This is a genomic window from Microcoleus sp. A006_D1 (assembly GCF_036702805.1).
In the GTDB taxonomy this organism is placed as follows: Bacteria; Cyanobacteriota; Cyanobacteriia; order Cyanobacteriales; family Microcoleaceae; genus Microcoleus.
In genome coordinates this window covers 100456-158126 of record NZ_JAUBVZ010000013.1, presented here as the reverse complement: position 1 = coordinate 158126, position 57671 = coordinate 100456, and the positions used below count along the sequence as shown (strand labels likewise).

Sequence of the window (57671 nt, the reverse complement as noted above, 5' to 3'; positions counted from 1 at the left end):
TCGAGAGAAAATCGGCGGCCTTCCAAGAAAAAAGTATCCGATACGAATCCCGCTTGGACAGCAACTAAGTCGATCGCCCGCAAACCCAATTGCGTAGCCAGCGAGATTAAATTAGTATGACCCGTGTCAATAAATTCTCCCCCCAACTCCGCCGAAATCGCCGTTCCAGCCACCTTGGGAGCCGTGCGAATCCGCCCCCCCACGCGGTTGTTTGCCTCAATCACATCGGCGCGCACGCCCGCTTGGCGCAAGCGATAGGCCGCCGTCAAACCCGCAATTCCGGCACCGACAACCAAAATGGGCGATCGTCCGGCTGATTGAGCAACAGCTCCCTCCCGGTTAAAAGTGGCAGCAGCGACGGCTGTCGCAGCAGCTAAACCCCCGTGCAGCAACTGGCGTCGAGATATGGGAGAATTGGAAGTGCCATTCCCTAGGGGATAGCTTCGCTTCACGCCCAGCATCCCCAGCAATTCATCAGCCGGAATCCCTGTTTCCCCTGATTTCTGGGCAATACTCGCAGCGCGGCGTAACATTGCCATCAGTGCAGATTTAGCCATAATTGAGACGCCCTCACAAAAAAATTGATGTAAACTGGATTCTCGATCGAATTTGAGTATGCACTTTCCAGACTAAAGTACAAAGAGATTTTTTTAATAATGCTAACCCTCAGAACACTGTTCGACAGCAAATTTTATCTCGAAAACAACCCAGATGTCGCCGTAGCAGTTGCCAGAGGCACAGTATCGAGTCCCTTCGATCACTACCAAAAAATTGGTAAATTTGAAAATCGCGACCCCAATGCTCTGTTCGACGCTAGCTATTATTTAGACACCAATACAGACGTAGCGGTATCAGCAAAACTCAACGGCTTTGCAGTCGCCGATCACTTTATTAGATTCGGTCAATTTGAACGGCGCAACCCCAACCCTTTCTTCGATGTTAGTTTCTATCTAACAAGCAATCCAGACGTTCAGACAGCAGTGCAAACAAATCAATTTACCGCATTTGAACACTACTTCAAAGTCGGTCAATTAGAAAACCGTAAAGCCAGCGTTTTCTTCGATCCCAGCTTTTATCTAGAAAGATATCCGCTGGTAGCAGCAGCAGTAAGTAGGGGCGCGGTTAAAAGTGCGATCGACCACTACATTAAATTCGGCGAACAAGAAGGACTGCTGAGCGCACTCCCCGCTACCGCCGACAATTTAAACGCAGCAAAAAGCTTGGGGATTCTCACAGACAGTCTAAGTGCCAGCGATTTTGTAGGCACTGCTGAACCAGCCGATATATACAGCTTCATCCTCAATACTCCCAGCCTTTTCAGTGCAACTGTAGAAGGCTTGAGTGCAGATGTTGATGTAGAATTAATTAAAGATCTCAACGGCAACGGCGCAGTTGGAGCAGACGATATTATTGCTTCCTCTAACAATTTAGGAATAGCTTCCGAAAAAATTGTCAGCAATGGAGCTTTGCCTGCGGGAAATTATTTCCTCCGCGTTTCTCAATTTCAAGGCGATACAGATTACAACTTGAGATTGCTATCCGCTCCCTCAGCAATACCGCCCAAAACTTAAAATCGAATTAACGCCTATAGCAAGCCTAAATCCGTCAAACGAACAAAAACTTCTCCTCTCTTCCTTCGCGCTCTTTGCGCCTTCGCGGTTCGTTGAAAAAAATCTCGTTCACAACTGATTTAGACTTGCTATAAAACAGATTTCCGCAGCCATTAATTACCAATTACCAATGCTCCCGTTGGCATTAATTATTAGTTGTTTGCCCGCCGGGAGAGGGCATAGATTGAACCGGCGTCGGAGGCCAATTAGAGCGATTTCTGGTGAGAGTAGTCGATACCAAAGCATAGCCCAAAACAGCAGGAAGCACGATCGCGCTCAGAAACACGATCGCCACCGCCCAAGTCATCGCATTCGACATCGGGCCGTAATGAGTGCGGTAAGGGTCAAACGGCGGTAAATTAGCCCTCGGGGCGTCCCGCAGTGCGATCGGACGTTTGAACCGCACCCGCCTGTCATCCAGCTTTTCGAGCAAAATCCAGCCAATTTCCCCCTCTTCCCGGCACAGCTTGTGAAAAATCGCCGGATTGCGGAACAAATCGCTGCTAGCCCGCACAATCTTGTACTCCCAAACCGTCAAATCCTCAGGATGGGGATCGGATTTAGGATTGCCATTGGCGATCGCATTTTCAGGCGCAGTAAAATTATCTTCTTGAGATTCGTAACGAGTCAAAACTTCCTCCTCCTCATCGCATTTTTGCCCCGCAGTCAATTGCTCGCGACTCACAAAAAGACCCGCAAGCGCAGCCTCCAAGCCGAGACTGCCAACCATCAAACTCCAAATCAGAATTTCACTCATAAAAGGAGTTAAAAGTTAAAAATTAAAAACTAAAAAAACTCGCTTTTAACTTTCAATCTTTTATTTTCAAATAGCCTTCCACCACACAATCTGCACCCACCGCGCGCCAAGAAACCCGCTCTAAAGTCAAAGCATCAGTCATTGCCGAAAACCCCAAATCTCCGACAGGAGTTGGAGCATCTTGGCCGCCGACAATTTTAGGAGCAATAAAAGCCATAATTTTTTGAACTGCACCTTCAGCAATTGCCTTGGCCGCCAAAGTACCACCGCACTCCCAGAGTACAGACAGAAAAGATCGATCGTACAAATAAGCCATCACATTAGTCGGTGTCAGCGGCGACAACTCCACAACTTCCACCCCTTTGGCGATCAAAAATTCCTGAAATTCCGGGTTAACCCCAGGCTCAGTCAGCACCAAAGTAGCCGCCGTGGAGGTTTCCCACAACCAAGCCGACTTCGGCAAATCCAGAGTGCGGCTCATCACCACCCGCAGAGGATTATGCCCATCGGGTTTATGGCTAGTCAGTAGGGGATTATCCAGGCGCACCGTATTTCCCCCAACAATCACAGCATCGCAGCCGACGCGCACCCGGTGCACCTCGCTCCGAGCTTCGGAGCCAGTCACCCAAGCGCTGTGACCGCTACTGGTAGCAATTTTACCGTCCAAAGTCATCGCATATTTCAAAATTCCAAAAGGCCGGCGGTGCAAAATCCGGTGCACAAAAGCCTCATTCAGTCTCTGACAAGCTTCCCCTTCGACTCCCGCCACCACTTCAATGCCAGCATCCCGCAACCGAGCCAGCCCAGTGCCAGCTACCAAAGGATTTGGATCGACCATGCCAGCGACTACTTTTGCCACCTTGGCTTTAATTAAAGCCTCTGAACAGGGAGGAGTCCGCCCGTAGTGGTTGCAGGGTTCCAGGCTGACGTAGACTGTCGCTCCCTCGGCGAGTTCCCCAGCTTCCCGGAGCGCAAAAACTTCGGCGTGAGGTTGGCCCGCTCCGGGATGAAACCCTTCGCCGACAATTTTGCCGTCTCGGACAATTACACAACCGACTAGCGGATTCGGTGCGGTTTTGCCAAGGGCGCGGCGGGCTAATTCTATGCAGCGGCGCATCATGGCTCGATCGAATTCTTGAATTTCGTTGTCCAGTTGTTTTGTAGCTTGCTGCTGTCGATTGGCTAAGCTGGCGATCGATTTAGCGTCCGCCGGAAAAGTTTCCATAAGATCTTGGTATGATATCTATCCCTGAGTGTACTGACTTTTGATGCTAATTTTGGCTGAATTGCGGGTGTTTAATTGTGGCACCAAACTTTGCGTTATGAAGCAGTGCAGGGGAATCAAGGGCGATCGGGCGATCGACCAGGCGCGATCGAACAAATACCTTTAACATAAAGAAACAATAGCAGCCGCTTGAGAAAAAAATGAGTCAAGATATGAAGCGGGAATTTGCCAGCCGCGACGAATTAATAGCCTACGTGCGCGAACAGTTCCCCCAAGCCACCGCCCGGGATAGCAACGTACCCCCAACCCTAGGCGGGCGCAAAGCTGCTGAAAAAGTGCTGCAAAAAGTTGATCCCAGCAAATACGCCTCAACCCGCAATTTCCTCAACGGCGCGGTAACGCGCTTGTCGCCCTATTTGCGCTACGGCGTTTTGAGTCTTGCCGAAGTGCGGGATGTCGTGTTGGAGAAGGTGCGGCATCCAGAAGATGCCGTGAAACTTATCAACGAGTTGGGTTGGCGGGATTATTGGCAGCGACTGTACGCCGAATTGGGGAAAGGGATTTGGCAAGACCAGGAACCCTACAAAACTGGTTACACTGCTAAAGATTACAGCGAAACCATGCCGCAGGATGTCATCGAAGGCACGACTGGTTTAGTGTGCATCGACAGTTTTAGCCGCGAGTTGCGAGAAACTGGTTATTTGCACAATCACCAGCGGATGTGGATGGCTGCTTATCTCGTACACTGGCGCCGCGTGCGCTGGCAAGCTGGAGCTCGCTGGTTTTTGGAACATTTGCTAGATGGAGATCCGGCAAGCAATAATCTTTCTTGGCAGTGGGTAGCGAGCACTTTTAGTCACAAGCCTTATTTTTTCAATCGGGAAAATTTGGAACGTTATACTAAGTCGGTTTATTGTCGCGATTGTCCTCTGTACGGGCAATGCGATTTTGAGGGAACTTACGAATATTTGGAGAGCAAGTTGTTTCCTGAGGGTGAAAAGGTCGATCGCACGGGCGGCTCTAAAAGTTGGCAACGCCCTAAAAAAGGTCGTTAATTAGTTATTGGTTATTGGTTATTGGTTATTGGTTATTGGTTATTGGTTATTGGTTATTGGTTATTTGTTATTTGTTAACAGTTAACAGTTAACAGTTAACAGTCAACAGTCAACAGTCAACAGTCAACAGTCAACAGTTAACAGTTAACAGTCAACAGTCAACAGTCAACAGTCAACAGTCAACAGTCAACAATTCCCAATTACCAAGTTATGAACAATCCGATTATTTGGCTACACGGCGACTGTTTAAGTCCCGAAGGCCCAGCTTTTCAAGCACACCCAGAGGCACCAGCAATCTGGGTTTGGGATGATGCACTTATAGATGAATGGCAATTGAGTCTCAAACGAATGGTGTTTATTTACGAATGTTTGTTGGAGTTGCCAGTAGTTATTCGGCGCGGCAATGTAGCTGCGGAAGTTATCGCTTTTGCTAAAGAATCCGGCGCGAATCAAGTAGTTACAGCGGAAAGTCCTAGTCCTCGGTTTCAGGACATTTGCCGGGAAATTAGGCGATCGCAACCTGTAGAAGTTTTGCCGCCAGAACCCTTTGTTCGCTACGATGGTTACATTGATTTAAAGCGTTTTTCCCGCTACTGGCGCGTCGCCGAAAAATATGTTTTTTAATTCGGTAATTGGGAATCGGTAATGGGGAATTGGGAATTGGGCAATTCTCTTAATCTCTGCCTCTCCCAATCTCCCGCTCTTCCCTCAATATCCGTTAAATCCGTTACTTGCATCCGTTGCCGAACTTCCCTTAACATCCGTTAAATCCGTTACTTGCATCCGTTGCCGAACTTCCTTCAACTCCCCTTCAAACGCTGCAACAGCCATTGAAATCTCGATTGAGCCAAATCTGGATTTTCGACATTTTGGGCGATCGCGCGTTCGTCGTCAGGATCTTGATATATTAAATAATCAGTATCTTCGCCGAAGCGTTGGACTGTACCCCGCAGTCTCGACGACAGAAATTTAGTAATCGCCCGATAAAACCGCAGGGAAAAAAGCACGTCTTGCTCCAGTTTTTCTGTTAGCAGCCGCCTCGGAATTGACAGGATGAGGCACTCATCAATTGCCATCACGCTAGCAGAAGGAAGCCTGCCGTCTACAAAAGACATTTCGCCCAACACTTCCCCGGAAATAATTTTGCCAATTTCTTTGTTCCCCAAAGATGATACAGAAACGCTCAAAGTTCCGTCCAGAACTATGTACAAGGCGTCTAAGGGTTTACCTTCGACGATCAGTGTGGTGCCGGGGGGGACTTGGGTGCGGGTGCCGTTGGCGAGCATCCAATCGATGTCGCGATCGCTCAATTCGCCTAATATGACTAGAACTTTGCTCATAAAGTCAGGTTGAGATGAGATATAGCAGTGGACAGTTGACAGTGGACAGTTGACAGTTGCATAACGGCAATCAAATCATTGATGCAGTACGGGTATCCGCTCTATTCATGAAGTTATTTATGTCCTCACCGATGTGGCGGTTGCTATAACTTTTATTTTTTTACTTGTTTAGTTAGATGGTGTTGTGAGATGGTCAGACCCTGAGCTAAAGTCAAGGCTAAACTTTACTAATAGAACACTAAATTTAACAGGATTCTAATAATATGCGGTAATTTTGACACGACGGCGATCGAGCTACCACTTATTCTCGGCTCAGTGCTATTCTACATTACTTGTCAGGGACTGTGCAGCAGCCGATCGCCCCGGCGCAACTGGCATTGCTCTAGACCCCCCGGATGCTCAAAACAGTTTTGAAAGCTTGCTGTCTTTCGGTTTCCAGCGGGTGCGCCCGGGTTCTTCGGCCGGATTTTTGCGCTGTGGCTGCGAGCACAGTCGCCCCAAGTACAGAATTTTAGAATGCTCGCGCGCGCGATCGACCCCTCAATTCAACAGCAGAGAGAGTGAAATCCCCCCTAGGATTGATTTTTAGCCGATCGAGCTGTAAATTAAAATTAGACTCTAAACTCGCCGTCCGTTCTTGAATCCAAGCTGGAGAGAGAGTTGACTGTTCAACGGTGGAGTGCCAATCTAGGAACAACACAAGTCATATTTGTGTCATTTTTTAGTAAAGGTCTCGACGGTCGCCCTCAAACACTTACACTTTTAACACACCATTCATTGAGGAGTGTCTTATGAAGAGTCTATTTTCCAAGTCGGCTTTTGCGTTAATAAATCTTGTCGCTTTAGCGGTTTGTTGCAGTACCCTGCCAGCAAAAGCTGAAACTGGCAACTTGCCTGATGTCGGTACAACGGCAACTTTGGCAGCTCAAAATATTGACCAAGTTTCTCAGCCTGCGGCAACTTCAGCAGTTAAACCCGATGCAGAAACAACGGCTGCTGATACAAAAATAGATTCTATCAGTTCGATCGAACTAACAGAAGCAGCAGAGCCAGCAGCCTCCGCACCCGCAGCCAACTTGCCAGCATCTGTTGCAGCACCGGAACAATCGGCAGCAGTAACATCAGAAATTGCTGGGACAGAAATTGCGCCAAATACATCCACTGCTGCTGAGACACAAAACTCGCAACAAACAGCTAAAATTGCTGATAATAGCGTTAAAGTACAGCCAACGGTCGAAATTGCCGAAAAAATCGCTCTTCCTAATTCCGAACTGGCAGCAGCCAACGAAGAAAAAGAAGTCAAAACAGCACAAGAAGTGTTAAGCAATCCTGTCAGCACTTCCGCCTCAGCCCTCACAAACCAACCAAAACTGGCCCAAAAACCGGCAACAGTCTCAGAAAAACCTCAGATATTGGCTCAACCAGGCGGTACCACCATCAGACCGGGCAGAGCTACTCGTTCAGGGCCGAGCTACATCGGCATTGGCGGCAATATAGGTTTTGGCGGAGATTCAGCCTTAGGCGACACTTCATTTGCGATTATTAGCAAAATTGGTTTGACGAACAATTTCTCGGTGAGACCGAGTGTTTTGTTCCGCGACAACTTAACATTTCTAGTTCCCGTTACCTACGATTTTGTATCTCAAAATGCCGTCGAAGTCAGCGATGATTTTGTGATTACTGCTGCTCCTTATGCAGGTGCTGGCGTAATAGTTTCTACCGGCGACAACGGTAATTTTGGCTTCCTAATTACAGGAGGTGTAGATGTGCCGCTGTCGAGAAATTTTACAGCCACAGCAGGACTGAATATTGGTTTTCTCGACGGAGCTGAAGTGGGATTGTTAGTCGGTGTCGGCTATACGTTCCCGAATCTGGTCAGATAGTGTTGCTGTTTGAGCAAAACGACAACTAAATAGGCGCGGGTTGGCTGTAGGAATACGGTCAACCCTTTTTTGATGGTAGAAAATCACCAGCGAATCCAGGACACGGCAATTCGGAGGACACGGCAATGTCGTTTCCCTACCATCGGAGGACACTGCAAATTGGAGGACACGGCAGTTTGGAGGACACGGCAATGCCGTTTCCCTACCATCGGAGGACACTGCAATTCGGAAGACAAATTTGGAGGACACGGCAATGCCGTTTCCCTACTGATTAATCATTGTAGGGAAACGGCACTGCCGTGTCCTGATTCTGGGGATGAGGTGAAAGATATAATGATGGTTAGCTCGCACTTTCTCACCAACCACCCGAAAAAACCGTGACCAAAACAGAAATCTTAGCAGCACTCAAAACTCTGACAGCAGAAGAACGCCTAGAAATCATCGAAACAGCTTCGCGGATGATGCGCGAAGACATCGAAACAAAAGCCCAGCGCAAAGCCGAGAGAAAGCGCCAATTCAGAGCCGCAGCAGAAGCCGCAGTCCCCTTGTATCAACCAGGAGGGCCGCTGCACGATTTGTGGTCGCCTGACAGCGAACCCTATTTCGATTCAGAGGAAGAATACCTGAGCGCAGGAGTCAAAACCAATGCGTAAAGGCGAAGTGTGGCTCGTCAGACTCGATCCAACAGTGGGAGCAGAAATCGGTAAAACTCGACCTGTTGTGATTGTCAGCGACGATGAAGTGGGAATTTTATTGCTCAAAGTAATTGTTCCGATTACAGCATGGAACGATCTTTTTTCCCCGCTCCAGTGGATGGTGCAGCTCGAACCGACATCAGAAAATGGCTTGATTAAAGTCTCAGCCGCAGATAGTTATCAAGTCCGTTCCGTTTCCCAACAAAGGTTTAGCCGACAACTCGGAATCCTTTCGGAGACAATTATGGAAGAAATTGCAGAAGCACTGACAATTGTTTTGGATCTGGATTGAATAACTAGCCAACAGTGCACAAATAGTGTTATTTATAGATAGATTGTATGGCGCGATGGCCTTAAATGATTCCTATACAACTTACACTCAAAAATTTTCTCAGCTATCGCGAAGCTGCTTTAGACTTTCGCGGACTGCACACCGCTTGCATTTGCGGGCCTAACGGTGCTGGTAAATCCTCCCTCCTAGAGGCGATCGCCTGGTCGCTTTGGGGCTGTTGTCGCAGCGATACAGAAGACGATATCATCCATATCGGCGAAATTGATGTGCGCGTTGATTTCACTTTCTCCACGGGCGGCCAAATCTACCGGGTGATTCGCAATCGCCGGCGCGGACAATCGGGGAGTTTGGAATTTCAAGTCAGCTTGAATTCTGCCGAGACTCAAGATCAACTTAGTTTTCGGACGCTCACCGACAAGGGGCTGAGAAATACTCAGCAGAAAATCCTCGAACATATCAAACTAGATTACGATACTTTTATTAACTCGGCGTATTTGCGGCAGGGGCGAGCTGATGAGTTTATGCTCAAAAAGCCGATCGACCGCAAGCAAGTTTTAGCCAACCTCCTCAAACTCGATCAATACGACACTTTAGCTGAACAAGCCAAGGAAAAGTCCAGAGATTTTAAAGGTAAAGTCGAAGTCATCAAACACAGTTTGCAAAGCGTACAAGAGCAACTGCAACAAAAAGAGGCGATTTGCGACGAACAAACTCAATTGCAGCAAACCACCGATTTGCTCTCTTCACAGCAGCAAGCCGACACAGCCGAGTTGCAGCAACTGCAACTCCAGCACCACAACCGCCAAACTTGGCAAAAACTCCTCGCAGGCCACCAGCAACAGCACCAGAATATCTCTCAAGAATGCCGCCGCTTGCAGCAAGAACTCGCAGCCGCCAAACAGCAGCAACACGAGCTGCAAGCCCTCCTGGAACAAGAAAATGAAATAACAGCAGGCATTGCCTATTTCCATGGGTTGCAAGCCACTGAAGAGACTCAGGCAGGCAAATTCAAAGCTCACCAGCAAGCCCAAAGTCAGCGCCAGCAATTGCAAGAACAGCAGCGGCAAGAACTGAGCTTTTTGCAAAACAAAATTCAGCAGTTGCAAGCTCAATTAGATGTCTTAGAACAAGAGGAAAAAGAAGTTCTAGAGGTTCTCAAACAGCAGCCGGAGGTTGACAAAGGACTCGCACAGTTGCAAGCAGTTCGATCGCGCCTCAACCAACTAGAACAACTGCAACTGCAAGTTTCGCCACTGATCCAACAGCAGCAACAAAAGCAACAAAAGCTCGATCGCGCCCGGGCCGGTTTAAGCGCCCGCTTAGCCGAAATCAACCGACAGTTACAAGTTCAGCAACAGCAGCGGCAGCCCCAATTACAGCAGGAAATCTCCGCCATCGCCCATCAAATTTTGCAGTTAGAAAACAAGCGAGTTTACCAGCAGCGAGTCCGCGAAAAAGGTCAAGAAAGGCACGACTTTTTAGGAAACCTGCAAGCCAAAAGCCGCGACTATCAAACCCGACTCACTGAAATTGACCAAAAACTGCAACTGCTGCGGAAAAATGAAGGAGAAACCAGCGCAGGCGAAGGTAAATCTGCCAATTTTGCCGAAACTCAGTCAGCGAATTCGCCTTTGATTGTCCGGGATGCAAATTTTGGCAATTGTCCTTTGTGCGATCGACCTTTAGACGAACACTACTGGAATTTGGTAGTCACAAAACACCACTCCCAACAGCAGGAACTGTGGAACCAACTGTGGGTTGTCCGCGAACAGTTGGCCGTCTCCGAGCGCGAAATTCAAGTCCTCAGACACGAATACCGCGAACTAGAAGAGGAATTAGCGCCCTACCAAGAATTGCGGGAACGGCGCAGCCATTTGCAAGCTCAATTGGATGCCCTGGGCCAAGACGAAACTCGATTGCAAAGTATGCGTCAAGATGCGGAGGAAATCGATCGGTTGCTGCGTACCGGGGAGTACGGGGCCGATGACTTGGGCGAACTCCAGCACATCGAACAGCAGTTGCAACAGCTCAATTACAGCGATAGCAGTCACTCCCTCGCCCGCAGCGATGAAAGGCGCTTGCGGTGGGCAGAAATTAAGCAAGCTCAAATCAAAGATGCTCAGCAGAAACTCAATAAAATTAACAGCCGCCGCCCGGATTTGCAAGCTCAATTAGCCGCCGTACAACAACAGTTAGAACAGCAAAAAAATAGCTCGGAAATACAGCAGCAAATTCTGTCTTTAGATAGATACATTGCGGAAGTTGGCTATAATTTGGAACAGCACGAACACGTCCGCAGCGAAATGCGCCGATCGCAATTTTGGATCGCCCGCGCCGAAAAACTGCGCTCGGCAACTCAGCAGCACCCGCAAGTTCAGCAGCGGGTTAATGAAATCGCAAATTCGATCGCGGTGCGCGATCGCGATTTGCAAGCTGTCACCGCTCAAACTTCCGCAATGAATCAGCAGTTGCAAGAACATCCCGATCCAACTATCCGCATCAGCGTAGTAGAACAGCAAATCAGCCGTCGCCGCCAACAGCTAGACCAAAATTTGGGAAGTCTCGGACGCCTGCAAGAACAGCAGAAAAATCTGGAACAGTTGCAAGTTCAGCTAGTAGCTCAAAAAGAGCAAATGCAAGTAGTTAAACGCGAACAGCGAATTTATCAAGAGTTGGCTCAAGCATTTGGCAAAAACGGCATTCAAGCTTTAATGATTGAAAATGTGTTGCCTCAACTGGAAGCTGAAACTAATCAGATATTGTCGAGATTGAGCGCGAATCAGTTACACGTTCAATTTATTACTCAGCGGGCGGCGGCTGCTAAAAAAGCAACTAAATTGATTGACACTTTAGACATTTTAATTGCTGATGCTCGCGGGACTCGCGCCTATGAAACTTATTCGGGCGGCGAAGCTTTTCGGATTAATTTTGCGATTCGGTTGGCGCTGGCGAGATTGCTGTCTCAGCGGGCGGGGACGGCTTTGCAAATGTTGATTATTGATGAGGGATTTGGGACTCAGGATGCTGAAGGGTGCGATCGACTGATTGCTGCAATTAATGCGATCGCCTCTGACTTCGCCTGCATCCTCACCGTCACCCATATGCCGCACCTGAAAGAAGCTTTTCAAGCCAGGATTGAAGTAAGCAAAACTGCTCAGGGTTCTTGCATCAGTTTGTCAATTTAAAATGGTTATAACCATTTTAAATTTTAAATTTTTTATTAAAGATCGGACGTACGGTTGAAACCGCGTCTACACAAACACTCACCCGCATTGCCAAGGGTTGAAGATAAGACGGCGAATGGAATTCGCCCGCTTTTCCATTCGCCCACTCTTCCATTCGCCGTCGGCTTTTTGGGGCTGATGAGTTTGTTAGGTTAAACTAAAAATAAGCTTATAAAATCAGAGTGCCTCAAGCTATTTATAATTTATTATTGTTCTATTCGCTCCCTAGGAGTGTAAGTATTGCTACCGATGACAACAGACTCTTTCCATCTGTCTCTGCTAGAGCGGGCGATCGCCGCGTCGAGCAACAGCATCCTGATCGCCGATGCTAGCAGGCTCGATAGACCTATTATCTACTGCAATCCTGCTTTTGAGAAACTGACCGGCTACACCTCGGAAGAAGTCATTGGACACAACTGCGCGTTTTTGCAAGGCCCGGATACCGATCGCGCCGAATTAGACAAACTCCGCAGCAGTTTGCGATCGGGAACAGAAATTAAGGTAGTTCTCAAAAATTACCGCAAAGACAAAACTCCTTTTTGGAACGAATTAACCGTCTCCCCGGTTCTAGATGGCGAGGGAAAATTAACTCATTTTATCGGAGTTCAAAACGATATCAGCCAAAGAGTCGCAGCCGAAACAGCCCTGCAAGAAAGTGAAGAAAGATTGCGGGCGGTCGCCACTGCGACTCCCGTTTCCATGCTAATTACGCGCCGATCAGACAGCACGATCTTGTACGCAAATTCTGCCCTAGGCAAAACTTTTGGTTTGAGTTCAGAACAACTTATCGGCAGTAAAAAGATCGACTTTTATGCCAATGTGAGCGATCGCAGTCAATTGCTAGAATTACTCAAACAAAACGGCTTTAGTGACAGCGAGCAAATCTGCCTCAAAAAAGCAAACGGCAGTTTTTTTTGGGTAAAAATGTCGATGCGAACGATTGATTTTAACGGCGAAGCAGCAATTTTATCTGCATTCTACGATATTACCGATGCCGTGGCGGCAGCTACGCAACGCGTAGAAGCAGAAACAGCACTGCGGCAAAGCGAAGCGAGGTTTCAAAAACTAGCCGCCAACGTTCCCGGGATGATTTATCAATTTCAGTTAGCAGCAGACGGTAATGTCTCATTCCCCTACGTCAGTTCCGGCTGCCGCGAACTCTGGGAATTAGAACCAGACGTGCTGCAAAAATCAGCTATTCCCGCGATCGAAATGCTTCATCCAGACGATGCGCAAAGCTTCCAGGAAACGGTGGCCATCTCAGCTAAAACTTTAGAGGCTTGGCGCTGGGAAGGCAGAATAGTTTTACCGGGCGATCGCATCAAGTGGATTAGCGGGGCTTCTCGGCCAGAAATGAGCGATCGAGGTGACATTATTTGGGACGGCTTGTTGATCGACATTAGCGATCGCAAACTTGCAGAATCCGCACTGCGACAAAGCGAAGCCAGATTCCAAAAAATGGCCGCCAACGTGCCGGGAATGATTTATCAATACTTGCTGCATCCCGACGGTTCCAATGAATTTATTTATGTCAGTCCCGGCTGTTGGGAACTCTACGAATTAGAACCAGAAAAACTGAAAAAAAACGCAGCTTTTATGTGGTCAGCAGTGCATCCAGACGACATGAAATCCCTGTCAGAATCCCTAGCTATTTCCGCCCAAACTTTACAACCTTGGAAATATGAAGGGCGGATCGTCACCAAGTCAGGAAAACTGAAATGGATTCGCGCCATTGCCCGCCCCGAACTGCAACCGGGCGGCGATATACTTTGGGAAGGCGTGACAATCGACATCAGCGATCTCAAGCTAGCAGAAATCGCCCTTGGCGAGTCAAAAACTGCCCTGGAACAAGCCAATCAAGAACTCGAAAAGCGCGTCCTAGAACGCACGGAAGCCTTGCAAAATTCCCAGAAAATGCTGTGGTTGGTAATCAACAACATCCCTCAGTTAATCGCCTGGAAAGATCGAGATTTAGTTTACATGGGCGGCAACAAAAACTTTGCCAAAATCGCAGGTTTCAATCATCCCACTGAAGTCGCTGGTCTGACAGACTACGATATGCCCTGGAAGCCAGAAGAAACAGAATTTTTTCGAGATTGCGATCGCCGGATCATGGCAACTAACACCGCAGAATATCACATCATTGAGCCCCAACTGCAAGCCGACGGCACCCAGCGCTGGCTGGATACAAATAAAATACCTTTACACGATAATAACGGTAATGTTGTCGGCATTTTGTGTACTTTGGAAGACATCACCGATCGGCTTTCCCTAGAAGCTAAAGTGCGGGCTAGTGAGGAACTATTTCGCAAAATTTTTGAAGAGGCACCCATCGGTATCTACTTAGCCAATTTAGATAATAACAAGTTAGTGCGAGTCAATAAAACTTACTGCGAAATGCTGGGATACACCGCAGCAAAATTGCTCGGGAAAACATTTATAGAAATTGGGCATCCCGAAGACTATCAAAAAAATATCCAAGTTGCTGCGGCTCTTTATCGGGGAGAAATTCGCAGCTCTCAAATCGAAATCCGCCAAATTTCGGCGACAGGTAAGATTGTTTGGGTAAACGTGACAGCTACTTTGATTCGAGACGGTGAAGGAAACCCGATTTACAACTTAGGGATGATTGAAAATATTACCAACCGCAAAATTTCCGAAGCAGCGCTGCAAGCTTCGGAAGCTCAATTGAGAAAACAAGCAGCTCAATTGCAAGAAGCCTACGAACAGCTCCAACACACTCAAATCCAATTAGTTCAATCAGAAAAAATGTCGAGCCTCGGTCAGATGGTGGCTGGCATCGCCCACGAAATTAACAATCCAGCAACTTTTATTCACGGCAATATTTCTCACACTCACAACTATTTTCACGATTTAATAGAACTCTTGAATCTCTACCAGCACTGCTACCCGTCGCCAGTTCCTCAGATTTCTGAAAAAGTTAAGGAATTAGAGTTGGATTTCCTCAAGGAAGACTTGCCAAAAATGCTAAATTCCATGAGAGTTGGAGTAGAAAGAATCAGTAAAATTGTGTTGTCGCTGCGGAACTTTGCGCGATTGGATGAATCAGAAATGAAGTTAGCCGACCTTCACGAAGGAATAGACAGCACCTTGTTAATTGTGCAGCACAGATTGAACGAAAGCTGTGAAAATAAACGAATTGAAATAATTAAAGAATACGGAAATATTTCTAAAATATACTGTTGTGCGGGGCAGTTAAACCAGGTATTTCTGAATATTATTAGCAATGCGATCGACGCTCTACAAAACCAAAAGCAACCCCGGACGATCGTGATTCGCACCCTCATGAAAAAAGCCGGGTTGAATAGCCACAGTGAAAGCAAGCTCGGTCAGTGCTCGCGCATCGTCATTTGCATCGCCGACAGCGGCCCGGGAATGACCGAAGACGTTCGCAAACGGCTGTTTGACCCCTTCTTCACTACCAAACCGGTCGGGTCTGGCACGGGCTTGGGATTGTCCATCAGCCATCAGATTGTGGTAGAAAAACATAGGGGAAGTCTGCGGTGTATTTCAGCGCCCGGACAGGGAGCAGAATTCTGGATTGAAATTCCCTGCACGAGCGATCGTCCATTCACCTAAAAGTTTCAATATCTAACTTTTAATTCCCAATTGCAGTCGGTGCTTGAGTTATCAGGGTTTTGAATTAACGGCATTCAGACGCCGAAATTAATCGCACTCAGCGGTGTGCTAATCTGCTGCCCTTATTCGCTAGGCAATTATGCTGAAAAAACTACCTTTATCCTGGTCTCGCTACATTCCAGCGGGGTTGACACTCGCTTTGGGCGTCGGATTGTCAGCCCTGTCATTCACCTTGGTTTGGGACTGGGAAGACAGGCGCCGCGACTACGAAATGCACCGTCGCATTGACGATATTTCGATCGGCATCGAACGCCAGATCAACTCCGACTTAGACGCAGTTCTCGCCCTCAGCGACTACATGAAAGCCTTCAGCGTCGTCGAACGTTCCTCTTTTGCTCGGTTTGTCGGCCGTCCCCTAGCCGTCCACCCCAGCCTGCAACTTTTGGCTTGGGCCCCCCGCATCCCCAATTTGGAGCGGCCCAACTACGAAGCCAAAGCCAGAACCGAAACCGACTCCAGCTTCGAGATTACAGAACGCGGCCCCCGAGGAGAACTGCGCAAAGCCGGCCAGCGTTCCGAATACTTCCCGGCTTCCTACGCCGAACCGACAGCCGGAAACGAGACAATATTGGGCTTTGACCTCGCCTCTCACCCAGAAATCCGCAACGCGATCGATCGATCGCGCGATACTGGAGAAATGATTGTCACCAGCTACGCCGGCCTAACTCAGGGCAATTCCACGGAACTGGGTCTTTTGGCAATAGTTCCGATTTACGAAAACAGCACTAAACCGACTACCCTGGAATCCCGCCGCCAACTGCTGCAAGGATTTATTCTGGGCGTATTTCGAGGCAAAGATATTTTCCAAACCTCTTTAAAAGGACGCAACACCGACTACCTCACCATTTATCTCGCCAGCGACGCTCCAGAGCCGCAAGAAGCACCGCCGCTGTTACCGCACACGGGCAACCCGGTTCTCAAAAATCAGGCTGCTGACGGGCAAATTCCGCAATTTGCGGTGCTGTTCCAACCAAGCACCCAACAAGTGCTTCCAGCATCGGCCGCTGCGGAACGAGCCCTCATGCCAAACTGCCCGATTCTTGACAATCCAGGCCCGGAGTATACAGCTTGCCAAAGGCTGCTGAAAATTAGCGGCCGCCAGTGGTCTCTGTACGTGTCCGCAACGCCGGAAATTCGCAGCACTCGCAAGCACTGGCGTTCTTGGGGAACGCTGACGATGGGGATGCTGTGGACTCTGATTCCGGTGACATATATGCTGACAGCTTTGAGCCGCACCGCCCAAATCGAAAAGCTAGCAGGAGAAAGAATTCGCCAAGCCGAACAGTTACAGACTGCTTACCAACAGTTGGAACTCGAACAAGCTAAATCCGAGCAACTGCTGCTGAACGTTTTGCCGGCAGCGATCGCCCTGCGTTTGAAGGACAAGGAACACAATATCGCCGAAAGTTTTGCGGAAGTAACTGTGATGTTTGCCGATATTGTGGGGTTTACAGAATTGTCGTCGAGAATTTCTGCGACTGCGGTGGTGAAAGTGCTCAATGATATTTTTTCGGCTTTCGACCACTTGGCCGATCGCCACGGTTTAGAGAAAATTAAGACTATTGGTGATGCTTACATGGTTGTCGGCGGTTTACCTACGGCGCGAGAGGATCATGCGGAGGCGATCGCCAATATGGCGATCGATATGCTGCACGAAATTCGGCTTCTCAGCTTAGAGCATTCGGAACCATTCAGCATTCGGATCGGGATTAGCACCGGCCCTGTAGTTGCCGGAGTCATCGGCCTAAAAAAGTTTATTTACGACCTCTGGGGCGACACAGTAAATATTGCTTCGCGCATGGAATCCCACGGCATAACCGGCTGCATTCAAGTCACCGCCGAAACCTACGAAATATTAAAAGATAAATATACATTTCAGAAGCGCGGCGCTATTCAAGTTAAGGGCAAGGGATATATGATTACTTATTTGCTGACTGGCAAAAAAGATGATTAACACCGCCCAAAAGCGGATACAAGGCTGCGATTCCCCGATCGACTAAGACTTTCGATAGCCAAGCTAAGATAGGGTAAGCTTAAGGTATTCTGTCCTATCAATTCCGGTTGCATCGGAATTAATATTATCCGAAATGAGGACACGGCACGTGCAGTCTCCCTACGGTGATTAATGTAGGGACAAAGGCTAAGCCGTCTCCTCTATAATCATGTCTGAGTGCAACAGTCTTTTGATGTCACGCCTGCACCAAATGAGGAAAAACCATGACGACGTTGCTAATTCAAACCGAAAGCGTCCCACTGACGGTCAATTTCCCTGCGATCGAATCGATGACTGTTGAACAGTTCTATGAATTCTGTCTAGTTAATCGCGATTTGAGAATTGAGCGTACAGCCAGTGGGGAAGTTATCATTATGCCACCAGCCTTTTCAGATACAGGTAATCGAAACGGTAAGATTGCCATACAATTGGGGAACTGGGCAGAACAAGATGGCACAGGTGAAACGTTTGACTCCAGTGCAGGCTTTACCTTGCCCAATGGAGCAACCCGCTCCCCCGATGCCTCATGGATTAAACTAGAGCGCTGGAATGCCTTAACTGAAGAACAAAAAGCCTCATTCGCCCCGATTTGTCCAGACTTTGTGATCGAATTGCGGTCTTCTAGTGACACTCTCAAGGGATTGCAAAAAAAGATGCAAGAATATATTGACAACGGTATATCGCTCGGCTTGTTGATCGATCGCAAAAACAGAAAAGTCTACATCTACCGTCCCGATCGCGAACCTGAAATCTTGGATAATCCTGAAACAGTGAGCGCAGATCCAGAGTTACCGGGATTTGTCTTGCGGATGGCAAAAATCTGGTAATGCGAGATAGTTACATCGGGTGCATCTCATTTTTGCAAATATATTCGTAGGGGCGAAGAATTCCGGCGGTAAATTTCTGGTTCTCACTAATAAGTTGTCTGCCGGAATGCTTCGCGCATGGAATCCCACGGAATTACCGGCTGCATTCAAGTCACCGCCGAAACCTATGAAATATTAAAGGATAAATATACTTTTCAGAGGCGCGGCGCCATTCAAGTTAAGGGCAAGGGATACATGGTTACTTATTTACTTACAGGCCGCCAATAATGGTAATAGCAGCCTGGCCCAGCGAATCATAATTATGTGCGATCGAGCGATCGCAATAAGATTGGTTTGTAAGGTGCTTATGGCGAACCTTATTTATAAGAAAACCTGGCGGTTGGAAACCACCTAACATTTTTCAATCCCGCAGACTTGCCACAATCCACGATGTCCTACCCCCCAAACTCCTATCAGGCGAAATTAGATTGACGAAAGTTGAGGATCTTGTAAAGATGTTATAACCTGCCTTGCCCTTGGTGACAAAGCAGTTTACAATAGTTAGTATGCAAGCACCAAAAAACTACTCACGCGCCCCAATCACCGAAGCCTTGATGGAGATACAAGTTAAACTTCCACCAGAAGTTAGACTTGACATTTTGGCGCAGGTGTACTCAAGCATTCAAGCTGAGTACCCGCATCGTGAAGAGGTGTTGCTTTTTGAGGGACAAATGATGGTAGGTGAAGAGGTTGGGGCAACAGCGAGCCAATCTCCAATTGGCTATATAGCCTCCCACGACGACAAAAAACAGATTCTTCAACTGCGCTTAGATTCTTTCGCATTCAGTCGGCTTGCCCCTTACGACTGTTGGGAAAATTTTCGAGATGAAGCAAAGCGGGTGTGGAATATCTATAAGTCGGTGACAGATCCAGAAGCAATTGCTCGGTTAGCACTCAGATATATTAACAGGCTAGATATTCCTTTACCGGTTGGCGATATCAAAGAGTATTTGAGGACATTTCCTGAAGTTTCCCCAGACTTACCACAAGGATTAAGTGGCTACTTTATGCAGCTACAAATTCCGCAACAAAGCTTGGGGACAATGCTGGTTATTAATCAAGCAATAGTTTCACCTCCCACCCCAGATTTTGTTTCTATAATATTAGATTTAGACCTATTTTTGGAAGAAGATATTCCTAATGATGAAATAGGGCTTTGGCATATTTTAGAACAAATGCACGAACAAAAAAACATAGCTTTTGAAGCTTGTATTACAGACCGCACAAGGGAGTCAATTAACTGATGGCTACAATTACCCCCCTACGTCCTAACAGCGTTTCAGTATCACCAAGGTTATTGGTGTTAGAGCCAAAAGCCACATCTCAATTACAAAGTCCAGAAGGACGCAAACTCGCAGCAATAGCCAATCAAATGTTGCGGGATTTAACTATGGTCAAACAATACTTAGAAACTCTAGAAAATCTTGGTGAAGTAGACTACAAGCCAGTACCGCCAAAGCGATCGGAACAAGTAATCATGCGCGCTCAGTTCAAAGGGCGTAAAAAACCTCTGCCGTATATTTTTGATGAAGAATGACAATAGAGCCTTTTTGGGTGCAGGTAAATGAATCAACACTCAGGCAAGGTGATTACCTGCCTGGGTGTCTTGTACCAATACCAGTATTTGACCCAACAAATTTTGGGGTAAATAGTGAAATTAAAGATGTACAAATAGAAGTAAATGAAGTAGATTTAATTGTTCTTACCCAAAGCTGCGATCTGGATAATCACAAGGTAACTCAGGTGGTAGTGTGTGCAATTTACCCAATTTCAGAATTTGAGGAAAATAACGAACTCTTCAAGAAAAAAGGGAAATGGAATGAAGTTTTAAGAGGTAGAGTAGAAGGTTTGCACCTCTTGGCATCACCAACGAACCCGGACAATAACAAAGAAGCACTGGTGGTAAACTTTAGAGAGATACAAACCTTACCTTACGAGTATATTTTGAAACACGCTAGTAATTTAAACGATCGCTGGAGGTTAAAATCTCCCTACCTTGAACACTTTTCTCAAGCATTTTCACGTTTATTTATGCGAGTTGGTTTACCATCGACCCTTCCGCCTTTTTCCTGAATATAAGTCAATACGGTTGAGAGAAAATTTTGCTGACTGGCAGCAAATAATTCCAAGACACACGGGTAGTCAGAAACCGGGTTTTTTTCGGAAATACTTCGTTACTGCCCGCAGATTTAGAAAAAACCCGGTTTCTTTGGCTTTATGGGTAAGTCCTAGATCCGTTATTTTTTAGCTCTAATCACTAAATCAATTAACTGTTCTCGTCCCCAGAGTTGTACCCCATTCGCTTGAGCCAGTTTATGAGCATTGGATGTAAACTCGCTGTTCGTAATTGCGATCGCATCCTGCGCCCCGTAATACTTAACAGCACTCACCACTTCTTGCACAGCGGAATTTCCCACTTTTCCTTGATAGCGTTTTGCCTGAACAACGGTTTTCTTGCGGGCTTTAGAGAGAATCAAGTCCGCACCAAAATCCCCCGTTTTGGGTGTCATTTCGACCGCATAACCGAGATTGCGGAAACAGCAGGCTAAAAATTCCTCAAATTCTTCTCCCGTCATGCGATCGACCTGATCGATTAAATACCCAATCTCTGGGACTTCTAACCGCGTAGAACCTGCTAAAATCTGCTTAAATTTTTTCAGCAGAATTGCACTTAACTTAGCAGAAGGAGAATGAGTAGATCGAGAGGAAGTTTGTGATTCAGTATCGATTAAATCAGCAATCTTTGGCACGTCTAATAGTGTAGCAACTTTTAAGATTTTTTTGAAGTTTTGCAGCATACTTGAACTCAATTTATTAGTAGAAGAATCCGAAGATAAACAGGGAGTTTGTGATGCAGCTTGGACTTCAGTTTGTGCTTCAGCGGGTTCCGATACCGCATCCAGGAGCGAAGTTTGCTGGGCTTGTTTTTTCGCTTGCTTTCTCTTGCTCAAAACAGCCCGTTGAATTGTCAGCAAAATTTTTCCCTCTTGTTGATTAATTTCACCGTCAGCCTCGATAATCTCAGTGCATCGCTTTAAAAGTGGTTCGGCAAAGTCGAGTTCAAGTTGTTCGAGTAAAATATCCAACTTGGGAAGCAATTTAGACTTATTTGTCACAGCCTCAATCTCAGCTAAAGTCCTGGGATTTAAATTAGCCGCTTGTAATTCCGGTAATAACTCATCCCATCGGGTGAATTTTTTGCTCGCATAGACGACATACACCAAAATCCAATCCATCACGGTTTCTTGTGCGATCGCTTTCTCTAAATATTGCTCACTTTCCGCTTGCAATACCTCTCGTAAATCTTCGAGCTTAGTTTCGATTTCCGAGGAATCGAGATGCGCCTCATAAAACCGACAAGCACCCTATCCCAGCGCGTAAATCATTGCCGCACTGGCGCTAGCATTAATCACTGCACCCGCCAAGGGAATATTGCTGACAAGCGTAACTCCAGCTTCGATCGCTAAATTGCTACCCAAGGATAAACCGAAAATAGCGACAACTTCTTTTTTGCGATCGCTCGATCGCAAATCCATGCCATAGGCAGCAGCAATTTGATAAACCAACTCGGCAGATAACGCCGTCATTGCCGCTAAATCCATGCCAGCCAAGGCCAAAGCCGCGCCGGGGACTAAACTGCTAGCCAAGCCAGTTCCTGCCGCTAGCAAGGCTTTTTCCACCATCAAGTGATGTGCAATCTCTTGGGGTTTCTCGTGAGGATATTGGCGCTGTAACTCTCGAACTTGCGCTTCGGCATTCACGACATCAACAGCATCTATAGCATTAACTAACCAGTCGATTTTGAACTTTTCAGTCAGTTTTTTCAGGATAGGACTTTGGGAAATCAAACCGATGGATGAACCCAAAAAATTGGGAACTTGCAGTGCTGCACTTCCGGCACTCGCGGCTGCATTGCCCACCGCACTCGCCGTATCAAAAATCGCACTTCCGGCACTCGCCGCCGCATTCCCTACCGCACTCGCCGTATTAACAAAAATCGCACTTCCAGCACTCGCCGCCGCATTCCCTACCGCACTCGCCGTATTAACAAAAATCGCACTTCCAGCACTGCCGGCTGCATTCCCCACCGCACTAGCCGTATCAACGATCGCACTTCCAGCACTGGCTGCCGCATTCCCCACCGCACTAGCCGTATCAACGATCGCACTTCCAGCACTCGCCGCCGCACTCCCTACCGCACTCGCGCTTGCAGAGACGGCTCCGAAAACGGAACCGAACCAATTGGATGTATCCTCTGGTTTAGCCTGCACATCCGATTTGGATCGATCGTTAGTTTCTGCTACTTCGGTTGCTGACGGAACTTCTTCTGAATGGGTGCTGTCTTTTTTGATTTCGTTGTTATCTAGCATGGGTTTATACCATTTATAAAAAAGGTTGGTACAAGAAAAATATTATGTTTGTTTCCTGGGTTCTTGAAAATAACAGGTGCGTCGCTATTAGATTGTAGCTCTTTTTTCAGGATTGTCGATGTATCCGCACCCTACGAATTTTGCTAGTCATGGATGCGGACTAAAGTCCAATGGCACTGAAAAAGGCTTAATCACGCCCGCAGTTTAGCTTTCAAGACAGAGCGAGGTTCCTGCATTCGAGGATACGGTTTCGGTCTGCGTTTCAAAACCCTAGGTTCAGAACGGTCTGGTCGAATCGTGAGTAAATTAGTTGCCACCTGTTCCAAAAGTAATTGACGCCATTGTCCCTGTTGGCGTTTTCCCGTAGTTGCCAACAGCGTCAATAACAGATTAAACTGCTGCCTAGTTGATTGGAATGAGAGTTGAAAAACTGTATTTTTTGACCAAGATACAGCCTGCCACATAATGGTACGCAATAAAGTGTAAGCCAATAAGTGTGTCCAGATTTCTTTTCTCACCATCACGGGAGTTTTAGCTGTTAACATCTCCATTTTTAACGTGGTTTTGACATAGCGTAAATTGACTTCTGCTGCCGACCAACGCAGCCCATATAAAAAAGTCAACTTTTCAACAGTGTATCGTTTGGCATCCACCAATGTTGTCACTACAATGATACGCTCAGCTCTGAAGCCTCGGCGTTTAATTCGCAGGCATACTTCTCGGACAATGAAACTAGACGGTAATGCCTCGAATTCCTCAATAGTCATGTGGTTGGGACACTGCCGGGGCTTATGCCAGACGACTTTGTGATCGCCAATTCCCAACTTTTTCCCCCGTCGAAAGTCAGTTTTACGGAGATGATTTTTACGGAAAACAGCATCTGCGCCTCGCTCTTTTACTAAGACTAAATCGACATAATTACCATAAGCTTGATCTGCCAATATCACATCGTCTGGGACTAAATTTGCATAAATCAAACGGCTCATCACAATCTCACTGCTTGCCAATGAAGCAATACCAGCGGATACCACAGCCCCAGTCACCAATGAAAAGAGTACCACCATTTTAGCGATGGGAAATCCACACCCTGGTTTTTGATTACTGTGTTGCGGATACTCGGCTTGATTTTCAGGAGTATCGCTCATCAACACTGTTGTCCCATCTAATACCCGCACTCGTCGTCCACACCATTGTTGTTCTATCGGAACTTGCTTTTCTAGAGCCTCTGCGACTATGGGTACTAACTGTTGAACGAGTTTTTCTGGTAGTCGCTTACGAGCTTTACTGTATGCCCCGGTGTCAGAAGAAGGAGGCTTGACTCCGGCCGCACTGAGCCACGTACTCATCCGCTTCACGGCTTGACTCAAACTTTTGTCGGGATCGAGTACCTGGGATATCATCGCCCACAAGGTGACTATCGGTGTGTAGATGCTTTGGTAGTAGGTGATCTTCTCCTTCGCTAGAAGCTCCTGGACTAACGAATCGGGCAGCAGCTTCTCCCAAGGTGAGGCAACGCTCTGCAAAAATTGTTGTTTGAGAATGCACGCACGATTTGGCATAATGGAGAGAGATATTTTGGTTTGTAAGGCAATTATCTATGTATATCTTGCCTTACAGATTTTTTTTTGCTCACTTTTTCAGTGCCATTGGACTAAAGTCCTCACTACGAACCAAGGGAGTTTAAATCATAATCGAAGACATCAATTCATCGGTCATTTCAAAATTAGCCGTCACACTTTGCACATCATCCAAATCTTCCAGCGCATCCATTAACTTTAGAAGCGAGCGAGCTTTTTCAGGAGTGTCAATTTCAACTGTATTGCTCGGAATCCAGCGATTTTCTGACTGTAAAACTGCAAAACGTTGTTGTTTCAAAACATCAGCCAGTTGTTCCAAATTAGGCACACTTGTAAATACCTCTGCGCCTTCAGTATCCTCATCAATTGATATCAAATCATAGGATTCCGCAGCCGCTTCTAGAGATGCTTCAAACAATTTTTCCTCATCAATGGGGCCGCGTACCGTACAAACTCCTTTGTGGTCAAACATCCAGCCCACACAACCATTTTCGCCCAGATTGCCGCCATTTTTATTAAAAGCTTCTCGCAAGTCAGCCGCCGTGCGATTGCGGTTGTCTGTCAGCGCTTCAATTAGAATAGCAACTCCGCCAACGCCGTAACCTTCGTAGCGAATCGCTTCTAATTCCGAACCTCCCCCCGCCAAGCCGGCACCTTTGGCGATCGCCCTTTCGATGTTTTCACTAGGAATATCAGCCGCCTTGGCTTTTTCAATAGCCGTCCGCAGTTGAAAATTGCCAGCGGGATCGGGAACTCCGCTGCGGGCGGCGACAATTATTTCGCGAGATATTCTGGCAAAAACCTTGCCTTTAACGGCATCAACTCTAGCTTTTTGGCGTTTAATATTCGCCCATTTACTGTGTCCAGCCATACTGATTTAAGATTTTGAATTTAAAATGTGCGATCGATCTCAAATAAACCTAGGGTGTGCACTGGGCACCTTACACACATAGCATAGAATGCGATTTTTCGCACAAATCTTAACTTTAATTAAAGCGGACAACGGTTTCAGAGTCCGTGAGGTGAGAAGTATCGCCATTAAGTGCGATCGACCATTCCCCCTGATCCCGCACCACCTTCACCAAACAGCACAGAGAAGCATTGATTTCCGTTTCAGCACCGCCCGCCAGCCCGATCGCAGTTCCCAAAACCGACGCACCGTGACCTACTAATAACATATCCTCCGGAAACTCAGCAGCGAGGCGTTTAGCAGTTTCCCCCGCCCTTTTGAGACAAGCTTCTCCAGTTTCGGGATAATTAGCAATACCGCCTTTGTAGGAAGCATCAATCCTGGGAAAACGCCTGCACAAATCTTCGACAGATTCAGTTTCCGGCATTTCCGTCATCCATTCAGGATTCAGCCATTCGCAAAGTCCCCACTCTAGTTTAATTGACAAATCCAGAGCTTCCGCCGCGTGATTTGCTGTTTGGACAGTTCGCAAAAAAGGGGAAGCAAAAATGTGAGAAATCCCTTCACCTTTGAGGCGATTGGCGAGTTGTTTTGCTTGAATGTGACCGTCTTCGGAAAGATGGGGGTCATAGCGGCGTTCTGCGGTGAGAAACCAGTCGGGGTTAACGAAGTCGATGCGGTTTCCGTGGCGTGCGATCCAGACTGTTTGTGGCATGAGTTCTTTTGATTTGGATTCTGGCGATTTCTCTTAAAGTCTTTAATTAATTTTACCGCAACTGTGCGTTATGATGCTCGCAACTATTTTTGAGATTGCGCTAAAATTAACTCAGTCACTCTCTATTATCCAATGGCTCAATCTATAAAGCAACTCCACGCCCAAATTCAAGCCATGCCCAGCGATTCGGTGAAGGCGATCGTGCTTTCATGGCTGAATCTGTCCAACGGTAATCTCAGCGACTTTGAACGCCTAATCGCAGAAATTGCCGAGGGAAGTGAGGGATATCAGTGGGGAGAAATTGACACAGCAAACGAGTTTCAACCCCTCAGTGAAGAACAAACGATCGCCAGCAGTCTCTGGGCCTTGGAAGATTACCAGACAAACAAGACAGGCGTTTCGGGCGATCGGGTTAAGGAATGGGCCGATAGTTTAGGAAGCGATACTGCTGGCTACCTATGCCAAAATAAAGTTACAAAATAAAATTAACCATTCATCATAACTTTTATGACCCTTACACTCACCTTACCCCCAAAAATCGAAGCACTGCTGCGCCAACGGGCTGAAAGTACAGGACAAGATATAACCAGTATTGCCTTAGCTGTTCTCGCGTTCGGACTTAGCTTTGATGAAAGCGATTTCTTTGAGGCATTGGAAAGGATTCAACGCGGACTTGATGACTTCGAGCAAGGTCAATTTTCGAGTTGGGAAGAATTTGTCGATCGACAAAACGAGAAATACGGACTTTCTTTGGAAGCATGATCTATCGCATTGACTTTTCCAGTACAGCTCAATCTGAAGCTGATGCAGCGTTTCTGAACTTTTCCCAATTCACGACTCCCGAACGCGCTCAAGCATGGTATCAGGGCTTGATTAAAGCGATTTCTTCCAGTCCGCGGAGGCGGACATCGTTTGTATAGCCGCGAATTCCATTCGCCCGGTAAATTCCATTCGCCCGGTAACTTAACATTCGCCCGGCAACTTACATTCGCCCGGTAACTTACATTTTCCCCCTAACTCGCAACATCTTATTTCCGCCTTTTTGAAACTCATAAGGAGCCTCTTGAACTTCCACACGAAAACTTCTATTTTTCAATTCAGTGATAATCGGATTTAAATGCTCGGATTCCTCCCCGCTAAAACCCTGCAACAGCGGAAATACCCGGACTTCCTTCGCAACCCGGCACATTTCTGTAATTGCTGCAAGATGAAATTCTTCCGAAAGCAAATGAGAATAAGCAAATAAGAAATGGCTGCACAAAGCTAAATCAAATTGACCGTCCTCGAAAGGCAAAACTGGCAGCTCAGCAGTCATGTAGCGGCCTTGCTCCAAGCCAGATGGAAAATCTGCTAAAAAATCCTGCATCGCCGCCATCCGCACTTCGCCTAGCTGGTAGGGCGATTCAAAACTGTTCCACAGGTAGCCGTCTATATTTGCCTTAACAGCGTCAATCACAGTTTGATATGTTTCTTGGATGCGATCGCCAATTTCCACCGCCGTAAACTGATAAACTGGATCGCAAGAAATTACTTTTTTACCTTGGCGAGTCATTTCGGCATTGAAACTCGCCGGGCCGCCCGCACAATCAAGAATTGCTAGCTTGAGGTCACTGGATGTTAAGCTAAACATTCCTATGTATTCATCCAAGCAGCGTCCCCAGGGAATTACTTTATCTAATTTTAGTGACACTTGTCTTTGTCCCGCAGAGAGAATTATTTAACATTTTACATCAAATCAGGGCGGTTTTTTCTATCCCTTTTTTGTAGCGGGTTGATTTGTATCCAGAATTATGTACAAATGATTTTGGTCAAGCTAGATCCTAATGCTGACAACAGTTGGCAGGCTTTACACTTTCTTTACAAATAAGGTATTCTATGGTCGCACAAATTTTATGATTCCACCTGTGGATTTTGCAGCGCAGCGAGGCTACACTGAACTGAAAGGAAAATAAACTAAAATCAATTAGCTAAATTCCTCTCGTTCATTGGCAGGCTGCAACCAGGAAAAAAACATGAAACATACCATTCAAACCGCTACAAGTCTGAGTTTGTCAGCACTCCTGGTGCTATTGAGTTCGCTGCCCAGTATAGCTCAGTTGCCTGCCATCAGAAATCCTGCACCCACTCGGAACCCAAACCTGCCGAGAATACCGCCACCGCCTCCTGCGGGTTCGAGTTTGCCGATCGGCAATTCCGGTTCGCTGGTACAAGAAGCAGCTTATACTTTAGGCCCGGGCGATCGCCTTGCTTTAGATATCTTCGGCGTCCCGGAATTCAGCAAAGAATATCAAGTGTTAGTTGACGGGACGCTCAATTTGCCAATCATTCGCAGTGTCTCAATTCAAGGATTGAGCCTGCAACAAGCCGCTAACGTGATTACCAAGCGATACGAACCCTTCATCAATGTTCCCGTTGTCACCGTGACTTTGGTCGTTGCTCGCCCCCTAAATATAGGTGTTGCAGGTGAAGTTACTCGCCCGGGTTCCTACAAGATTAATCCCGTCAGAGAAGGAACCGGAGGAGGAGTAAAATTTCCGACTTTGATGGAAATGCTGCAACTTGCAAAAGGGGTGACATCCGCAGGAGATATGCGAAACGTCCAAATTCGCCGTCCCCGCAGAGGTGGGCCCGAGCAAGTTACTACTGTTAATTTGCAGGATTTTTTAGACACGGGAAATTTGCGTCAAGACGTTACCATTCGAGATGGAGATACGATTTTTGTACCGACAGCAAGTGCCCTGAATACTCAAGAAGTCCGTCAAAGAGCCAGTGCTAATTTTTCCGCTGATATTACTAAACCAATTGGCGTGGTAATTGTCGGGGAAGTGAATCGGCCGGGGCCTTATACTGTATTTGCTTCGGATGTGCGATCGACCAACCAACAAACAGAGTTGAGTTTTGTGTCTATCGACCAACAGCAAGGAGCAGTTGTGGGCTTACCAACGATCACTAGAGCACTCAAAATTGCTGGCGGTATCACAACAGAAGCTGACATTCGCCGCGTGCAAATCCGCCGCCGAATCAGAGGCGGGAACGAACAAACTATCATGGTAAATCTGTGGGATTTGCTGCAAAAAGGCGACGCAACTCAAGATATTTTGCTGCAAGAAGGAGATAGCGTGATTATCCCGACAGCAGCTACTGTAGACTTAACTGAAGTTTCCCAAATCGGAAGTACGAGTTTCTCTCCAAACGCGATTAGCATCAATATTGTGGGGGAAGTAATCAGGCCGGGGGCTTTGCAGGTTAAACCTAGTACATCCCTGCACCAAGCTTTGCTGACCGCAGGTAGTTTCAATCAATTGCGGGCTAAAAAAGACAAGGTGGAACTGCTGCGTTTGAATGCCAACGGTACTGTTTCTCGCCGCACTATCGAGGTGGATTTTGCTCAAGGGTTGAATCCTAATAATAACCCAACTCTCCGCAACAACGATGTGATTCTCGTAGCGCGATCGGGCTATACTAGGGTAGCAGACAATATCAACACTTTCTTGCAGCCGGTCACAGGAGTTGTAGGTGTCATCAACACTGTTAGCGGCGTGTTTACTGGGTTTCAAACAACTATCAACGCTTTTCAGAACTTATTTTTGGGAGGAGATTTCGAGCGGAAAAATCAACTCAGACAGCTTCGCGAACAACGTGAAGACAGACAAGAGCAACGTCAAGACAGACTGCTAGACAGAGAGTTACAACGTGAAGAAAGACAGCGGCAAGCTGAAGACAGACTGCTGCAACTTGAAGACAGACGCTTGCAACTCGAAGACAGACAGCGGCAGATAAATGTTGAAAACGAGCAGCTTCGGATTCAGCAGCAGCAACTTCAGCTCCAAAATCAGCAGCTGCAAATGCAGCCACAGCAAATTCAGCCAATTACTCCTTGATATTTAGTTCAGTAAAATAACCGTTATAAGTTTGTAGATATCTGAGGACTGAAGTCCGAACGATCAAACCAGTTTGATTGCGGTTATTGACCTGACATTACAGGAATAAACTCCGCAGGGGCGGACTTTAAAAGTAATAATTTAGGGATGTATTGTGTCAGGAAAAGTGCGTGTCGTTAAGGGGGAACTTAAAATATTTAACAAAACTTTTCTGTATATATCTAAACCTTTGGCATTGAGGTGAACGCCGTCTATTGTTAAATCTGCATTCAGAGCTTGTTCCTTAAATAATGCTTGTATGCCCCTAGATTCCACGGTCACATTTTCTTCTGCGGCTACTCGATCGATGAGAACATTGATTTCGTCAACTCTAGCAATTGTTCCTGCTGATTTAGGATTGTAGCTGGCGGCAAGAGTTGAGTAAAAAGCAGGAATCAGAATAATCTGTTTGCTTCCGAGCGATCGCATGACGCCGATCGCCTGTTTCAAATTGCTGACAAATTGCTCGTCGCGAGTACCGTACATAGCATCATTTGTGCCGATCGCCACAATCGATTTTTCGCAGGTAAACCGCTGCGGTACTACGAGTTTAAGCTGTTCTAGCAGCGAAACAGAACTCATGCCGCCGATCGCAAAATTAAAGTTTTTCGATCCCAAAGAATCGCCCAAAGCCGAAGAAATAGAATCGCCCCACACGCAACCTTGATACTGCCGTTCTTTAATTTGCTGTACCTGATTGTACACCGAAACTTGCCACCACAGGGCGGAACTCACTGTATCCCCCGAAGCTGGCGGGCTAGCTAACACCCGAAACGGGATGTAAGCCAACAACAACAAAGCCAAAACGGCAGAGATTAATCTAAATTTAAATTTCATGAAACTTGCTGCTACTCTTGCTGCTACTTTAGTTTATGCTATTGCTTCAACCAGCAGTCAGGATTTAGGCAAAGGAGAGCGAAATTGCGATCGCCACAATTCCAGTATTCGCCGCGGGCGACTAAAGTTGCGACTATACAAACAAAATAGGGGCGAGTTCAACCAAAAATCTGTCATACGACTTACGTTTCAGAAACCCGGTTTCTGCGACAAATCTTGGTTTGGTAGCCCCGTATCTAGTCAGAAACCGGGTTTCTCACCCCCGTGCGTATTATGTAGGGTGCCCCACAAGCACCTTACCGTTATAAGTTAGGATTAATTAACCTTTCGCCCCCAACAATTCAGGTTGCAAAACCTGATTTAATTTACCGCTGCGAAACCCCTCCAAATCCAAAGTCGCGTACACAAAACCAAACTGCTGAAACACCGCCACCAATGCAGGCAAATCCGCATTTAATACAAACTCCTGAATCTCCTGGGCCGGCAATTCAATTCGCGCCGTATCTCCATCCGATCGCACGCGCAGATTTTTCAGTCCCAACTGCCGCAAATAGCGTTCGGCGCGCCCCACTCTTTGCAACTTAGCAACAGTGATTTCTTCACCGTAAGGAAAGCGCGAACTCAAACAAGGCTGTGCCGGTTTATCCCACCAAGGCAAACCCAATTCTTTCGCCAATTGTCGCACTTCAAATTTAGTCATGCCAACTTCTGCTAAAGGCGATCGCGCGCCCCGTTCCTTAGCAGCCTGAATCCCCGGGCGGTAATCCTTTAAATCATCAGCATTCACCCCATCCACCACATAAGGATAACCCTTTGCTAGTGCTAGCGGTTTCAAAGTATCGTGCAGTTCGCTTTTGCAGAAATAGCAGCGATTAACCGGGTTTGAAGTGTAATTGGGATTTGCCATTTCCTGAGTTTCTACTTCCTGGTGGGCAATGCCAATTTCTGCGGCTTGAATCCGCGCATCTTCCAAATCTTCTGGGAGTAGAGATGGGGAAACAGCGGTAACTGCCAAAGCGCGATCGCCCAACACATCAAAAGCGATTTTTGCCACCAAAGTGCTGTCAATTCCGCCAGAGTAGGCAATCAGCGCCCGTTCCATCTGCGTGAAAATATCTTGTAATTGTTCGAGTTTTTTCACTAACATAATTTTAACTTTTTGCGACAAACACAAATAGAGGAGTAAGAAATGAGACTCAAGAAAAAAAGCAAGAAGGAAGGATGAAGAAGGAAGGAAGGATGAATAAAACAAATCGCGATCGGTTTCCCTTCTTCCTTCTTCCTGAAATCCGTTACATCCCGTACATTGCTCGTTGCTAATCTTCCTTCTCATGCTATTCTGGATCGATCCCGAGGGCTGCCAATCGAGCCAAAAGTTCTTGATTTCGCTTGCCGATCGATCACCTTATCTCTATATCTTAGCGCGCTAATTCGATAATAAAATTGGTTCGATCGTTCGGACTTTAGTCCGCAAAATCCGAGGACTAAAGTCCTGACTGCGAACTATTTAAAATTCTCGGCGGGAAAATATGGCGATCGCAATTGACAGCAGCAGCACCACATACAGCAAACCGTAGCCCGCATCTGTAATCAAACCCGCCAAGTAAGGTACTTGTCCGTAAACAGCATCATTTCTCAAATTAAAACGCGCTAAATCCGGCAAAACAAGATAAAGTCCCATCATCAATTGTTCAATCGCAGGATTTTTAGTTAACTTACCCACCGCCACTAAATCCCGCGTCGAATGTCCCATCAAATACACACCAAATGTCAGTAAAGTTGCCAGCAGCGAACTGCTAAACACCCCAAATAAAATGCCGACACCGGCCATCAGACACAGCTCAAACCAGATGAATAGCGAAGCGATTAAAATGCTTCCCAAAGGGTAAGGAATGCGACTCAAACTCAGAATAGCCAGATACATAACAGTCATTGCCGCTACCAGCACCGCCAGCACCGCCGACAGCCCCAAGTGCTTTCCTACAATTAACTCAGCCCTACTGATCGGTTTGGCAACTAACAGATAGACAGTTCGCTTTTCAATTTCTTTGTTTACCAGTCCGGTAGCCACAAAGACTGTGACAATCAGACCGAGGATGCTCATAGCAGCCAAACCGATATCTAAGATAATTTTATTTTCGGTTGTCGCGGCCAATTCCGGTATCAAGCGCACCGAGGCTCCCATCAACAGTGCAAAAATAATAATTAAGTACAGAATGCGATCGCGAATTACTTCCCAAAATACATTAATCGCGACTGTCAAGATTCTTCTGAAATTCATCTAGTTTTTAATCCGCTGGAAATTTTAGCCATACTTTAGTTTAAGAAATTATTGGTAGGGTGCGTCGTCATAAAAAATTCCTTGCATTCTATCGACAATCTGATGACGACGCACCTTACATAATAGTATTTGTAGGGTGCGTATCCATTCTTAATCCCTTGCATTCTATCGACAATCTGATGGCGGCGCACCTTACACTTCGGATTGAAGAAACAACCCTCCGTTTGACTCCGCTTGGGCGATCATTGTTAGCAAGACTTTTTATCAATAGTATAAGGTGATCCCGTCTCCCTCTCTCCTAATTGCCAGAAACAGGCTCAAACTTGACTTTCTCGGGCAGTTCCATTTTTTTTCTGTCCGGGTTGAGAGCGTTTGATCGCGTCGCAGGTTACAGTCGCCCGATTGCCTATATCGACTACTTCGCAAGATTTGGTAAACGAGTATATTTCCGGTCGAAAAACCAGCCCCAGCCAATTTGCCTGCATCTCTAACTGATAGCGGGACTGTCCTTGGACGATCGAAGTTTTGACATCCCAGCTTGCATCTTCTGGGACTACCCGAATTGTTGTTAACGCTTGATTCTTCAGAAAAAATCGCTCGTTGTCAATATCTATTAACATTTGCTCTACCTGCGGCCACGGTTTTGTACGGGCTTCATTTTGCAGATATCGCTCCATGGCATTGAGGATGACAACTCCTCGGGAGCGATTAATTGTTGGCTGTTGAAATGTCACCACATAATCGCTTTGTCTCAAATTCTGCGATAAAACGCTCGGATACTGTTCTATCCAACCTTGAATTAAAAAGTGAAATGCAAACCAACAGGAAAACGTCACATGAATTAGAGTAATCATCAAAAACTGAGGGCGCATCAACTCCCTGATACTTTCCCGTTTTGAATCGCTCTTCCAAACCCTGATGATAGCAAGAACTACTACTGCTATAATTGGCCCGGATATCCATGCTATTTCCTTCCTGTCCGACGGCAATCTGATCAGCAACCACAAGCCAATTAAGATGCTTGTCACCCACGGACTCAGACTTACTCCTTTGATCACAAAAGGTTGCTGGCTGGTCAGCAAACCCATTGAAAGTATAAAAAATAACCAGCTCATATCAAAAAGCAGAGTTCTCGTCGCCAAGTCAGTAACTGCCGCCACCGTCAGCAAACCTAAAAAGATGCTGAGCAGTAAAGGCGTCTTCCAGTGGACAACTCTAGGCGGCATTATCGCCTTTTGAACTTTTTTATTTGTTTCCCAAAGGTTGTTCGTCAGCTTAGTGAGTTGCTGAGTGACATCCAAAAATTGCTTCATCATAGATTTCAATTATTGACGCTTTGCAAAAACAACACGGTTAAAATAACGAAATTGCTAACAGTGTGGGCGATTAAGACTGCCCCAAACTGCGTAGTTACTCGAAAAGTCTTTTTGGGAGGACGGCGGGTGAGGGTTGGCGGCCCCAAAAACTGAGGGACGGAAGCTTTTTTGTTGCCAGAAACCATGTTTTCTACGATTTCTAATCCCTGCCATTTGGCGAGAAAAGTTATTGCCAATATCGAGAGTGCGATCGTAGTTATTGCAGGGTAAGTATTGGGCGATCCCCCTAATAAAATATAACCGATCAGTTGTTCTCGTAAATCTTTGGAAAGAACGCTTTCAATCCCGAAAAAAACTAACCAACCTACGCAGGTGCAACCGAGATTGAGGATGGCTGTATATTCAACGCTGGTTCTTGGGCCGATTTTCAGTAGTTTTTGCAGAAACCACGATTCGATCGCGATCGCCAAAAACATAATTAAAATTTGCACCAAAACAGTCCGAAATGGGAAAACAATCGCGATCATAAGCATTCAGGTATATCAGCCCGTGTTAGATTTTAATTGTACATCACAGGCGGAATAATCAAGAGCCACAGGTTTTAGCCTCTAATCGCCTACGATCGCCCAATCTGAAAATCACGTGTTTAAGTTGTATCGTATAATCTTTTGAGATCTGCCAACAGAATGCAAACATTAAACATTCCAGGCGCGCGATCGAATACCCACCCCGAGACAGACTCAAGTGACATGACTCCGACCTGAAGGTACGGAGCTTCTAAACCTCACGATTTAGATTTTCTGGTTGTTTCCTTACGGTTTTTTACCCACTATCTGGATATGTAGTTACGCACATATCCCCGACGCTCTGAGTGCAGCGGACAGTTTCCTTTCCCGACTGCCCATCGGTACTAATACAAACCAGTTCATATCGTTTGGAGGCCCCGGCTTATACCTGACTTTGACTCTCAAGATATCCGTTGTTTGCTCTCGGTATATACATTCTAACACAAAGCCGTCCTATAGCAATCCTAAATGATTTGTACATATGTAGGGGTAGTGCCAAGAGTGCCTACGGTGGCAGCGTAAAGAGGGCAACCACGGGGGGTTGCCCCTACAAGAATTACACAACTGATGAACGGACTGCTATATAAGGACGGGGTTTTAAACCCATTAATTTTGATAACTGCTGATTATGGTAAGGAATGGCATTGGTATTCGGACAGCCTCAGCCCGCTCGGAACGCGCCGCGGGTCAGATTCACGTCTACGACGGCGCAGGTAAAGGCAAGTCTCAGGCAGCTTTGGGAGTAGTGTTGCGCTCGATCGGGCTGGGTATCAATTCTGACTCGCCCACGCGAGTCTTGTTGCTGCGCTTTCTCAAAGGCCCCGGCCGCTCCTACGACGAAGACGGGGCAATCGAAGCCCTGCAACGGGCATTTCCGCACTTGATAGACCAAGTGCGCACCGGTAGATCCGAATATTTTGGGGCCGAAGCAATCACCCGCTTCGATCGCGCAGAAGCTCAGCGAGGCTGGGATATCGCCAAAGGAGCGATCGCCAGTGAACTCTATTCCGTCGTGGTTCTAGACGAACTAAACCCCGTATTGGACTTAGGTTTGCTGCCAGTGGACGAAGTAGTCCAAACCCTCAAAAACAAACCAGAATATTTAGAAGTAATCGCCACAGGCCGAGCAGCCCCCGAAGCTTTGCTAGAAATTGCCGACTTGCACTCAGAAATGAAGCCCCACTACCACCCGGCAGCGGCAGAGCACAATATTTCCGGTATTGAAATATACACCGGAGCCGGGAAAGGCAAATCTACGAGCGCCTTGGGCAAAGCTTTGCAGGCGATCGGTAGGGGTATCAGCCAAGACCAATCTCACCGCGTGTTAATCGTACAGTGGCTCAAAGGCGGCACTGGTTATACAGAAGATGCCGCGATCGCAGCTTTGCGACAAAGCTACCCGCAGCTAGTAGACCATCAGCGGTGCGGCAGAGATGCTATAGTTTGGCGGGGACAACAGCAAGAGCTAGACTGCATCGAGGCAGAACGCGGCTGGGAAATCGCTAAAATGGCGATCGCCAGCGGCTGGTATAAAACGATCATTCTCGACGAACTCAATCCCACAGTAGACTTAGAACTGCTGTCGGTAGAGCCGATCGTCGAAGCCCTGCTGCGCAAGCCCCGCGATACAGAAATCATTATCACCGGGCGCTGCTACAAACCCCACGCCTACTTTGACTTGGCAAGCGTACACTCGGAGGTATACTGTCACAAACACTACGGCGATCGGGGCGTAGAACTAAAGCGGGGCGTAGACTTTTAGACCCCTGTATGGTACGGAGTTCGATCCGCACCAGAATTATTTAAAGACGGCCCTGCCTGGGAAACCGGAAATTAACACCAAGCCTTGCAACCAAGCAACCAATCTCCCAATTTTCATTGTCTTCTCGATCGCCCGATCGACCTTTGTTAATCTTTAATTTCCTTCCCTGGAGGCGATCCCCGAGCGCCAACCCAGAATGGAACATTCAGAATATAAGCCGCGTCTTCTTGAGCGTGAGCACTTGAGACTGTGCAAAAGGATTATTAAAGGGTGAAGACATTGACAATAAAAGCTTACAAGCCCAAAGTCCGCGAGGGAGAAAGTCTAGACAGGGTTAACGCCAGTAGGCTAGACTTGCGGCTGGCAAACAGGTTAAACTACAGCGGCATCCAAACATTCGGTGTTCTAGGCAGTGTCTGTAGTCGCACAAGCGATGACCAACAAGAAGTAGAGGAGTGAAGCTGTATGACAACGTTAACTGACAATGCTGATCAAATTAGTTTAAATACTCCGGGACTGGGCCCGGATACAATCTTCGCCGGAGCGGGGGCGGATTTAATTACAACTTCCACCCTCGGCGGCAGTTTAATATTTGGCCAAGGCGATAACGATACTCTGATTTCCGTCGGCCCCAACGATACCCTAGTGGGCGGCAACGACGAAGATTCATTAGTAGGCCAGCGCGAGCGGGTTTTGCTGTTTGGCGACGCAGGCAATGACACCCTAGTCGCTCAAGCCCGCAATGCGACGCTGTTCGGCGGTTTGGGAGATGACTTGCTCCAAGGTACAGTCGATGCAAACCTCATGTTTGGTAATGAGGGCAGCGATACGATGCTCGGAGGCGGGCTCGGAAGAGACTCGCTCTACGGCGGCAAGGGCAATGACTCCCTCGGCTTCTTCATCGCAGGCGGCGGCAACAACCTCCGTCTGGCGATCGGCGCAAACGCTGGTGGCAATGCAGGCAGCAACTTCTTACGCGGCGACTTGGGCGACGACTACATTGTAGGTATCAATCAGAAAGATACTCTGTTCGGCGGTAGAGGCAACGACACACTGTACGGTGTGGCCAGCAACAGCTATCTGTCCGGCGATAATGACAACGATACCTTAGTCATTACCAACACTAGCCAACCGAACCAGTTTGCTCAAGGCAGCTTCGTCACGATCGGCATTGAGAAAACCACCTTGCTCGGCGGTGCCGGCAACGATTCTCTCGTCGGCGGTATCGGCGAGTTTGGTGCCGGCAAAAACTTGTTTGACGGCGGCGACGGCAACGATACGATCAGGGTTTTTGCTACGCAGGATACTGCGCTGGGAGGTGCCGGCGACGACTTCATCACGTCAGGGACGACGCCGCAAAATTTAACTTTGAGCGGAGGTGCCCAGAGTTCATTTGGAGGCTTCGCGGGTCGCAACTTGCTCGACGGTGGCGAGGGCAATGACACGATCGTGTCAGGTTTTGCGAGCGATACAATGATCGGCGGCGCAGGCAATGACACCTTGAGCGGCATCTTTAATCAAGCCTTCGGTGGAGATGGCAACGATACGATCGATGCCACTGCCATCATTTTTAATCTCGCTACTAGCACTACTACTACGCAGGTTACTCTCGACGGCGGCCTGGGTGACGATCTGTTACTTGGCAACACCAGCACTAATCTTAGTGCCACCGGCTCCGTCACCAACTTCATGAACGGTGGTGAAGGGAATGATACGATCGTGTTTGGTAGCAGGCGCGATCGATTGATTGGCTCATTTGGTGGTAACGACATTATCTCCTACGCTACCAGTGTCAACTTTGCTGGTGTTACATCGACAAACCTGATTACCGATACCTTAGGCAGCAACTTCATCACTGGTGGCAACGGCAATGACTCCATCACGACCGGTGCTGGCGACGACATCCTGTTCGGCGGCCCCACCAGTCTGATTACCCCAGGAGTTGACGGAAACGATACCTTAAATGCCGGTGCCGGAAACGACACGCTGTTGGGCGGCTTTGGAGAGGACTATTTGCTCGGAGGAGACGGCAACGACTCTCTCGGCGGCGGGCCTGGTGCAGACACGCTGATTGGCGGCTCTGGCAATGACAGCTTCTACTACGACAACTTCGGCGAGGGTCGAGATATCCTCACCGGCGGCGGCTTTGGTACCAAACCAGACCAAATCGGTGACTTTAAACAACAAGGCGAAGACAAGATAGTCTTGAATAGTATTAACTTCGGATTTGGTCAAGTAGGTGGCCCGAGCCGACTAGGTTCCGCACAGTTCTTAGTGCTTGACAGCGAGTCCTACGATGGCCGGGGTGGTCGAAATAATGCCATTTCACCAGTGGTTATTTATGAAAATCGACTTGGCGCAGACGATAATACAGGTCGCTTACTGTACGATCCTGACGGTGCTGGACCGCAGTCATTCGTTGTACTGGCAAACCTCAATGGCAGACCAAGCTTGACGACTAATGATATTGTGCTGATTTAATTTAGGTAGCAGCGGTTGCGGTGGGTTTGGAAAAAGCCATCGCCCGCGCCAACTCTAAAAATTAATTGTGCAATGTTTGGAGCTAGGGATATGAATCCCTAGCTTTTTTATTGGCATGGGGAATTGGGCCTTGATAGCATTGGCATTGAAAGGAAGGGCAGATTCACTGATCGATTTTGCCACCCATCAATAATGTTGATAAACCAGCCCCCCAACTCAAAGATGATATATAGCAGTGGACAGTTGACAGTGGACAGTTGACAGTTGCAGAATCAGGAAATCAAACCGTTTAGGCTATGGGTTAGGAGGCTCTATTCATGGGGGTTGGGCGGGAGAGCCCGCCCTGAATATACAATTTAAATGCGCGACAGCTTATTCTCTTTTGTCCTTCAAAAAAAGTTATTAATAGTGAAACTGCCCAATGGTCATCTAGCAGATTTAGGCAATAAAATAGAAGAATATTCTCTAAATCCGAATCACCAAGAAGGAAAAAATAAAGCTATTTTGTTTGCCAGTAAGTTAGGCATTACCATAGAAAATGCTGAAATGCTCAAACAGGCTTTAAAAGAATCTGCTATCAACGAAGATGTTGTTATTCAAAAAAACAATGAATACGGAACACATTACAACATGAAATTCTGGCTGAAAACCGCAGTAGGTGAATCTCTGATTCTGGCAGCTTGGATCGTCCGCTCCGGTGAAAGTTTCCCCAGATTAACAAGTTGTTATCCCGTAAAAAAGTGAGGTAAAAATAATGAAAACAATTAAAGACCTAGATATTGTTGCTTTAACAGAAGATTTAGAAGCAACCCATTTTGAAACAAAACAAATTATTAAATTATCTAAAGGACAAGTCGGAACAGTGGTGATGGAATTTGATGGCAGTGCTTTTGAGGTAGAATTTTCTCATCAAGATGGCACAACTTATGCAATGGAAACAATTCCCGCCACAAAATTAATGCTTTTACACTATGAGTTAGTAGAATCTGTAGGGGCGGTTGGCCGATGAATTTTGCCACCAAGAATCTTGATAACCTTCAAAAAGTATCTCTAAAAAAAATCCCACAAACTGTGTGTTTGCGGGATTGAGTAGGCAGGAAAATTTTACCAAATACTGTGACTAGGCTCTGTGACTAGGCTCTGTCTACGATCTCTTTGGCTTTATCTTTGAGGTCTTCTTTCATGTGAATTGCTGAGGCTTCGTCCTGCTTGGCTTGACCTTCTAATTTATCTTTTTGATCGCCTGTAACTTCGCTCACAGCTTCTTGGATTTTGCCTTCAATATTCTTAGCTGTTGCTTCGACTCTATTTTCAATGCTCATTATTTTTTATTCTAACCCTACAACTACTAAGATAGGATTTTCTAGTTGAGTCTGAATCCATCTTTAGATAGATTTGTTGTTAATACCGATTGTGAAAAAGGCGAGCATCAGTAGGGAAACGGCATTGCCCATTAGTCTCAACTTAACGTCAAACGTAGTGCCGGTCTTCTGTCTGGCGATTAGGGCCCGATCCCCCCTAGCCACCATGATAGTCGGGGGGGGACAAGACTCTTCTCAAAGTCCCCCTTCTTAAGGGGGATTTAGGGGGATCTGGCAAGAGGCTATAAACGAGAGATACAAAGGTTTTCAGGCTCAAGTTGACACGGCTTTGGGCCGTGCCGTTTCCCTACTTTTGGGAATTGGTGTAAGTTGCAGGTTCGATCGCAACTTCGACAAGTTTATGTTTGGAGGACAAACCGGATTTAATGCCGATCGCAGATTTAGGCACTTTAAGCTTTTTCGCCAACAGCACGATTAATTCTTTATTGGCTTTTCCATCGACTGGCGGCGATTTGAGACGTACTGTGAGGCTGCCGTCGGGTTGCTCTTCGATGCTTTGCTGCTTGGAATTTGGCTTAACTTTGACGGTGAAAATTTTCATTTGACTAATAACTAATAACCAATAACCAATAACCAATAACCAATAACTAATCACTATCTGAATGTTCGATCTTTGTCCCCAAAACCTTCAGAAATTCAGCCAGCCAATTAGGATGAGCAGGCCACGCGGGGGCTGTGACTAAGTTGCCATCGACTACAGCTTCGGTAACGGGAACTTCGGTATATTTGCCGCCAGCGCGGAGGATATCGGGGCTGCAAGCTGGGTATGCGGTGCAGCGTTTGCCTTCGAGTACGCCCGCAGCGGTGAGGACTTGCAAGCCGTGACAAATAGATGCGATCGGCTTTTTGCTGTTAGCAAAGTAACGGGTAATTTGCAGCACTTTGTGGTTGAGGCGGATGTATTCTGCGGCCCGTCCTCCGGGGATAATTAAAGCATCGTAATCGGCGGCCTTAATGTCGTCAAAAGTTGCGTTTAAAGTGAAGTTGTGACCGGGTTTTTCGCTGTAGGTTTGGTCGCCTTCAAAGTCGTGAATTGCGGTGCGAATTGTTTGACCTGCGACTTTATCCGGGCAGACTGCATGGACGGTGTGACCTACCATTTGCAGTGCTTGGAATGGTACCATTACTTCGTAGTCTTCTACAAAGTCGCCGACTAACATTAATATTTTTTTGGCTGTCATGTTTTGAATTAAGCGGTTGAAACCGCGTCTACACAAACAAAACCCGCCTCCGCGGGTTGAAGAACGGGCGGTGAAAATTATTTTATTGTTTTCAGTCCGCGGAGGCGGACATCGTTCGTGTAGACGCGGTTTTAACCGTACGTCTGATCTGGACTCTAGAAACCGTTGCGTCCCCAAATTACCATCGAAATTGAGAAGGAGAACAAAACTAGCACCGAAACCCAACCGAGTGACAAAATATCCATAGCTATTTATTGAATGAACTGTACAAAGTGACTTCAAACCTTATGATAAGTCAATTTGAGCCATTTTTGAAGTGAGGGCGCTGTGAAGGATTCGTCAAATTTTAGCCACGCTGAACGGGTAGAATCTTTGAAAGCAGGGAGTGTTGCTGCTTTGTCTTGTTTGCTTGGTTTTGGGGCGATCGCCCTTGTTAACAGCTTAATTCTGGCTCATAGGTGGGATTCTCTGGCGAGTTTGGAGGTAAGGGCAATTGACCTAAATTTTGCTTTCAGAGGAGTGATGGCGCTTTTGGGCGGTTTTTTGTTCGGCGTGACTTACCGCTACGCTATCCGCCGCGATACTAACCCGCAGCTTAAATCTGGGGTAGTGTTGGCTTTTGGGCTGGTGCGCGCTTTTGGACAGTTGGATGCTGGATTGTCTTTTGAGGCTGGACTTTCTTTTGATGCGGGCAAGATGCCCGCCCCACGGGAGTTGTTGCCGTTTGCGGTGGTTGGTGTCGAGAGTGTGGTATTGTTTGCGATCGCGGGTTTGGTGTTGGATTGGGCGATTAGGCGATCGTTGATTAAACCTTTTGGATGTTTGTAGTGAGGACTTTAGTCCTCAGATTGGAAGAGGACTAAAGTCCTCACTACGAACCATTTTTATGGTGAAGTTTGGATATTTAACTGAAAGTTAATACCTCATATTCTAGATTGCCGTAAACCATTTGCTTGTCTACCGCCGACAAAACTTTATTATTAGCAGCATCAGAAACTAAACACTGACAAACTAACTGCGCGACATCCGCCCGGTGAATTGTTCCCGCAATTCGACAATCTTCTGTTAAAACACCATTGCCCGTTGCCGGTTCCGATTTCAGTCCGCCCGGACGAATCACAGTATAAATCATCCCGCTTGCTATCAAATGATTTTCAGCTTTTTCCTTTTCAATTAATACGGGGCGCAAAGTTTCTAAAGCTTGCGGCGGTAACGCGCTGGCAGTGTTACCGCTACCGATAGATGAGACTAAAATAAACTTTTGCACGCCTGCTTTGACAGCCGCATCAATCAAGTTTTTGTTGCCAAAATAATCGGCTCTTTCCCCATCTTTTGGCAAGCCGCCAACGGTGCTGATTACGGCATGGATTGGTTCGCCGCCAGCCATCGCAGCTTCGACAGCCGCAGTGTCCAAAGCGTCGCCAGTCATGACTTTAATGCCCATTGCTTCTAATTCGGTGGAGTTGGCGGGCGATCGCAAAAGTGCAGTTACTTGCATATTTTGTGCTACCAGACATTTCGCGATTTCTAAGCCAACGCCTCGACTAGCACCCGCTAAAAAGATATGCAATTTCTCTGTCATTATTTAGTACCTGAAATTCACAACAATTTTTATTATACTCCGACATATCGCCCTAGATTTTCTTACCCACCATTACCACCCAAGATTGATCCTCGCGCGGCAAACCGGGCGGGCGATAGTAGTGATTCACAATTGCAAATCCCGCTTGTTCCAAACAAGGCGCTAAAGTTTCATACTCCCATCCCGCAGTATAGCGTTTTCCCGTCGGTCGCTCGTCGTATCCCTCCCAATTTCCCCGGCACATTGACATGACAATTACACCGCCAACCACTAAGGCTTTGTGCAAATCTTGCAGCACTTTCACCATTTTGTCGCTGGGAATGTGAATCATGGAAGCATTGGCGAAAATACCGTCAAATTCTGCCTTTGGTAAGTCGAGTTCCAGAAAAGATTGCTGCAAAACTTCGCAGCCGGATAACTTCTTTGCTATTTCTACAAAAGCCGGAGTTGCATCTAAGCCTACAACTGTATGTCCTTGGCTTTTAAACGCTACTAAATCTCGTCCCGGGCCGCATCCTATATCGAGAATTTTACCGGGATTGCGGGGCATGGCAGCGGTCAGTGCATCGCGATTTTGGGATACGTCGTGGTGCCATGTTCCTTCTCGGAAAGATTCGGCGGTTGCTTGGTATTCTGCGATCGTGATTTCTTCGCGTTTGTCCATAATTTCCCCTATTGTATTATTTGATATTGATTCATTCAAGAAGACCGGGCGAATGGAATTCGCGTCTACACAGACAAAACCCGCCTCCGCGGGTTGAAGAATTGGCGGTGAAAATTAGGTGATCTTCTTTAGTCCGCGGAGGCGGACATCGTTTGTGTAGACGCGGTTTCAACCGCCGTCTTATCTTCAACCCCTCTGAGCTCGGGTTTTGTTTGTGTAGACGCGGTTTCAACCGCCGTCTTATCTTCGGGGGATTCGATCGCAAATCCCTGATTTTCGGGGGATTCGATCGCAAATCCCGCATCTCGAATCATATCCCAATCTTGATTTGCCGTTTGTCCGGGAGTTGTGAGATAATCGCCAACAAAGATCGAATTAGCAGGGTACAGTCCCAGAGGTTGCATCGATCGCAAATGCACCTCTCGTCCCCCAGCAATCCGAATTTCTTGGCTGGGAAGCAAAAATCGGAACAAACAGAGAATTCGCAAACATTGGCGCGGATTTAAGCGATTAACGTCTGCAAAGGGCGTTCCGGGGATTGGAATGAAAAAGTTGACTGGCACGCTCGTAACGCCCAAATTCCGCAACGACAGCGCTAAATCGATCGCATCATCATCCGATTCGCCCATCCCCAATATTCCGCCGGAACAAGTGGTGATTCCCGCTGCTTTGACGTTTTCGACGGTTTCTGTGCGATCGGCAAAAGTATGAGTTGTGCAAATCTCCGTGTGGTATGATTCGGAAGTGTTGAGATTGTGATTTACGCGATCGACTCCAGCCTTTGCCAAACGGTGAGTTTGCTCCTCGGTCAACAACCCCAAACAAGCGCAAATTTTCAGGTTATGATTTGCCTTGACGGTTTCTACAGCATCCAAAACGCGATCGAAAGTAGATGCGCTAGGTTGGCGGCCAGAAATTACCAAACAAAACGTACCAGCTTTTAAATCTGCGGCGCGTTGGGCCGCATCTAGAATTTTCTCCTTAGCTAAAAGCGGATATTTTTCAATTTCCGCAGTCGAAATTTTGGACTGAGAACAATAATGGCAATCTTCAGGACAAAGGCCACTTTGAGCGTTTAACAAATAGTGCAACCTGACGCGGTTTCCCCAGTAGTGGCGGCGCACCCGATAAGCTGCGTTTAGTTGTTCCAGCAAAACCTCATCCGGCGCGCGCAATACAGCTAAAGATTGCTCGCGAGATAGACATTTTCCCGCCAGCGCGTCGTCAGCCAAATCGTTCCAATTGGGTAAATTCATTACTAAAAATAAAGGGTTTACAGAGTATCCAAAACCTGACGAATCACCCGATAAATCGATTCTAATTCATCAGGAGAAATGCAGTAGGGAGGCATCACATAGAGAGTGTTTCCCAAGGGGCGGAGCAAAAAGCCCGCTTCGAGAAATCGCGCTTTCAATACAGGGCCGATGTTATTAAAATAACCGGAAACGCCTTCGGTTTTCACATCCATTGCTGCGATGGTTCCGCAAGTCCGAATCCGTTCGAGTTTAGGATGATCTCTCAGCCATTGATTCAGGTATTTATGGTGCAGTTTTTCCATCCCTTCATACATATTTGGGTTTTGCTCCAAAAGCTCCAGGGATGCTACACTCACCGCACAAGCTAAAGGATTTCCGGTGTAAGAATGACCGTGAAAAAAAGCTTTGTCCGATTCATCTCGCCAGAAAGCTTGATAAATATCCTCCGATGCCATTGTGACAGAAAGTGGCAAGCAGCCGCCAGACAATCCCTTAGACAAACACAGAATATCCGGTGCAGTTGCAGATTTAAGCGAAGCAAACAGTTCGCCCGTGCGCCCAAAACCAGTCATTACTTCATCGTAAATCAACAATACATTATATTGGCGGGCCATTTGTGCGATCGCCCGCAAAAACTCAGGGCGGCACATTCGCATTCCAGCAGAACCTTGCACCAAAGGTTCGATAAAAATTCCCGCATAGCCCTTTCCATGCTTCAACAAAGACTCCAGTTTCTCCAAACTCACCGCCTCCTTGCTTTCCACCTCCTCATCGCCATCAAAAGTCGCAGGAAAAGGCACAACATCCCCAGGAAACATTAGAGGTGCAAAAGGTTCCCACCACAGCGAACTTCTGCCAGCAGACATCGCACCGACAGTATCACCGTGATAACCTCCCTCAAAACTAATAAAGCTAGTGCGATTAGTTTCTCCGAGATTTAGCCAATATTGAAAAGCCATTTTCAGAGCAACTTCAACAGCAGTCGAACCATTGTCAGAAAAGAAAATCCGCGTCAAAGAAGCAGGCGTATGAGTTATTAATTTATCAGCAAGTTTCTGTGCAGGTTCGTGAGTAAATCCCGCAAAAATGACGTGTTCTAACTTTTTGGCTTGTTCGTAAAGAGCCTCAGCCAGAACCGGATGACTGTGCCCATGAATCGTCACCCACCAACTAGAAATACAGTCACGAATTTGTCGCCCATCTTCTAGTTCCAGCAGCGATCCTTTACCGCTAATTACCTTCAGCGGCGGGGGAGCAGTTTTCATTTGCGTGAAGGGCTGCCAAATTGGTGAACTCGAAGAATTATCTTTCTGACTTGTCATCACTTCGGCTTCTTAGCTAATCTTAACTTGCATTCCAATAGAGCAATTATAACTCAAATGTCAACCTTTAATCTCTTCTTCTTTCTTCTTCTCATTTCTTCCTTCGCGTCCTTAGCGTCTAAGCGCTTCGCGCAGGCTACGCCAACGCGGTTCATTAACAAAAAAAATCTAATTTGGTGCTCCGGGCGGCTGCGCTGCAACCTCTGCCGCCATATCGGGGGATTCCGGGCGATAGTTAAATTTGTCACTTAACTTTTTTCTGCCAATCAGCAAATAAGTCGTCATTGCTCCTTTACCTTTAACATTGATTTTACCGCGCTTTTCCAACACATACTTATCGCACAGCAACTCATAAGTTGATTTGCTAACTTGAATTTTACCAGGAAGTCCCTGAGATTCCATCCGGCTGGCTGTATTCACAGCATCTCCCCACAAATCGTAAATAAACTTTTTAGTGCCGATGACACCTGCTACAACAGGCCCAGTATTAATCCCAATGCGGATCTGGAGAGGTGCACCGCATTCGTCGCGAAATTTCATAATTTCTTGCTGCATTTCGATCGCCATTTCGGCAATAGATTCTGCATGATTTGCGCAGGGAAGTGGCAAACCGCCTGCTACCATATAATTGTCGCCGATCGTCTTAATTTTTTCTAAGCCGTATTTTTCGCTTAAGCGATCGAAAGCTGAAAATATTTTGTTCAGCAATTCGACTAATTCTACCGGAGACGTGCGGGAGGAGATTTCGGTAAAGCCCACAATGTCCGCAAACAGCACCGTCACCTCGGCAAATCCGTCTGCGATATTTATCTGGCCTTGTTTTAGGCGATCGGCAATCATTTCCGGTAAGATATTGAGCAATAAACGTTCCGACTTTTCTTGTTCGGCGCGCAATATTTCCTCAGCTTGTTTCCGCTGTGCGATTTCCTTGTATACTCGGTGAAACATTTGATTGAATGCGACCATGACTTCTCCCAACTCGTCATCGCGCTTGACAGATAAAGAGTAGAAATCAGGTTTTTCTCGATCTTTGCTCAAAGCGACTCCCGCAGCGATCAAGTCATCGCGCAGTCTCAAGATAGGTGCAATTACTGTCACTCCCAAAAAAAGCATAGTCACCGAAGTGACAAAGGCTGATATAATGATGACTAGAATAGCAATGCGCCCGATAAATGCGTTGAGTTCCGGTTGAACAGTAGAAGCATCATGCCGAACAATTAACGTATAATCGCCTCCCAAATGTCGCTCAGTCCAAGCAATATCGTAGCGCTTTTCATCCAAACTTTTTTGACTAACTATACGAGAAACTTTTAGTTTATGCAAATCAATTGTTGGCGGTTCGCCAAGTGTATATATTAGCTGACCGTCAGCTTGATAAATAGATACTCCTAACACTACTTGAGAATCCTTAGTAATATTTTTTACTTGTTCTTCCAAGACAGTGCGATCGTAGATATCTTGTTTAAGTAAAACCTCTAGGGAATCAACAGTCGCCCGAGATACCTGTTCCAGTTGACTTAAAAGTTCATTTTCGCGCCTAAAATAAGAGGGAACTAAAATAATTCCCTCGATGACAAGAATGCTAGCAAATACCCACAAAGCTATTTGCCTAGACAAACGAGATTTGAAAAAACCCAAGAATGATAAAATCCGCGCTGACATAAAATTTACTATTGTGCAAATGGCTAATCTAAGATACCGGAAAAAAAAACTCGGTTTCTCGTAATAAATTTGGGGTTGGTCAACGAAGCAACCGCGCCGAAACCAGGTTTCTCACATCCCTGTGTAATTCCTGTAATTGTCAGATAAGACGGCGGTTGAAACCGCGCCTAGACAAACTTTCGTCCGCCTCCGCGGACTGAAGAAAGAAGATAACGTAATTTTAACCGCCCGCTCTTCAACCCGCTTGGAGTGGGTTTTGTTTGTGTAGAAGCGGTTTCAACCGCCCGGTCTTCTTATCTAGCAGACTCCTTAATCTAATGATAAACAAATTAAACCAAAACTGCGCTAACTAACCTGCCTGCAAGCAAATAAGTATTCATATCGCCCTTGCCTTTGACATGGATAATTCCTCTGTCTTCAAACAAATACTTATTTTGCAAGATATCGTAAGTTGATTTTGTGACTTGAATCGCGCCGGCAATTCCGTGGGATTCCATGCGGGCTGCTGTATTGACAGCATCGCCCCAAAGGTCGTAAATGAATTTTTTGGTGCCAATAACTCCCGCAATCGCAGGCCCGGTATTGATGCCGATGCGAATGTTAATTCCTGCATGATGTTTGGCATTAAATTTTGCTAATTCCTCCTGCATATCTAAGGCCATTTCGGCAATGCTTTCGGCGTGGTTGGTGCTGGGATTTGGCAAACCTCCCACTACCATATAAGCATCTCCAATTGTTTTAATTTTTTCTAAGCCGTACTTTTCCGTCAGAGCATCGAAGGCTGAAAAAATTTCGTTGAGAAAAACGAGCAATTCTTCAGGAGATATTTGTGATGAAAGCACGGTAAAGCCTACGATATCCGCAAACAAAATCGTGACTTCTGCAAAGCCGTCAGCAATACTGCTTTGACCGTCTTTTAACCTAGCAGCAATGGATTCGGGTAAAATATTGAGCAGCAGGCGATCGCTCTTTTCCTGTTCTTTCAATAATTCTACATTAGTTTCTTGCAATTGTGCCGTGCGTTCCCTGACGCGCTGTTCTAATTGTTTAGCATTTTGGCGCAACCGACTGATAGATAAAGTTAATCCTGTGATGCCTAAAATCGAAATTCCTGCTAACAGCAAAAACAGGTTTTTAAGTCCGCCGCGAGTTTTTTTAGTGATGGTTTCTAGAGGTTGAGTAATTTCTAATATCCCGCGCACATCTCCCACTTTCCAGTCTTTTTTAGGACTGTCGCGGTTAGTGTTGTGACAGTTAACGCAGCTAGGAGTGAGAATATCGGCCTCGGCATATCGAAATGCTGGCTTGCCGCGAAAATCCTCGCTGCGGAAAAAATTTTCTGTCGGATTTTGCGTCAAATAGGTAATAGCTTGCCGTTCAAAATCGTCTCGGGCTCCGCCTTCTTCTCGCCGCCAAGGAAACGGGTAGTCGCTGTAGAGACGAACTGATACTTCGGGATTTATGTTATTGATATGGTTGCCGAGTTCTATTAAGAAGGTGGCCGGTACGGGAACTGTTACTTTTGTCGGGTTGTAGTCGTGGGTGAAATTAATCGCTTTAGCGGCGTTGAGAGGACTAACAACATCGGAACTGTAAAGAGTACGGGCTTCTTTAATCGCTTGGGCGTAGAGGGAGGCATTTTGGAGCGCTTGCGATGCAATTAGGCTGGAGGAAAGACGAGACATATTTGCCATCGCTACTCCTACGCCTACACAAAATAAAATTGTCACTGCAAGCAGAATTCGCTTGTAAATTAATTGGCTGATGGCAGCCCGACTGCTAGAAATCAACTGGCGCATGGTATCCTCAAGTGTGAGGTTTAATCTTGATTTTATGCACTACTAACATAACACTGCTTTTTCAGACTGTTTTGCTGACGCCTGGGGTAAAGCAAGACTGGACAGTGCAAGGGATGGTTAATTATGGTTTACCGCGAGTCTTTCCCTTGTCCGTAAAGTACGCATAACTTTATAGCGTTTTTCAGTTGAGATATCGGCTAAGGACACGGCAGTGCCGTGTCCCTACTTCGCGCATTTTTGGCTCTATTTGGGTTAGGATAGCGATTGTAGTCTATGATTGGCGATCGTGAATTCTGAATCTACTTCCTCACCTGCGCGCAACGAAATTTTTCCGGGAGAAGTTTTCGTCAATACTGCGGATTTTGATACTGGGATTCGGCGACTTTTACCTAAATATGACGAAATGCTGGATGTATTAGCAGGCTGCATTGCTAGCAACCACCACCGCATTTTAGAACTCGGATGCGGTACGGGGGAACTTACTTTAAAAGTTCTTGAATGCTATCCGTCTGCGGAAATAGTTTCTGTGGATTACTCGCCGCGAATGCTTGATTTTGCCCGCGCCAAAATAGAGTCGGCAGGATACGCATCTAGGTGGACTGGCATAGAATTGGATTTTGGAGAATGGGCGAACAATCCAAATTTTTCTGGCTTGGGCGATAAATTTAATGCTGGCATTTCATCTCTGGCAATTCACCATCTTGAGGACGAGATGAAGTTGAAATTGTTTCAACGGATTCGCGAAAGTTTAACTGCTGGCGGCTGTTTTTGGAATGCCGATCCTCTTTTGGCAGAATCAGCAGCAATCAAAGATATTTATCAAGCGGCGCGAGAAGATTGGGCGCTAAGTCAGGGGGAAACTTTAGCACAAGTTCGGGCGAGTGTGGGCACGAGTGTGGCTTATGGGTATTCTAATCCCGATCGCCTAGCGACACTTGCGGCACAGTTGGAAATGCTGGCCTCATCTGGATTTGAGACTGTGGCAGTTCCTTGGAAATACTATGGTATGGCGGTGTTTGGGGGATTTGTTAATTAAAAAAAAGTAGTCCTTCTTCGACACAATTATCACGTTTCAATCGACTTGTAAGGTGCGTCAGATTTATGAGGTGCGCGAAATAATTAGGGTTTCTCTCGCTCCGCACCCTACTGACTTACCGCTTAAAGAAAGATTGCAGTTAGTATTTTATGTTACTAATCTGGGCTGTGAAAAATATATAATAGTGTCAGGAGTGAGGAAACAAAATGATTGCAACCGCGATTCTAAGTATTGACTGGGATGCTTTTTGTTCGGAACTGTCGGGAATCGAAATAATTCGCGATCGCGCGCAAGTTGTCAAGCTATCTCAAGATTATTATCACTTCAGTCCTGTTTTGCAACCTATCTTAAGTGATAAAACAGGAGATTTAGTAGTTCGTCCCGCCAGCGAAGCCGAAGTTTTGCGCGTAGCAAAAGCCTGCGTCAAATCGAAGATTCCGTTGACTGTCAGAGGTGCGGGAACGGGCAATTACGGGCAGTGTATTCCTCTGAATGGCGGGGTGATTTTAGATACAACTAAAATGAACAATATCCGCTGGATCAAACCGGGTTTGGCTTGCGTAGAACCGGGGGTGAAAATGTCGGTTTTCGACAAACAAGCGCGGGAAACTGGTTGGGAATTGCGGATGGTTCCCTCAACTTACCGCACTGCAACGATTGGCGGATTTATCGGCGGCGGTAGCGGGGGAATTGGTTCGATAACTTACGGCCAGTTGCGCGATCGGGGAAACCTTCATGCTGTTCGAGTAGTTACAATGGAAGATGAGCCGCGCGCGATCGAATTGCGCGGCGATGAAGTGCAGAAAGTCAATCACGCTTACGGCACAAATGGGATTATTACTGAGTTAGAAATTCCCCTCGCCCCTGCTTATCCTTGGGCGGAAATCATTGTGGCTTTTGATGATTTTATGACATCGGCAAACTTCGGTCAAGCTTTGGGCGATGCTGACGGAATTATCAAAAAACTAATTTGTGTTTGTGCTTGGCCGATTCCTGCTTATTTTGCTGCTTTCCGCGATGCGATTCCTGAAGGGAAGCACTGCGCTTTGTTAATGGTAGCTGAATCTTGTCTGGAACCGCTGCAAGATTTGGTGCGCGAATATGGCGGCACGATTTGCTATCAAAAAAGCGCGCAAGAAGCGAGCAAAGGTGCGGCAATTGCTGAATATACTTGGAATCATACTACTCTGCACGCTCGCAGCGCTGACCCGTCTATGACTTATTTGCAGACGCTTTTCCCGGCAGATAAAGGTTTGAAATTAATTGAGGAACTGTACAATTATTATGGGGATGAGGTGATGATGCACTTGGAGTTTTTGCGGATGAACGGGAGGGCGATCGCGGCGGCTTTGCAAATAGTTCGCTACACTACAGAAGAACGGCTTAATGAAATTATTCGCTATCACGAAGAGCAAGGCGCGCTGATTGCTAATCCCCATACTTATATATTGGAAGATGGAGGGATGAAGAGTATTAATGTGGAACAGTTGCAGTTTAAAGAGTTGGTCGATCCTTATGGTTTGTTGAATCCGGGTAAAATGCGGGCGTGGTTGGAACGGGATTAAGGGCGATGGTTTGTAGTGAGGACTTCAGTCCTTCTTCAAGGTTCCATCGTTCGGACTTCAGTTTTTGATCTCGGATAAATTTAGTCAATTCGGACTAAAGTCCTGACTACAAACCTGTCAATTCGGACTAAAGTCCTGACTACAAACCGAAATTTAAGGGACAGGGGCGATAATTTCTGTAGGTGCGATCGCCCCCGGTGCAGGTACTGCTTGTTTTTCCAGCATTTGGCGCTGTTTATTGCGAAATTCTGCTGCTGCATCGTTCAAATTTTGGCGCTGTTCGCTATTGAATTCTTCGATGCTGCGGCCACCTCCCAATTGGGATCTGTGAATTAAGTCAAATATGCCGGTACCGCTGCTGCGGCCGGAAAAAGGGTCGGTGTTGTCTTTAGTTTGAAAGTCTTGCAGCGGTTGAGCATTATTATTATTTAAACCGCTGGCTTGAGCGAAGGTTACTTGAGGTGAGAAAATAGCACAGGTGGCGATCGCGCTTGCAGCAATCCGAATCATCAATTTACTTGATTTAGAAGTTTTGGTGTTCATAATTTATTAGTTTAACCTTCAAAAAAACTATTGTATCTCAACAATATTTTGATTTCCGACTAAATATCATATCACTTCGATCGGGCTAAGGACACGGCGCCGTGCCGATTGGTGTCAATTTAAGCTGCGAACGTATTCACAGACTGCTGTTTACCGCCGAGGCCCGATCTCCCTGGCGCCCCCCTTAAGAAGGGGGGGACAAGAAGCGCTCAAAGTCCCCCTTGCTTTCGGGGGATTTAGGGGGATCTAGACTTGGATACAAACCAGAGATACAAAGGGTTTTAGCCTGGTTCTTGACACGCTTTGGACACGGCGCTGTGTCCTAGAATTGACGGTGCAGATCGCCCTAAGCAAACCTGCGTCGCAGCAGTGGTTGAATGCTCAGCAGCGCCACCAAATCAAAGGCCAGCAGCACCAATAGCGCTCCTCCAAAGGTGACTGTACCCCAAGGAGCTTGCATCACGACACTGGCTAGCGACCAATCGCTGTGCAGGTACAGGTAGCGGATGGGTTCGATCGCATAACTCAGAGGATTGAGAGTGACGACAACTTGCAGCCAGTCTGGCATAAATGACAGCGGCGCGAGGGCTGTACTCGCGAATAATAGGGGCAAGTTGGTGACAAAAATCACTGCGATTAATTCTACGTGGCCGGGGAGAGCGAAGGCTAAACCGAGACTCAAACCGGTGACTCCCAAAACTAATAGTAGGACAATCAGGGCGATCGCGCCTAGTCCGGCAATTCCAGGTAATCCCGAACCCAAAAAGGCTCCCGCCGTAACGATTGTGCTTGTTTGGATAAAGCTGAGGGTGACGATGAAAATAGCCGAAGCGAGGACAATCGAAAATCTCGAAGCCAGCGGCGCGACTAATAAGCGGTTGAGAAATCCGAATTCGCGATCGAACATAATCGGTAAACCGGCATTCAGCGCCCCTGCAAATGCAGTAAACACGATCACGCCGGCGCCGAGAAATTGTCCGTAATTCTGGCTTTCGCCGAACAAGCCGGCGGGAGCATTTTTAAACAGAGCTCCGAATAAAACCAACCACATCAGCGGCTGAATGATTCCTGCAACTAGCGTCGAGGGACGGCGCTGTAGTTGAATAAACAGGCGCTTGGTTAGGGCGAGTGTTTCTTGTATAAAGTCGGCCAGCAGGGAACTGTTGGGGGGTGCAACGGCCGTTAAGGGCGATCGCTGCTGGTTGAGGTTGTTGGGGGATGTGACAGTACCGCTCATAATTGCTTGTTGATTTTGACTGTTGTGATTATTTTTACAGGAAATATGCTGAATGGGATTTTTGCAGGCTGCTTTGATTATAGGCTATTTGGAGTTGAGAGGGCGGGGGTAGCGTGTTCATCGAGTAGCTGGGATGAAAGGATAAGTTTGTGGTAAAATTAGTGAACGCTACATATTAATAATTTAGTTTCTCGACTATTAACAAGATTGGAGGATAAGTTGATGTCATCAAGTGCGATCGACACTTTGGTCGATATCATGGAATCTCTGCCGACAACTTTGCAAAATATAGTTGTTGAACACTTGCAAGAATACATTCGGCAATCTAATATTACTGTTTCTGTGAGTCCCGACGGTAAGCTGGAAATTCCGGCAGAGATTGAAAGTCAACTGAAGCCAGGGGATAAATATACAGTTACAGTTACAGCAGATAGCATTGTTTTTCAGAAGATGAAAGCAGCTTTTGATTGGGAAGAATGGCGGCGACGTAGAGACTCATTACCACCCGATCCCAATCCGATGTCAATCGAGGAGATTTGTGAAATTGTCCGAGAAGTGCGTCGCGAAAAAAAATCTGAAAGAGAGTCACAGGTATGAAAGTTGTACTGGATCAGCGTCAGAAACAAATACAGTCTAATACTCAAGTTTTAGAAATACCTTCAATTACTAAATATCCCAGCCGTCGCGAGTTTATCAAATTGCCGATAGAAGAGAGACGGCGCATTTTAGCAGAACAGGCTGAGGTGATGTTAAGTCATTACCAGGAAGATAGAGAATGGCAAGAATTACAGACAGGAGACTTAATTGACTACTAACTCTCTGTCTCCCAGGGATACGGCTTGTTCTAATTTGGCAAAGTTTTACTTACTTTCTTTTTCGCTGTTGTCCTCTTTTTTTGTGATCGCTGGTTTTGATTTGGTCACGGTCTTAGTTTTTTTGCTTTCAGTTGATGTTTTTTTAGTTGGAGTTTTTTTCTGTAAATTTGATTTTGTCTTCTTGTCTTCTTTTTGTGTTTCTTCTTTCAGTCGCATCATATCTAATAACTTTCCTCTCTGGCTAGAAAGATAAGAAATAAACCATTCTTTGAAATTTTCAAATTTTTGTGTGTCGCCAAATTCAACAATAGGAATAGTCAACAATTCTCCGTGTCTGGCAAAATATATTCCGATGTTTTCAATGGGTCTGTCATTTGGATTACTATTTACACCACCAATAAGTGACAAAATATAATACCCTAAAACTTGGTTAATATAATTTATGTCTAGTTTAAGATTTTTAGTTACTTTTATGTCAATTAGAGTATTGTCAATAATCAGGTCAGCGTCTGCACCACGAACTAAGCTTGAGCCTGCGCCAAACGTTGGATTCAAATAGCATTTCTCTTTTGCTTGGAAGTTTTTATTGTCAACAAGTGAAATGAGTGATTTTATATCTTTGATATCTTCATGGTTGTAATTGTCGAAATTTTCATCGATAAGACGTGCTCTATAAAATCCATCAAGTTTCGCAAGAAAAATTGTATTGCAAATTAATTCATCAGTGATCACTCCATTCTCAATAAAATTGTTATAATTAATTTTGGTGTCTTCATACTGGTTGGTAATAATTGCTAAAATGTCTTGTATTTTGAATACTTTGTCACGACGAAAGCCTGTCGATACTTCTTGTTTCGTTGTTGAATTTAAATGTAAACATAGCTGTTCAAACGAATCATCTGCCACCCAAAAGTCTCTTTGAATACAAGTGTCTTTATTGTGGTACTGTAAATAAAAGCGAAGTAAATAGTCAAAAGCTGTCCCAACAATTCCATAATTATTGGTTAATGGGGGTGCTTTAAGTTCCGCATTTAAATTAAAAGATGGTGTTAAAAATTCTGTCTTGAATTTGTCTCGAAGTTCTTGATTCTTTTGATCTGACAAGATTGATGTTAAACTCATAAATTGTCTTTGTTAAGTTTTATGTGAGAACATGCTTGACTAGCTGCGAGAGGCTTGCTCATTCAAATAATAACACAATCTGACGCAGCCTAGTAAATTTTATAATCCCAAACCCCAAGAGCGCTCGCCACTGTCTGATTATTTGAGAAACAGGCGATCGCTCAAATCAGCAACGAAATCGAACCTGTCTCGCTTACCCAATTGATTGCCAAATGTCAAGGGTCTCCAGCCGAATCATTTACAGCAATACAATCCCTAGAAAGACGAGGAATGATCGAAAAATTGAGCTGTGAATCTGAAACTGTTTTCACAATTCCACCTGTGTTAAAACAGTATGTTAAAATGGTTGCAGGATAGTCTTAAAAATATAGATAAATGAGAATCAACCATGACCGCAACTCCTACCCAACTTAAGCATAATCTCACTTTTAAGCAATTCATTAAGCAACTTCCAGATGAAGACGGCCGCTATGAACTTGTCAATGGAGAAATTGTCAAAATCTTACCAACAATCAGACTGCACGAAAATGTAGCTGATTTTATTGAAAATACTTTCAAAGACGAGGTGAAAAGCCTCAACCTGAATTACAGGATATCTGGCAGAATTGTAGTCAGGACTTTAACCTCAAATGGTAGAGAACAAGGCCGCCATCCTGATGTTAGTGTAGTAGATAAAACTCTCTGGGAATCACAGCCTTTCGCCCACTCTGCCATAACTGAACCGCTGCAATTAGTTGTAGAAGTTGTCTCGACAAATTGGGAAGATGATTATATCGACAAGCTGGATGAATATCAGCGTCTGGGAATTTCTGAATACTGGATTGTCGATTATTTAGCTTTGGGAAGTCGGGATTATTTGGGCAATCCCAAAGTACCTACAGTTTTTGTTTACCTGCTTGATGAAAATGGCGTTTATCAAATGACTGCTTATCGAGGAAATGAGCGAATTATCTCCCGAACTTTTCCAGAATTAGCGCTGACAGCAGAACAAGTATTGGATGTGTAAAAAAGCGATCGCCCCTTCTTCTCATCAAAAAGTGCGATCGCTCCGGGTAGGGAAACGGCACTGCCGTGTCCTTTTCACCACAACGATGTAGGGAAACGGCACTGCCGTGTCCTTTTCACCACAACGATGTAGGGAAACGGCACTGCCGTGTCCTTTTCACCACA

At 46.3% G+C, this 57671-nt stretch carries 55 protein-coding genes and 3 pseudogenes (1 of these 58 running past the window's edge); 28 read left to right on the top strand and 30 right to left on the bottom strand.

The window, feature by feature from the left end; all coding sequences use genetic code 11:
• On the bottom strand, positions 1-557 hold the start of the coding sequence (locus QUB68_RS21975; protein WP_332996396.1) for a flavin monoamine oxidase family protein. 1165 nt of this gene lie to the left of the window's left edge; 557 of the gene's 1722 nt are visible here — the first part of the coding sequence; its start codon is at positions 555-557; its stop codon lies beyond the left edge, outside the window.
• Between the two features lie 99 nt (positions 558-656).
• On the opposite strand from QUB68_RS21975, the gene QUB68_RS21970 reads away from it, so the two are divergent.
• Positions 657-1571, top strand: a complete 915-nt coding sequence (locus tag QUB68_RS21970) for a calcium-binding protein (protein ID WP_332996395.1) — start codon at positions 657-659, stop codon at positions 1569-1571.
• A gap of 184 nt (positions 1572-1755) precedes the next feature.
• On the opposite strand, the gene QUB68_RS21965 is transcribed toward QUB68_RS21970, so the two are convergent.
• Together QUB68_RS21965 and ribD are read right to left on the bottom strand one after the other, a co-directional pair.
• Positions 1756-2367: a hypothetical protein gene (locus QUB68_RS21965; protein WP_332996393.1), complete on the bottom strand. Its 612-nt coding sequence runs from the start codon at positions 2365-2367 to the stop codon at positions 1756-1758.
• A 52-nt stretch (positions 2368-2419) separates the two neighbouring features.
• Positions 2420-3592 (bottom strand): bifunctional diaminohydroxyphosphoribosylaminopyrimidine deaminase/5-amino-6-(5-phosphoribosylamino)uracil reductase RibD, encoded by a 1173-nt coding sequence (gene ribD / locus QUB68_RS21960; RefSeq protein WP_332996391.1) that lies wholly within the window; start codon positions 3590-3592, stop codon positions 2420-2422.
• A 200-nt stretch (positions 3593-3792) separates the two neighbouring features.
• On the opposite strand from ribD, the gene QUB68_RS21955 reads away from it, so the two are divergent.
• Positions 3793-4647, top strand: a complete 855-nt coding sequence (locus QUB68_RS21955; protein ID WP_332996389.1) for an FAD-binding domain-containing protein — start codon at positions 3793-3795, stop codon at positions 4645-4647.
• Between the two features lie 210 nt (positions 4648-4857).
• Complete coding sequence (locus QUB68_RS21950) at positions 4858-5271, top strand: hypothetical protein (RefSeq protein WP_332996387.1); 414 nt, start codon at positions 4858-4860, stop codon at positions 5269-5271.
• An 84-nt stretch (positions 5272-5355) separates the two neighbouring features.
• Here QUB68_RS21950 and QUB68_RS21945 read toward each other — a convergent pair whose 3' ends face one another.
• Both QUB68_RS21945 and QUB68_RS21940 read right to left on the bottom strand, forming a co-directional pair.
• The gene (locus QUB68_RS21945; protein WP_332996385.1) at positions 5356-5478 is read right to left on the bottom strand and encodes a hypothetical protein; all 123 of its coding nucleotides are present in this window, start codon (positions 5476-5478) and stop codon (positions 5356-5358) included.
• Complete coding sequence (locus tag QUB68_RS21940) at positions 5448-5987, bottom strand: cyclic nucleotide-binding domain-containing protein (protein WP_332996383.1); 540 nt, start codon at positions 5985-5987, stop codon at positions 5448-5450. Before QUB68_RS21940 ends, QUB68_RS21945 begins: the two co-directional genes overlap by 31 nt.
• 274 nt (positions 5988-6261) lie before the next feature.
• On the opposite strand from QUB68_RS21940, the gene QUB68_RS21935 reads away from it, so the two are divergent.
• The 12 genes and pseudogenes from QUB68_RS21935 (at position 6262) to QUB68_RS21880 (ending at position 20673) form a co-directional block, all read left to right on the top strand.
• Complete coding sequence (locus QUB68_RS21935; protein WP_332996381.1) at positions 6262-6576, top strand: hypothetical protein; 315 nt, start codon at positions 6262-6264, stop codon at positions 6574-6576.
• A 202-nt stretch (positions 6577-6778) separates the two neighbouring features.
• Positions 6779-7870, top strand: coding sequence for a hypothetical protein (locus tag QUB68_RS21930; protein ID WP_332996379.1), 1092 nt, complete (start codon positions 6779-6781; stop codon positions 7868-7870).
• Between the two features lie 377 nt (positions 7871-8247).
• On the top strand, positions 8248-8523 hold the full coding sequence (locus tag QUB68_RS21925; protein WP_332996378.1) for a hypothetical protein: 276 nt from the start codon (positions 8248-8250) through the stop codon (positions 8521-8523).
• Positions 8516-8857: a type II toxin-antitoxin system PemK/MazF family toxin gene (locus QUB68_RS21920; RefSeq protein ID WP_332996375.1), complete on the top strand. Its 342-nt coding sequence runs from the start codon at positions 8516-8518 to the stop codon at positions 8855-8857. The genes QUB68_RS21925 and QUB68_RS21920 overlap by 8 nt, the downstream gene beginning before the upstream one ends.
• Positions 8858-8922: 65 nt before the next feature.
• On the top strand, positions 8923-12042 hold the full coding sequence (locus tag QUB68_RS21915; protein WP_332996373.1) for an AAA family ATPase: 3120 nt from the start codon (positions 8923-8925) through the stop codon (positions 12040-12042).
• Positions 12043-12330: 288 nt separating this feature from the next.
• Positions 12331-15681, top strand: coding sequence for a PAS domain-containing sensor histidine kinase (locus QUB68_RS21910; protein WP_332996371.1), 3351 nt, complete (start codon positions 12331-12333; stop codon positions 15679-15681).
• 139 nt (positions 15682-15820) lie between these two features.
• On the top strand, positions 15821-17695 hold the full coding sequence (locus tag QUB68_RS21905) for an adenylate/guanylate cyclase domain-containing protein (protein WP_332996369.1): 1875 nt from the start codon (positions 15821-15823) through the stop codon (positions 17693-17695).
• 263 nt (positions 17696-17958) lie between these two features.
• The gene (locus tag QUB68_RS21900) at positions 17959-18561 is read left to right on the top strand and encodes a Uma2 family endonuclease (RefSeq protein WP_332996366.1); all 603 of its coding nucleotides are present in this window, start codon (positions 17959-17961) and stop codon (positions 18559-18561) included.
• A 108-nt stretch (positions 18562-18669) separates the two neighbouring features.
• Positions 18670-18828 (top strand): annotated as a pseudogene (locus QUB68_RS21895) (adenylate/guanylate cyclase domain-containing protein); the annotation flags it as partial.
• A 278-nt stretch (positions 18829-19106) separates the two neighbouring features.
• Positions 19107-19844, top strand: a complete 738-nt coding sequence (locus QUB68_RS21890; RefSeq protein ID WP_332996362.1) for a TIGR04255 family protein — start codon at positions 19107-19109, stop codon at positions 19842-19844.
• Positions 19844-20137, top strand: a complete 294-nt coding sequence (locus QUB68_RS21885; protein WP_332996360.1) for a hypothetical protein — start codon at positions 19844-19846, stop codon at positions 20135-20137. The genes QUB68_RS21890 and QUB68_RS21885 overlap by 1 nt, the downstream gene beginning before the upstream one ends.
• Entirely contained in the window at positions 20134-20673 is a 540-nt protein-coding gene (locus tag QUB68_RS21880) for a hypothetical protein (RefSeq protein ID WP_332996358.1), read from the top strand. The genes QUB68_RS21885 and QUB68_RS21880 overlap by 4 nt, the downstream gene beginning before the upstream one ends.
• A 164-nt stretch (positions 20674-20837) precedes the next feature.
• Here QUB68_RS21880 and QUB68_RS21875 read toward each other — a convergent pair whose 3' ends face one another.
• The 5 genes from QUB68_RS21875 to QUB68_RS21855 all read right to left on the bottom strand — a co-directional run bounded on the left by QUB68_RS21875 (position 20838) and on the right by QUB68_RS21855 (position 26172).
• A complete protein-coding gene (locus QUB68_RS21875) occupies positions 20838-21890 on the bottom strand; it encodes a restriction endonuclease (RefSeq protein ID WP_332996356.1) in 1053 nt (350 codons plus the stop codon).
• A gap of 75 nt (positions 21891-21965) precedes the next feature.
• Positions 21966-22970, bottom strand: coding sequence for a hypothetical protein (locus tag QUB68_RS21870; RefSeq protein ID WP_332996354.1), 1005 nt, complete (start codon positions 22968-22970; stop codon positions 21966-21968).
• Between the two features lie 191 nt (positions 22971-23161).
• A complete protein-coding gene (locus QUB68_RS21865) occupies positions 23162-24529 on the bottom strand; it encodes an IS4 family transposase (protein ID WP_332996352.1) in 1368 nt (455 codons plus the stop codon).
• 121 nt (positions 24530-24650) lie between these two features.
• Positions 24651-25418, bottom strand: coding sequence for a YebC/PmpR family DNA-binding transcriptional regulator (locus QUB68_RS21860; RefSeq protein ID WP_332996350.1), 768 nt, complete (start codon positions 25416-25418; stop codon positions 24651-24653).
• 115 nt (positions 25419-25533) lie between these two features.
• Complete coding sequence (locus QUB68_RS21855) at positions 25534-26172, bottom strand: histidine phosphatase family protein (RefSeq protein ID WP_332996349.1); 639 nt, start codon at positions 26170-26172, stop codon at positions 25534-25536.
• A gap of 132 nt (positions 26173-26304) precedes the next feature.
• Between QUB68_RS21855 and QUB68_RS21850 the strand changes: the two genes are divergently transcribed.
• Together QUB68_RS21850 and QUB68_RS21845 are read left to right on the top strand one after the other, a co-directional pair.
• A complete protein-coding gene (locus QUB68_RS21850) occupies positions 26305-26655 on the top strand; it encodes a hypothetical protein (RefSeq protein ID WP_332996347.1) in 351 nt (116 codons plus the stop codon).
• Between the two features lie 24 nt (positions 26656-26679).
• Positions 26680-26934, top strand: a complete 255-nt coding sequence (locus QUB68_RS21845) for a hypothetical protein (protein ID WP_332996345.1) — start codon at positions 26680-26682, stop codon at positions 26932-26934.
• A gap of 238 nt (positions 26935-27172) precedes the next feature.
• On the opposite strand, the gene QUB68_RS21840 is transcribed toward QUB68_RS21845, so the two are convergent.
• Entirely contained in the window at positions 27173-27862 is a 690-nt protein-coding gene (locus QUB68_RS21840; RefSeq protein ID WP_332996343.1) for a class I SAM-dependent methyltransferase, read from the bottom strand.
• 322 nt (positions 27863-28184) lie between these two features.
• Between QUB68_RS21840 and QUB68_RS21835 the strand changes: the two genes are divergently transcribed.
• On the top strand, positions 28185-30053 hold the full coding sequence (locus tag QUB68_RS21835; protein ID WP_332996341.1) for a polysaccharide biosynthesis/export family protein: 1869 nt from the start codon (positions 28185-28187) through the stop codon (positions 30051-30053).
• 141 nt (positions 30054-30194) lie between these two features.
• On the opposite strand, the gene QUB68_RS21830 is transcribed toward QUB68_RS21835, so the two are convergent.
• The 5 genes from QUB68_RS21830 to fraC all read right to left on the bottom strand — a co-directional run bounded on the left by QUB68_RS21830 (position 30195) and on the right by fraC (position 35053).
• Positions 30195-30929, bottom strand: coding sequence for an SGNH/GDSL hydrolase family protein (locus QUB68_RS21830; protein ID WP_332996339.1), 735 nt, complete (start codon positions 30927-30929; stop codon positions 30195-30197).
• A 319-nt stretch (positions 30930-31248) separates the two neighbouring features.
• Positions 31249-32076 carry an ATP-dependent sacrificial sulfur transferase LarE gene (gene larE / locus QUB68_RS21825; RefSeq protein WP_332996429.1) on the bottom strand — a complete coding sequence of 276 codons (828 nt, stop codon included), beginning with the start codon at positions 32074-32076 and terminating at the stop codon, positions 31249-31251.
• 360 nt (positions 32077-32436) lie between these two features.
• Positions 32437-33210 (bottom strand): ABC transporter permease, encoded by a 774-nt coding sequence (locus QUB68_RS21820; RefSeq protein ID WP_332996337.1) that lies wholly within the window; start codon positions 33208-33210, stop codon positions 32437-32439.
• A gap of 317 nt (positions 33211-33527) precedes the next feature.
• The gene (locus QUB68_RS21815) at positions 33528-34526 is read right to left on the bottom strand and encodes a DUF5357 family protein (protein WP_332996335.1); all 999 of its coding nucleotides are present in this window, start codon (positions 34524-34526) and stop codon (positions 33528-33530) included.
• Between the two features lie 5 nt (positions 34527-34531).
• Positions 34532-35053: a filament integrity protein FraC gene (gene fraC / locus QUB68_RS21810; RefSeq protein ID WP_332996333.1), complete on the bottom strand. Its 522-nt coding sequence runs from the start codon at positions 35051-35053 to the stop codon at positions 34532-34534.
• 667 nt (positions 35054-35720) lie between these two features.
• Between fraC and QUB68_RS21805 the strand changes: the two genes are divergently transcribed.
• The 4 genes from QUB68_RS21805 to QUB68_RS21790 all read left to right on the top strand — a co-directional run bounded on the left by QUB68_RS21805 (position 35721) and on the right by QUB68_RS21790 (position 40344).
• Entirely contained in the window at positions 35721-36854 is a 1134-nt protein-coding gene (locus QUB68_RS21805) for a cob(I)yrinic acid a,c-diamide adenosyltransferase (protein WP_332996332.1), read from the top strand.
• Between the two features lie 465 nt (positions 36855-37319).
• Positions 37320-39335, top strand: a complete 2016-nt coding sequence (locus QUB68_RS21800; RefSeq protein ID WP_332996330.1) for a calcium-binding protein — start codon at positions 37320-37322, stop codon at positions 39333-39335.
• A gap of 360 nt (positions 39336-39695) precedes the next feature.
• Entirely contained in the window at positions 39696-40079 is a 384-nt protein-coding gene (locus QUB68_RS21795) for a DUF6883 domain-containing protein (protein ID WP_332996328.1), read from the top strand.
• Between the two features lie 10 nt (positions 40080-40089).
• On the top strand, positions 40090-40344 hold the full coding sequence (locus QUB68_RS21790; RefSeq protein ID WP_332996326.1) for a DUF4926 domain-containing protein: 255 nt from the start codon (positions 40090-40092) through the stop codon (positions 40342-40344).
• A 124-nt stretch (positions 40345-40468) separates the two neighbouring features.
• Here the strand turns inward: QUB68_RS21790 and QUB68_RS21785 are convergent, their stop codons facing one another.
• The 4 genes from QUB68_RS21785 to petN form a co-directional block, all read right to left on the bottom strand.
• Complete coding sequence (locus tag QUB68_RS21785; protein WP_332996324.1) at positions 40469-40657, bottom strand: CsbD family protein; 189 nt, start codon at positions 40655-40657, stop codon at positions 40469-40471.
• A gap of 346 nt (positions 40658-41003) precedes the next feature.
• Positions 41004-41258, bottom strand: a complete 255-nt coding sequence (locus QUB68_RS21780) for a DUF167 domain-containing protein (RefSeq protein ID WP_332996322.1) — start codon at positions 41256-41258, stop codon at positions 41004-41006.
• A gap of 46 nt (positions 41259-41304) precedes the next feature.
• Positions 41305-41898 carry a DJ-1/PfpI family protein gene (locus tag QUB68_RS21775; protein WP_332996320.1) on the bottom strand — a complete coding sequence of 198 codons (594 nt, stop codon included), beginning with the start codon at positions 41896-41898 and terminating at the stop codon, positions 41305-41307.
• 155 nt (positions 41899-42053) lie between these two features.
• The gene (gene petN / locus QUB68_RS21770; RefSeq protein WP_071883976.1) at positions 42054-42143 is read right to left on the bottom strand and encodes a cytochrome b6-f complex subunit PetN; all 90 of its coding nucleotides are present in this window, start codon (positions 42141-42143) and stop codon (positions 42054-42056) included.
• A gap of 82 nt (positions 42144-42225) precedes the next feature.
• Between petN and QUB68_RS21765 the strand changes: the two genes are divergently transcribed.
• Positions 42226-42726, top strand: coding sequence for a hypothetical protein (locus QUB68_RS21765; protein WP_332996318.1), 501 nt, complete (start codon positions 42226-42228; stop codon positions 42724-42726).
• Between the two features lie 76 nt (positions 42727-42802).
• Here the strand turns inward: QUB68_RS21765 and QUB68_RS21760 are convergent, their stop codons facing one another.
• From QUB68_RS21760 to QUB68_RS29990, 7 genes and pseudogenes are all read right to left on the bottom strand, one after another.
• A complete protein-coding gene (locus tag QUB68_RS21760; protein WP_332996316.1) occupies positions 42803-43480 on the bottom strand; it encodes an SDR family oxidoreductase in 678 nt (225 codons plus the stop codon).
• Positions 43481-43532: 52 nt separating this feature from the next.
• Positions 43533-44144, bottom strand: coding sequence for a class I SAM-dependent methyltransferase (locus tag QUB68_RS21755; protein WP_332996314.1), 612 nt, complete (start codon positions 44142-44144; stop codon positions 43533-43535).
• Between the two features lie 128 nt (positions 44145-44272).
• Complete coding sequence (gene bioB, locus QUB68_RS21750) at positions 44273-45400, bottom strand: biotin synthase BioB (RefSeq protein ID WP_332996312.1); 1128 nt, start codon at positions 45398-45400, stop codon at positions 44273-44275.
• A gap of 17 nt (positions 45401-45417) precedes the next feature.
• Positions 45418-46722 (bottom strand): adenosylmethionine--8-amino-7-oxononanoate transaminase, encoded by a 1305-nt coding sequence (bioA, locus tag QUB68_RS21745; protein WP_332996311.1) that lies wholly within the window; start codon positions 46720-46722, stop codon positions 45418-45420.
• Positions 46723-46890: 168 nt separating this feature from the next.
• Positions 46891-48384 carry an adenylate/guanylate cyclase domain-containing protein gene (locus tag QUB68_RS21740; protein ID WP_332996310.1) on the bottom strand — a complete coding sequence of 498 codons (1494 nt, stop codon included), beginning with the start codon at positions 48382-48384 and terminating at the stop codon, positions 46891-46893.
• Between the two features lie 329 nt (positions 48385-48713).
• Positions 48714-49430, bottom strand: a pseudogene (locus QUB68_RS29995) (adenylate/guanylate cyclase domain-containing protein); the annotation flags it as partial.
• A gap of 138 nt (positions 49431-49568) precedes the next feature.
• Positions 49569-50069, bottom strand: a pseudogene (locus QUB68_RS29990) (Tll0287-like domain-containing protein); the annotation flags it as partial.
• Positions 50070-50469: 400 nt separating this feature from the next.
• Between QUB68_RS29990 and QUB68_RS21730 the strand changes: the two are divergent.
• The gene (locus QUB68_RS21730; RefSeq protein WP_332996307.1) at positions 50470-51219 is read left to right on the top strand and encodes a class I SAM-dependent methyltransferase; all 750 of its coding nucleotides are present in this window, start codon (positions 50470-50472) and stop codon (positions 51217-51219) included.
• A 206-nt stretch (positions 51220-51425) separates the two neighbouring features.
• Positions 51426-52784, top strand: coding sequence for an FAD-binding oxidoreductase (locus tag QUB68_RS21725; RefSeq protein WP_332996305.1), 1359 nt, complete (start codon positions 51426-51428; stop codon positions 52782-52784).
• Positions 52785-52937: 153 nt separating this feature from the next.
• On the opposite strand, the gene QUB68_RS21720 is transcribed toward QUB68_RS21725, so the two are convergent.
• Positions 52938-53327: a hypothetical protein gene (locus tag QUB68_RS21720; RefSeq protein WP_332996303.1), complete on the bottom strand. Its 390-nt coding sequence runs from the start codon at positions 53325-53327 to the stop codon at positions 52938-52940.
• Between the two features lie 346 nt (positions 53328-53673).
• Positions 53674-54564: an ABC transporter permease gene (locus QUB68_RS21715; RefSeq protein WP_332996301.1), complete on the bottom strand. Its 891-nt coding sequence runs from the start codon at positions 54562-54564 to the stop codon at positions 53674-53676.
• Positions 54565-54786: 222 nt separating this feature from the next.
• Here QUB68_RS21715 and QUB68_RS21710 point away from each other — a divergent pair, with 222 nt between their 5' ends.
• Positions 54787-55161 carry a hypothetical protein gene (locus tag QUB68_RS21710; RefSeq protein ID WP_332996300.1) on the top strand — a complete coding sequence of 125 codons (375 nt, stop codon included), beginning with the start codon at positions 54787-54789 and terminating at the stop codon, positions 55159-55161.
• Positions 55158-55379 (top strand): hypothetical protein, encoded by a 222-nt coding sequence (locus QUB68_RS21705; protein ID WP_332996298.1) that lies wholly within the window; start codon positions 55158-55160, stop codon positions 55377-55379. Before QUB68_RS21710 ends, QUB68_RS21705 begins: the two co-directional genes overlap by 4 nt.
• Positions 55380-55424: 45 nt before the next feature.
• Here QUB68_RS21705 and QUB68_RS21700 read toward each other — a convergent pair whose 3' ends face one another.
• A complete protein-coding gene (locus QUB68_RS21700; RefSeq protein ID WP_332996296.1) occupies positions 55425-56501 on the bottom strand; it encodes a hypothetical protein in 1077 nt (358 codons plus the stop codon).
• 388 nt (positions 56502-56889) lie between these two features.
• Here QUB68_RS21700 and QUB68_RS21695 point away from each other — a divergent pair, with 388 nt between their 5' ends.
• Complete coding sequence (locus QUB68_RS21695; protein ID WP_332996294.1) at positions 56890-57507, top strand: Uma2 family endonuclease; 618 nt, start codon at positions 56890-56892, stop codon at positions 57505-57507.
• The last annotated feature ends 164 nt before the right edge of the window (positions 57508-57671 follow it).

Coding starts and splice junctions, on each gene's coding strand:
- QUB68_RS21970 (WP_332996395.1), top strand. CDS start 657: ATGCTAACCCTCAGAACACTGTTCGACAGCAAATTTTATCTCGAAAAC.
- QUB68_RS21965 (WP_332996393.1), bottom strand. CDS start 2,367: ATGAGTGAAATTCTGATTTGGAGTTTGATGGTTGGCAGTCTCGGCTTG.
- ribD (WP_332996391.1), bottom strand. CDS start 3,592: ATGGAAACTTTTCCGGCGGACGCTAAATCGATCGCCAGCTTAGCCAAT.
- QUB68_RS21955 (WP_332996389.1), top strand. CDS start 3,793: ATGAGTCAAGATATGAAGCGGGAATTTGCCAGCCGCGACGAATTAATA.
- QUB68_RS21950 (WP_332996387.1), top strand. CDS start 4,858: ATGAACAATCCGATTATTTGGCTACACGGCGACTGTTTAAGTCCCGAA.
- QUB68_RS21945 (WP_332996385.1), bottom strand. CDS start 5,478: ATGGCTGTTGCAGCGTTTGAAGGGGAGTTGAAGGAAGTTCGGCAACGG.
- QUB68_RS21940 (WP_332996383.1), bottom strand. CDS start 5,987: ATGAGCAAAGTTCTAGTCATATTAGGCGAATTGAGCGATCGCGACATC.
- QUB68_RS21930 (WP_332996379.1), top strand. CDS start 6,779: ATGAAGAGTCTATTTTCCAAGTCGGCTTTTGCGTTAATAAATCTTGTC.
- QUB68_RS21920 (WP_332996375.1), top strand. CDS start 8,516: ATGCGTAAAGGCGAAGTGTGGCTCGTCAGACTCGATCCAACAGTGGGA.
- QUB68_RS21915 (WP_332996373.1), top strand. CDS start 8,923: ATGATTCCTATACAACTTACACTCAAAAATTTTCTCAGCTATCGCGAA.
- QUB68_RS21910 (WP_332996371.1), top strand. CDS start 12,331: ATGACAACAGACTCTTTCCATCTGTCTCTGCTAGAGCGGGCGATCGCC.
- QUB68_RS21905 (WP_332996369.1), top strand. CDS start 15,821: ATGCTGAAAAAACTACCTTTATCCTGGTCTCGCTACATTCCAGCGGGG.
- QUB68_RS21900 (WP_332996366.1), top strand. CDS start 17,959: ATGACGACGTTGCTAATTCAAACCGAAAGCGTCCCACTGACGGTCAAT.
- QUB68_RS21890 (WP_332996362.1), top strand. CDS start 19,107: ATGCAAGCACCAAAAAACTACTCACGCGCCCCAATCACCGAAGCCTTG.
- QUB68_RS21885 (WP_332996360.1), top strand. CDS start 19,844: ATGGCTACAATTACCCCCCTACGTCCTAACAGCGTTTCAGTATCACCA.
- QUB68_RS21880 (WP_332996358.1), top strand. CDS start 20,134: ATGACAATAGAGCCTTTTTGGGTGCAGGTAAATGAATCAACACTCAGG.
- QUB68_RS21870 (WP_332996354.1), bottom strand. CDS start 22,970: ATGCTAGATAACAACGAAATCAAAAAAGACAGCACCCATTCAGAAGAA.
- QUB68_RS21865 (WP_332996352.1), bottom strand. CDS start 24,529: ATGCCAAATCGTGCGTGCATTCTCAAACAACAATTTTTGCAGAGCGTT.
- QUB68_RS21860 (WP_332996350.1), bottom strand. CDS start 25,418: ATGGCTGGACACAGTAAATGGGCGAATATTAAACGCCAAAAAGCTAGA.
- QUB68_RS21855 (WP_332996349.1), bottom strand. CDS start 26,172: ATGCCACAAACAGTCTGGATCGCACGCCACGGAAACCGCATCGACTTC.
- QUB68_RS21850 (WP_332996347.1), top strand. CDS start 26,305: ATGGCTCAATCTATAAAGCAACTCCACGCCCAAATTCAAGCCATGCCC.
- QUB68_RS21845 (WP_332996345.1), top strand. CDS start 26,680: ATGACCCTTACACTCACCTTACCCCCAAAAATCGAAGCACTGCTGCGC.
- QUB68_RS21835 (WP_332996341.1), top strand. CDS start 28,185: ATGAAACATACCATTCAAACCGCTACAAGTCTGAGTTTGTCAGCACTC.
- QUB68_RS21830 (WP_332996339.1), bottom strand. CDS start 30,929: ATGAAATTTAAATTTAGATTAATCTCTGCCGTTTTGGCTTTGTTGTTG.
- larE (WP_332996429.1), bottom strand. CDS start 32,076: ATGTTAGTGAAAAAACTCGAACAATTACAAGATATTTTCACGCAGATG.
- QUB68_RS21820 (WP_332996337.1), bottom strand. CDS start 33,210: ATGAATTTCAGAAGAATCTTGACAGTCGCGATTAATGTATTTTGGGAA.
- QUB68_RS21815 (WP_332996335.1), bottom strand. CDS start 34,526: ATGATGAAGCAATTTTTGGATGTCACTCAGCAACTCACTAAGCTGACG.
- fraC (WP_332996333.1), bottom strand. CDS start 35,053: ATGATCGCGATTGTTTTCCCATTTCGGACTGTTTTGGTGCAAATTTTA.
- QUB68_RS21805 (WP_332996332.1), top strand. CDS start 35,721: ATGGTAAGGAATGGCATTGGTATTCGGACAGCCTCAGCCCGCTCGGAA.
- QUB68_RS21800 (WP_332996330.1), top strand. CDS start 37,320: ATGACAACGTTAACTGACAATGCTGATCAAATTAGTTTAAATACTCCG.
- QUB68_RS21795 (WP_332996328.1), top strand. CDS start 39,696: ATGCGCGACAGCTTATTCTCTTTTGTCCTTCAAAAAAAGTTATTAATA.
- QUB68_RS21790 (WP_332996326.1), top strand. CDS start 40,090: ATGAAAACAATTAAAGACCTAGATATTGTTGCTTTAACAGAAGATTTA.
- QUB68_RS21785 (WP_332996324.1), bottom strand. CDS start 40,657: ATGAGCATTGAAAATAGAGTCGAAGCAACAGCTAAGAATATTGAAGGC.
- QUB68_RS21780 (WP_332996322.1), bottom strand. CDS start 41,258: ATGAAAATTTTCACCGTCAAAGTTAAGCCAAATTCCAAGCAGCAAAGC.
- QUB68_RS21775 (WP_332996320.1), bottom strand. CDS start 41,898: ATGACAGCCAAAAAAATATTAATGTTAGTCGGCGACTTTGTAGAAGAC.
- petN (WP_071883976.1), bottom strand. CDS start 42,143: ATGGATATTTTGTCACTCGGTTGGGTTTCGGTGCTAGTTTTGTTCTCC.
- QUB68_RS21760 (WP_332996316.1), bottom strand. CDS start 43,480: ATGACAGAGAAATTGCATATCTTTTTAGCGGGTGCTAGTCGAGGCGTT.
- QUB68_RS21755 (WP_332996314.1), bottom strand. CDS start 44,144: ATGGACAAACGCGAAGAAATCACGATCGCAGAATACCAAGCAACCGCC.
- bioB (WP_332996312.1), bottom strand. CDS start 45,400: ATGAATTTACCCAATTGGAACGATTTGGCTGACGACGCGCTGGCGGGA.
- bioA (WP_332996311.1), bottom strand. CDS start 46,722: ATGACAAGTCAGAAAGATAATTCTTCGAGTTCACCAATTTGGCAGCCC.
- QUB68_RS21740 (WP_332996310.1), bottom strand. CDS start 48,384: ATGTCAGCGCGGATTTTATCATTCTTGGGTTTTTTCAAATCTCGTTTG.
- QUB68_RS21725 (WP_332996305.1), top strand. CDS start 51,426: ATGATTGCAACCGCGATTCTAAGTATTGACTGGGATGCTTTTTGTTCG.
- QUB68_RS21720 (WP_332996303.1), bottom strand. CDS start 53,327: ATGAACACCAAAACTTCTAAATCAAGTAAATTGATGATTCGGATTGCT.
- QUB68_RS21715 (WP_332996301.1), bottom strand. CDS start 54,564: ATGAGCGGTACTGTCACATCCCCCAACAACCTCAACCAGCAGCGATCG.
- QUB68_RS21710 (WP_332996300.1), top strand. CDS start 54,787: ATGTCATCAAGTGCGATCGACACTTTGGTCGATATCATGGAATCTCTG.
- QUB68_RS21705 (WP_332996298.1), top strand. CDS start 55,158: ATGAAAGTTGTACTGGATCAGCGTCAGAAACAAATACAGTCTAATACT.
- QUB68_RS21700 (WP_332996296.1), bottom strand. CDS start 56,501: ATGAGTTTAACATCAATCTTGTCAGATCAAAAGAATCAAGAACTTCGA.
- QUB68_RS21695 (WP_332996294.1), top strand. CDS start 56,890: ATGACCGCAACTCCTACCCAACTTAAGCATAATCTCACTTTTAAGCAA.